Annotated in this window: 46 protein-coding genes, 1 tRNA gene and 1 pseudogene; 28 read left to right on the forward strand and 20 right to left on the reverse strand. The window is 71.9% G+C overall.

Features of this window, described 5'->3' with window-relative positions:
• Positions 1 to 122: 122 nt before the first annotated feature.
• Positions 123 to 998 (reverse strand): aldo/keto reductase, encoded by an 876-nt coding sequence (locus tag KBX00_RS15175; RefSeq protein WP_210827401.1) that lies wholly within the window; start codon positions 996 to 998, stop codon positions 123 to 125.
• Positions 999 to 1,122: 124 nt separating this feature from the next.
• Here KBX00_RS15175 and KBX00_RS15180 point away from each other — a divergent pair, with 124 nt between their 5' ends.
• Positions 1,123 to 5,337, forward strand: coding sequence for a CHAT domain-containing protein (locus KBX00_RS15180; RefSeq protein WP_210827403.1), 4,215 nt, complete (start codon positions 1,123 to 1,125; stop codon positions 5,335 to 5,337).
• Here KBX00_RS15180 and KBX00_RS15185 read toward each other — a convergent pair.
• On the reverse strand, positions 5,316 to 5,789 hold the full coding sequence (locus KBX00_RS15185) for a hypothetical protein (RefSeq protein ID WP_210827405.1): 474 nt from the start codon (positions 5,787 to 5,789) through the stop codon (positions 5,316 to 5,318). The genes KBX00_RS15180 and KBX00_RS15185 overlap by 22 nt on opposite strands.
• Entirely contained in the window at positions 5,786 to 6,106 is a 321-nt protein-coding gene (locus KBX00_RS15190; RefSeq protein WP_210827408.1) for a hypothetical protein, read from the reverse strand. Before KBX00_RS15190 ends, KBX00_RS15185 begins: the two co-directional genes overlap by 4 nt.
• 222 nt (positions 6,107 to 6,328) lie before the next feature.
• Between KBX00_RS15190 and KBX00_RS15195 the strand changes: the two genes are divergently transcribed.
• The 5 genes from KBX00_RS15195 to KBX00_RS15215 all read left to right on the forward strand — a co-directional run bounded on the left by KBX00_RS15195 (position 6,329) and on the right by KBX00_RS15215 (position 10,939).
• Positions 6,329 to 6,694, forward strand: coding sequence for a YciI family protein (locus tag KBX00_RS15195; protein ID WP_210827409.1), 366 nt, complete (start codon positions 6,329 to 6,331; stop codon positions 6,692 to 6,694).
• Positions 6,695 to 6,938: 244 nt separating this feature from the next.
• Entirely contained in the window at positions 6,939 to 8,387 is a 1,449-nt protein-coding gene (pyk, locus tag KBX00_RS15200; RefSeq protein WP_210827410.1) for a pyruvate kinase, read from the forward strand.
• Positions 8,384 to 9,265 (forward strand): acyl-CoA thioesterase II, encoded by an 882-nt coding sequence (locus tag KBX00_RS15205; protein WP_210827411.1) that lies wholly within the window; start codon positions 8,384 to 8,386, stop codon positions 9,263 to 9,265. The genes pyk and KBX00_RS15205 overlap by 4 nt, the downstream gene beginning before the upstream one ends.
• 114 nt (positions 9,266 to 9,379) lie before the next feature.
• Positions 9,380 to 9,841, forward strand: coding sequence for an Rrf2 family transcriptional regulator (locus tag KBX00_RS15210; protein WP_210827412.1), 462 nt, complete (start codon positions 9,380 to 9,382; stop codon positions 9,839 to 9,841).
• A 141-nt stretch (positions 9,842 to 9,982) separates the two neighbouring features.
• Positions 9,983 to 10,939: a sulfite exporter TauE/SafE family protein gene (locus KBX00_RS15215; protein ID WP_210827413.1), complete on the forward strand. Its 957-nt coding sequence runs from the start codon at positions 9,983 to 9,985 to the stop codon at positions 10,937 to 10,939.
• Between the two features lie 75 nt (positions 10,940 to 11,014).
• Here KBX00_RS15215 and KBX00_RS15220 read toward each other — a convergent pair whose 3' ends face one another.
• Positions 11,015 to 12,445, reverse strand: a complete 1,431-nt coding sequence (locus tag KBX00_RS15220; protein ID WP_307868679.1) for a pyridoxal-dependent decarboxylase — start codon at positions 12,443 to 12,445, stop codon at positions 11,015 to 11,017.
• 243 nt (positions 12,446 to 12,688) lie between these two features.
• Between KBX00_RS15220 and KBX00_RS15225 the strand changes: the two genes are divergently transcribed.
• Positions 12,689 to 14,968, forward strand: coding sequence for a cellulose binding domain-containing protein (locus KBX00_RS15225; protein ID WP_210827415.1), 2,280 nt, complete (start codon positions 12,689 to 12,691; stop codon positions 14,966 to 14,968).
• A gap of 273 nt (positions 14,969 to 15,241) precedes the next feature.
• Here KBX00_RS15225 and KBX00_RS15230 read toward each other — a convergent pair whose 3' ends face one another.
• Both KBX00_RS15230 and KBX00_RS15235 read right to left on the reverse strand, forming a co-directional pair.
• A complete protein-coding gene (locus KBX00_RS15230) occupies positions 15,242 to 16,246 on the reverse strand; it encodes an LLM class flavin-dependent oxidoreductase (RefSeq protein ID WP_374225304.1) in 1,005 nt (334 codons plus the stop codon).
• 56 nt (positions 16,247 to 16,302) lie between these two features.
• Positions 16,303 to 16,782: an Lrp/AsnC family transcriptional regulator gene (locus tag KBX00_RS15235; protein ID WP_204013943.1), complete on the reverse strand. Its 480-nt coding sequence runs from the start codon at positions 16,780 to 16,782 to the stop codon at positions 16,303 to 16,305.
• 83 nt (positions 16,783 to 16,865) lie between these two features.
• Between KBX00_RS15235 and KBX00_RS15240 the strand changes: the two genes are divergently transcribed.
• Positions 16,866 to 18,041, forward strand: coding sequence for a PLP-dependent aspartate aminotransferase family protein (locus KBX00_RS15240; protein WP_210827419.1), 1,176 nt, complete (start codon positions 16,866 to 16,868; stop codon positions 18,039 to 18,041).
• Between the two features lie 63 nt (positions 18,042 to 18,104).
• Here KBX00_RS15240 and KBX00_RS29325 read toward each other — a convergent pair whose 3' ends face one another.
• From KBX00_RS29325 to KBX00_RS15250, 3 genes and pseudogenes are all read right to left on the reverse strand, one after another.
• Positions 18,105 to 18,260, reverse strand: coding sequence for a hypothetical protein (locus KBX00_RS29325; RefSeq protein ID WP_301547996.1), 156 nt, complete (start codon positions 18,258 to 18,260; stop codon positions 18,105 to 18,107).
• Positions 18,261 to 18,790: 530 nt separating this feature from the next.
• Positions 18,791 to 18,859: pseudogene (locus KBX00_RS29840) on the reverse strand (hypothetical protein); the annotation flags it as partial.
• Positions 18,860 to 18,894: 35 nt separating this feature from the next.
• A tRNA-Leu gene (locus KBX00_RS15250) sits at positions 18,895 to 18,968 on the reverse strand.
• A 107-nt stretch (positions 18,969 to 19,075) separates the two neighbouring features.
• On the opposite strand from KBX00_RS15250, the gene KBX00_RS15255 reads away from it, so the two are divergent.
• The 7 genes from KBX00_RS15255 (at position 19,076) to KBX00_RS15285 (ending at position 26,170) form a co-directional block, all read left to right on the forward strand.
• Positions 19,076 to 19,696, forward strand: coding sequence for an ANTAR domain-containing response regulator (locus KBX00_RS15255; protein WP_210827421.1), 621 nt, complete (start codon positions 19,076 to 19,078; stop codon positions 19,694 to 19,696).
• 49 nt (positions 19,697 to 19,745) lie between these two features.
• Positions 19,746 to 20,963, forward strand: coding sequence for a hypothetical protein (locus KBX00_RS15260; protein WP_210827424.1), 1,218 nt, complete (start codon positions 19,746 to 19,748; stop codon positions 20,961 to 20,963).
• Between the two features lie 228 nt (positions 20,964 to 21,191).
• Complete coding sequence (locus KBX00_RS15265) at positions 21,192 to 22,346, forward strand: branched-chain amino acid ABC transporter substrate-binding protein (protein ID WP_210827426.1); 1,155 nt, start codon at positions 21,192 to 21,194, stop codon at positions 22,344 to 22,346.
• A 67-nt stretch (positions 22,347 to 22,413) separates the two neighbouring features.
• A complete protein-coding gene (locus KBX00_RS15270; RefSeq protein ID WP_164448326.1) occupies positions 22,414 to 23,388 on the forward strand; it encodes a branched-chain amino acid ABC transporter permease in 975 nt (324 codons plus the stop codon).
• On the forward strand, positions 23,385 to 24,557 hold the full coding sequence (locus tag KBX00_RS15275; RefSeq protein ID WP_210827427.1) for a branched-chain amino acid ABC transporter permease: 1,173 nt from the start codon (positions 23,385 to 23,387) through the stop codon (positions 24,555 to 24,557). The genes KBX00_RS15270 and KBX00_RS15275 overlap by 4 nt, the downstream gene beginning before the upstream one ends.
• Positions 24,547 to 25,470, forward strand: a complete 924-nt coding sequence (locus tag KBX00_RS15280) for an ABC transporter ATP-binding protein (protein WP_210827428.1) — start codon at positions 24,547 to 24,549, stop codon at positions 25,468 to 25,470. The genes KBX00_RS15275 and KBX00_RS15280 overlap by 11 nt, the downstream gene beginning before the upstream one ends.
• Complete coding sequence (locus tag KBX00_RS15285; protein ID WP_164448323.1) at positions 25,460 to 26,170, forward strand: ABC transporter ATP-binding protein; 711 nt, start codon at positions 25,460 to 25,462, stop codon at positions 26,168 to 26,170. The genes KBX00_RS15280 and KBX00_RS15285 overlap by 11 nt, the downstream gene beginning before the upstream one ends.
• Before the next feature lie 65 nt (positions 26,171 to 26,235).
• Here KBX00_RS15285 and KBX00_RS15290 read toward each other — a convergent pair whose 3' ends face one another.
• Complete coding sequence (locus KBX00_RS15290) at positions 26,236 to 28,992, reverse strand: BTAD domain-containing putative transcriptional regulator (protein ID WP_210827429.1); 2,757 nt, start codon at positions 28,990 to 28,992, stop codon at positions 26,236 to 26,238.
• A 477-nt stretch (positions 28,993 to 29,469) separates the two neighbouring features.
• On the opposite strand from KBX00_RS15290, the gene polA reads away from it, so the two are divergent.
• Positions 29,470 to 32,169, forward strand: coding sequence for a DNA polymerase I (gene polA / locus KBX00_RS15295; protein WP_210827430.1), 2,700 nt, complete (start codon positions 29,470 to 29,472; stop codon positions 32,167 to 32,169).
• 306 nt (positions 32,170 to 32,475) lie between these two features.
• Here the strand turns inward: polA and KBX00_RS15300 are convergent, their stop codons facing one another.
• The 4 genes from KBX00_RS15300 to KBX00_RS15315 all read right to left on the reverse strand — a co-directional run bounded on the left by KBX00_RS15300 (position 32,476) and on the right by KBX00_RS15315 (position 34,824).
• The gene (locus KBX00_RS15300; RefSeq protein WP_210827431.1) at positions 32,476 to 32,904 is read right to left on the reverse strand and encodes a DUF3140 domain-containing protein; all 429 of its coding nucleotides are present in this window, start codon (positions 32,902 to 32,904) and stop codon (positions 32,476 to 32,478) included.
• On the reverse strand, positions 32,891 to 33,109 hold the full coding sequence (locus KBX00_RS15305) for a DUF2945 domain-containing protein (RefSeq protein WP_210827432.1): 219 nt from the start codon (positions 33,107 to 33,109) through the stop codon (positions 32,891 to 32,893). The genes KBX00_RS15300 and KBX00_RS15305 overlap by 14 nt, the downstream gene beginning before the upstream one ends.
• A gap of 229 nt (positions 33,110 to 33,338) precedes the next feature.
• On the reverse strand, positions 33,339 to 33,941 hold the full coding sequence (locus KBX00_RS15310) for a Uma2 family endonuclease (RefSeq protein WP_301547997.1): 603 nt from the start codon (positions 33,939 to 33,941) through the stop codon (positions 33,339 to 33,341).
• A 76-nt stretch (positions 33,942 to 34,017) separates the two neighbouring features.
• Positions 34,018 to 34,824 (reverse strand): class I SAM-dependent methyltransferase, encoded by an 807-nt coding sequence (locus tag KBX00_RS15315; RefSeq protein WP_210827434.1) that lies wholly within the window; start codon positions 34,822 to 34,824, stop codon positions 34,018 to 34,020.
• A 317-nt stretch (positions 34,825 to 35,141) separates the two neighbouring features.
• Here KBX00_RS15315 and rpsA point away from each other — a divergent pair, with 317 nt between their 5' ends.
• Both rpsA and coaE read left to right on the forward strand, forming a co-directional pair.
• Positions 35,142 to 36,638 carry a 30S ribosomal protein S1 gene (gene rpsA, locus KBX00_RS15320; RefSeq protein ID WP_210827436.1) on the forward strand — a complete coding sequence of 499 codons (1,497 nt, stop codon included), beginning with the start codon at positions 35,142 to 35,144 and terminating at the stop codon, positions 36,636 to 36,638.
• A gap of 256 nt (positions 36,639 to 36,894) precedes the next feature.
• Positions 36,895 to 38,076, forward strand: coding sequence for a dephospho-CoA kinase (gene coaE, locus KBX00_RS15325; RefSeq protein WP_210827438.1), 1,182 nt, complete (start codon positions 36,895 to 36,897; stop codon positions 38,074 to 38,076).
• A 50-nt stretch (positions 38,077 to 38,126) separates the two neighbouring features.
• Here the strand turns inward: coaE and KBX00_RS15330 are convergent, their stop codons facing one another.
• Entirely contained in the window at positions 38,127 to 39,827 is a 1,701-nt protein-coding gene (locus tag KBX00_RS15330; protein WP_210827440.1) for a hypothetical protein, read from the reverse strand.
• Between the two features lie 405 nt (positions 39,828 to 40,232).
• On the opposite strand from KBX00_RS15330, the gene uvrB reads away from it, so the two are divergent.
• A complete protein-coding gene (gene uvrB, locus KBX00_RS15335; protein WP_210827442.1) occupies positions 40,233 to 42,341 on the forward strand; it encodes an excinuclease ABC subunit UvrB in 2,109 nt (702 codons plus the stop codon).
• Between the two features lie 107 nt (positions 42,342 to 42,448).
• On the forward strand, positions 42,449 to 43,303 hold the full coding sequence (locus KBX00_RS15340) for a helix-turn-helix transcriptional regulator (protein WP_210827444.1): 855 nt from the start codon (positions 42,449 to 42,451) through the stop codon (positions 43,301 to 43,303).
• Positions 43,304 to 43,473: 170 nt separating this feature from the next.
• Here KBX00_RS15340 and KBX00_RS15345 read toward each other — a convergent pair whose 3' ends face one another.
• The gene (locus KBX00_RS15345; RefSeq protein WP_210827446.1) at positions 43,474 to 43,767 is read right to left on the reverse strand and encodes an antibiotic biosynthesis monooxygenase; all 294 of its coding nucleotides are present in this window, start codon (positions 43,765 to 43,767) and stop codon (positions 43,474 to 43,476) included.
• A 194-nt stretch (positions 43,768 to 43,961) separates the two neighbouring features.
• Here KBX00_RS15345 and KBX00_RS15350 point away from each other — a divergent pair, with 194 nt between their 5' ends.
• Together KBX00_RS15350 and KBX00_RS15355 are read left to right on the forward strand one after the other, a co-directional pair.
• The gene (locus KBX00_RS15350; RefSeq protein WP_210827448.1) at positions 43,962 to 44,960 is read left to right on the forward strand and encodes a TerC family protein; all 999 of its coding nucleotides are present in this window, start codon (positions 43,962 to 43,964) and stop codon (positions 44,958 to 44,960) included.
• Positions 44,961 to 45,020: 60 nt separating this feature from the next.
• Positions 45,021 to 45,833, forward strand: coding sequence for a tyrosine-protein phosphatase (locus KBX00_RS15355; protein WP_210827450.1), 813 nt, complete (start codon positions 45,021 to 45,023; stop codon positions 45,831 to 45,833).
• Here the strand turns inward: KBX00_RS15355 and KBX00_RS15360 are convergent.
• Both KBX00_RS15360 and typA read right to left on the reverse strand, forming a co-directional pair.
• A complete protein-coding gene (locus tag KBX00_RS15360; RefSeq protein ID WP_210827452.1) occupies positions 45,787 to 46,689 on the reverse strand; it encodes a serine hydrolase in 903 nt (300 codons plus the stop codon). The genes KBX00_RS15355 and KBX00_RS15360 overlap by 47 nt on opposite strands.
• 8 nt (positions 46,690 to 46,697) lie before the next feature.
• Entirely contained in the window at positions 46,698 to 48,566 is a 1,869-nt protein-coding gene (gene typA, locus KBX00_RS15365) for a translational GTPase TypA (protein WP_210827458.1), read from the reverse strand.
• A 124-nt stretch (positions 48,567 to 48,690) separates the two neighbouring features.
• Here typA and KBX00_RS15370 point away from each other — a divergent pair, with 124 nt between their 5' ends.
• On the forward strand, positions 48,691 to 50,043 hold the full coding sequence (locus KBX00_RS15370) for a DedA family protein (RefSeq protein ID WP_210827460.1): 1,353 nt from the start codon (positions 48,691 to 48,693) through the stop codon (positions 50,041 to 50,043).
• Between the two features lie 98 nt (positions 50,044 to 50,141).
• The gene (locus tag KBX00_RS15375; RefSeq protein WP_210827466.1) at positions 50,142 to 51,035 is read left to right on the forward strand and encodes a lytic transglycosylase domain-containing protein; all 894 of its coding nucleotides are present in this window, start codon (positions 50,142 to 50,144) and stop codon (positions 51,033 to 51,035) included.
• Here KBX00_RS15375 and KBX00_RS15380 read toward each other — a convergent pair.
• Entirely contained in the window at positions 50,981 to 53,110 is a 2,130-nt protein-coding gene (locus KBX00_RS15380; RefSeq protein WP_210827467.1) for an MMPL family transporter, read from the reverse strand. The genes KBX00_RS15375 and KBX00_RS15380 overlap by 55 nt on opposite strands.
• Before the next feature lie 172 nt (positions 53,111 to 53,282).
• Here KBX00_RS15380 and KBX00_RS15385 point away from each other — a divergent pair, with 172 nt between their 5' ends.
• The 3 genes from KBX00_RS15385 (at position 53,283) to KBX00_RS15395 (ending at position 56,538) form a co-directional block, all read left to right on the forward strand.
• Entirely contained in the window at positions 53,283 to 53,798 is a 516-nt protein-coding gene (locus KBX00_RS15385; RefSeq protein ID WP_210827649.1) for a MarR family winged helix-turn-helix transcriptional regulator, read from the forward strand.
• A 3-nt stretch (positions 53,799 to 53,801) separates the two neighbouring features.
• Complete coding sequence (locus tag KBX00_RS15390) at positions 53,802 to 55,478, forward strand: CocE/NonD family hydrolase (RefSeq protein WP_210827468.1); 1,677 nt, start codon at positions 53,802 to 53,804, stop codon at positions 55,476 to 55,478.
• A 163-nt stretch (positions 55,479 to 55,641) separates the two neighbouring features.
• Complete coding sequence (locus tag KBX00_RS15395) at positions 55,642 to 56,538, forward strand: hypothetical protein (RefSeq protein WP_210827469.1); 897 nt, start codon at positions 55,642 to 55,644, stop codon at positions 56,536 to 56,538.
• 80 nt (positions 56,539 to 56,618) lie between these two features.
• Here the strand turns inward: KBX00_RS15395 and KBX00_RS15400 are convergent, their stop codons facing one another.
• Entirely contained in the window at positions 56,619 to 56,822 is a 204-nt protein-coding gene (locus tag KBX00_RS15400) for a cold-shock protein (protein WP_164448301.1), read from the reverse strand.
• 234 nt (positions 56,823 to 57,056) lie between these two features.
• Between KBX00_RS15400 and KBX00_RS15405 the strand changes: the two genes are divergently transcribed.
• Complete coding sequence (locus tag KBX00_RS15405) at positions 57,057 to 57,665, forward strand: DedA family protein (RefSeq protein ID WP_210827471.1); 609 nt, start codon at positions 57,057 to 57,059, stop codon at positions 57,663 to 57,665.
• The last annotated feature ends 6 nt before the right edge of the window (positions 57,666 to 57,671 follow it).

The raw sequence follows: 57,671 nt of genomic DNA on the forward strand, positions 1-57,671 counted from the left end.
CCCGACCACGAGCGGGGGCACGTTCTGACACCAGGACTCGCATTGGTCCAGGCGGCGGGAGTGCTCACCCGCTCGCGGCTACCAGGCACCGAGTCTGCCAGCGGCTCACCCGGTAGCTCCCATTAGGTGGTGGTGGCGGACAGTGCCTCGTACTCGGCGTCGGTCAGCTGCACCTGGGCGGCGGCGACGTTCTCCTCCAGGTGCGCCACGGACGACGTACCGGGAATCGGCAGCATGACCGGCGACCGGCGCAACAGCCAGGCGAGGGCCAGTTGCGCGGGCGTCGCGCCGTGCTCGGCGGCGACGGTGTCCAGCGGACCACCCGGTCGGGCCAGTTCCCCGGTCGCGATCGGGTACCACGGGATGAACGCGAGGTCGTGCCGTTCGCAGTGGTCGAGCACGTCCTCCGCGTCGCGGTTGGCCAGGTTGTACAGGTTCTGCACGGACACGATCGGCGCGATGCGGCGGGCCGCCTCGATCTGGTCGACGGTCACCTCGGAGAGCCCGATGTGCCGGATCTTGCCTTCCTCCCGCAGCAGCGCCAGCTCACCGAGCTGGTCGGCCAGCGGCACCGCCGGATCGATGCGGTGCAGCTGATAGAGCCCGATGGTTTCCAGCCCGAGGTGGCGCAGGCTCAGCTCGCACTGCTGACGCAGGTACTCCGGCCGGCCCACCGGCCGCCAGTCACCCGGGCCGCCGCGGGTGAAGCCGGCCTTCGTCGCGATGAGCAGATCGTCGGCGTACGGGTGCAGGGCCTCGCGGATCAGCAGCTCGGAGACGAACGGACCGTACGAGTCGGCGGTGTCGATGAACGTCACGCCCAGCTCGTAGGCGCGGCGCAGCACCCGGACCGCCTCGGCCGGGTCCTTCGGCTCACCCCAGACCCCGGGACCGGTTATCTGCATCGCGCCGTAACCGAGCCGGTCGACCTGAAGATCGCCGCCGATCCGGTAGGTGCCGGACTCCTTCGCCGGTCTGGTGCCGGTGTCGAGCGCCATTGGGGCCACCTTTCGGTTCGCTGCCTGTCGGAGCCTCAAGTTACCCCGGTCGGCTTCGGGACAGCGGCCGGTCGCTGCGGCTGCTACTGCTGTGCGGGACGGTGCCTGCGACGGGAGGGCTGGCATGTGGCGACGGTTCAGGTCCGACCCGGTGCAGCGGCTGCGGGAGCGGCTGGACGGCTTCGGCACCACCATGGAGCCGCGGTGGGTGCTCGACCACGAGGCGCTGATGGATGCCAGGCCGGTCTACGACCTGATCAACGGCGTGAGCCGCCGGGGTGCGTCGGAACGCGAGGCCGAGGCGCTGTTCCTCCTGGCCTGTCTGCACTGGTACCGGTACCAGGTGCTGCCGGCGGGCTCGGACGGGCCGGACCTCGTCCAGGCGGTCGGGCTGACCGAACTGCTGCTCAGCCTGGCGCCGGAACGGGTACCGCCGTCGCTGCTGGCGATGCTGCGAACCCACGTACCCACCGCCGGCCGATCTGCCGGTGCGTCGACCGGGACCGGGACCGGGGCGCGGGGCGGCGGTCCCGCGGGCGTGACCACCTCCGGGGCCCGCGATGCACCGGTGCCGCCCGGTGTCGGTGTCCCGGCTGCCCGCTCCGCGCCCGGCACCGACGCGCCGGCTGCGCTGTTCGGCCAGGCGGTGATGCTGATGGGCGGCGCCGAGCGGTCCGGGGACTACCGGGTGGCCGACCAGGCGCAGGCGCTGCTGGAACGGGCCCTGGCCGGCACACCGTCCGGCGCACCGGAACGCCGGCAGTACCTCTCCGCGCTCGGACGGGTGCACCGGGATCAGTACCTGCGGCTGGGCCGGCAGCGGTCGCTTCCGGCGGCGATCGACGCGCACCGGGAGAGCCTGGAGTCGACCCCCGCGGGTGACCCGGAGCGTCCGACCCGGCTGTTCAACCTCGGCAACGTCCTCGGTGACCGGTTCGAGCAGGCGGGCGACGTCGCGGCGCTGGACGAGTCGATCCGACTGCTCGGCGACGCGGCCCGGGCCGCCCCCGCCGACTCGCCGGTCTGGCTGATGGCCCGGGTCAACCTCGGGGGACGGCTGCGCGACCGCTGGCAGCGCCGGGGCGAGCCGGCCGACCTCGACCGGGCCGTCGACGTGCTGGCGCAGGCGGTGTCCGTCCGGGCCGACCCGCTGGTGCTCTTCACCTACGCGACGCTGGCCAGCAGACGGTTCGTGGTCAGCGGCACCGACGGCGACCTGGACACGGCGATCGACGCCAACCGTGCCGCGCTGGCGGCGGGGATCAGCGAGGAACAGGGCGCCCTGGTCCGGGTCACCCTGGCGGGACTGGCCGGTGAGCGCCACGAGCGGCGGAAGACCCCGGCCGACCTGGACGCGGCGATCGAGGCGTACCGGGCGGCGGCGGGCGGGCCCCGGTCGGCGGGGCAGGACGCGGGCGGGCTGTGGCAGGCCGAGGGCAAGCTGTTGGACGCGCGCTACGCGCTGCACCGCCGGTCCGACGATCTGCGTGAGGCGGAGCGGCTGTTGCGGGCGGCGGTCGACGAGACGACCGACCCGGTGCAGCGCGCCGGACGCCTCGGCGACCTCGGGTACACGCTGGGCCGATGGCACGCCGACCTGACCGGGTTGGCGACCTTGCGGGAGGCCCGCGAGCTGCTGACCGAGGCGGAGCGGCTGCTGCCGGCAGATCACCCGTCGCGGCCGGACCTGCTGAACAACCTGGGCGACACGCTGCGTGAGCTGGCCGACCAGGCGGGCGAGCCGGAGCTGCTGGAACCCGCCGTGGCGAAGCTGCGCGAGGCGGCGGCGAACCCGGCGAATCCCGCGAAGCTGCCGCTCTACCTGTCGAATCTCGGCCTGGCGTTGCAGGAACTCTTCGGCCGGACCCAGGACCTGGGAATTCTCACCGAGGCGACGGCGGTGCTGCGGCGGGCGGTGGCCGCTGCCCCACCCGGGAATCCGGACCGGATGCTCGGCCTGTTCAACCTGGGATCGGCGTTGAACCGGCGCACGGAGCTGGTCGTCAACGCCGCGCTGCCGGCCGACGGCGACGCCACGCCGGAGCGGGCCCGCGCCGTCGCGCGGGCCGACGCCGAGCAGGCGGTCACGCTGCTACGGGAGGCGGCGGAGCTGGCACAGCAGGAGGCCGAGCCCGACGAACGCGCGCGGATCGTCGGCACGCTCGCGCTCAGCCACCTGCTGCGGCACCAACTCACCGAGGATCCCGCCGCGCTCGACGAGGCGGTCACCCTGCTGCGGGAGCTCGCCGACGCGGCCGTCGCCCCGGCCGGCGACCGATACCGGTCGCTGACCAACCTCGGTAACGCGCTGCTGATCAGGTTCCGGACCGCGCGGAACGCCCCCGACGCCCAGGAGATGCTTACGGTGTACCGGGCGGCGGTGGCGGCCCTGCCCGTGGATCATCCGGAGCGGACCATGTGCCTGAGCAACCTGGCCGTCGCCGTCGAGGAGATCGCCCACGCCACCGGTGCCGCGACCGCTGCGACCGACGCCGCTCCGGAACCGGTTCCCGACGGCCCGGCCTCCGGCGGCCTAGCCTCCGACGGCCTGGTTCCCGGCGGCCCGGCCGCCACGGGGCATCGCGCGACCGCCGTCGCTTCGGCGGCCTCCGGCGAGCTGCCGGCGGTCGAGTTGGCCGAGGCGGTCGCCGCGCTGCGCGAGGCCGCCGCGATCGAGGCGGCGCCGTCGCTGTTGCGGGCCGCCGCCGCGCGGCGGTACGCCGCTCTCGCCGCCGAGGCCGGCGACCTGCCGGCCGCCCTGGCGGGCTACACCACGGCGATCGAACTGCTCGACCTGGTTGCCTGGCACGGCATGGACCTCGACGACCAGGGCCGGCTGCTCGGGCAGTTCCCGGGCCTGGCCGGCGACGCCGCCGCGGTGGCGATCGCGCTCGACCGGCCGCAACGCGCGGTGGAACTGCTGGAGTACGGGCGTGGGGTGCTGCTCGCCCGGGCCCACGACGCCGGCGCCGACCTGGCGGCGCTGCGCGCGGAGGCACCCCGACTGGCCGAGCGCCTGGCCGCCGTCCAGGCCGCCCTCGACCGCCTCGACCCGCGCCCCGACCTGACCGGACCCGCGCCGGTCGCCGGGCTGGCGGCCCCGGCCCGCGCCGTGCCGGCCGGTGGCGAGGTGGGCGCGGGCTCGGAACGCCGGCACGAGCTGGCCGTCCAGCGGCGCGAGGTGTTGGCGGAGATCCGGCGACGGCCCGGCTTCGAGGGCTTCCTGCGTCCGCCTCCGTTCGTCGATCTCGCCCAGGCGGCCGGCGGCGGGCCGGTGGTGCTGGTGAACGTCGCCGCCCGGCGCTGCGACGCGCTGGTGGTCGGTCAGGAGCGGGTGATGGTGGTACCGCTGCCCGAGCTGACCCTCGGTGAACTGCAGCTACGGGCCGTGTACTTCCTGACCGGGCTCGCCGAGGTCACCGCGTCCGGTGGTGAGCCGGGCGTGGCGGCGCAGCGCCGCCGGGCCGCGTTCCGACGCCGCATCCCGGAAACCCTTGACTGGCTGTGGCGGGTGGTCGCCGCCCCGGTGCTGGACGCGCTGGGCCCGCCGGCCGCGCCACCGGATGCCGGAGCCGCCCCGGCCCGCCTGTGGTGGTGTCCCACCGGCGTGCTCGCCCTGCTGCCACTGCACGCCGCCGCCCCACTGGGTGGGGGGACCGGGGTGCTCGACCGGGTCGTCTCCTCGTACACGGCCTCGCTGCGGGCGCTCGTCCGGGCCCGGCGGGGGCCGGCGGGCAGGTCCGCGCCGGTCACCTCGGCCCTGGTGGTCGGGATGCCGCGGACGCCGGGGCTGGCGGACCTGCCCGGCGTCGCGGGGGAGGCGGCCGTGGTACGCCGGTACGTGACCGACGTGACGACGTTGACCGGGGCGGCGGCCACGCCCTCGGCGGTGCTCGGCGCACTGCCGGGAACGTCCGTGGTCCACCTGAGCTGTCACGGCACCCAGGATCTCGCCGCACCCGCCCGGGGCCGGCTCGCGTTGGCCGGCGGCCCGCTGCACGTGCGGGATCTGTGGCGGCCGGCCGGCACCACGGCCGCGCTCGCGGTCCTGTCCGCCTGCGACACGGTACGCGGTGGCGCCGCCCTGCCGGACGAGGCGCTGACCCTGGGCACCGCGTTCCAGTTGGCGGGCTTCCGGCACGTCATCGGCGCGCTCTGGGCCATCTCGGACACGCTTACCGTCCAGCTGTGCGAGGACCTGTACGCGGCGCTGGCGGTGCCCGGTGGTCTCGACCCGCAGCGGGCCGCGTCCGCCCTGCACCACGCCGTCCGGCAGGTGCGTGCCGCCCTGCCCGACCTGCCGGAACTCTGGGCCGGCTACGCCCATGTCGGCCCCTGACCGGGCGCGTACCAGGTGACGCCCACGGCGGCGACCAGCAGAGCGGTGCAGGCAAGCACCAGCAGCACCCCGAGGCGCAGGGCCCGGGCCGCGGCGAGGGCCTCCCGGTGCTCGCCGAGCGGAGCCGGGAACAGTTCGGCGACCGGAGTCACCGACAGCGGCCCGTGCGCGGCCCGCAGCAGCGCCAGCGCCCCGCTGACCCCGGCCACCACGGCGGCCAGCAGCAGTACACCGACCAGGGCGCCCCAGCCCGGTGCGAGGGTGCTGACGTCGGAGCGACCCCGGATCAGGCTGAACCCGACCAGCGCGACGAGCAGGCCACCCAGCCCGTTACGCCAGGCCAGCGCGGCGGCCCGGACCCGGTCCAGTTCGCCGCGCAGCAACGCGGCCAGCTCCTGCGCCCGGCGCAGGTCGGTACGGGTCGCCGGGGGACCGGGCCGCAGTCGGATCACGACTCGACCTCCAGCGTCACCGTCCAGTACGCGCCGCAGCCGGTCAGCCCGTCGGGGCGGGCCGGATGATCGGCGGTGCAACTGCACAGCAGCGTCCGGTAGCCGGGGTCGACCACTGCCTGCGGTGCCTCCCGCCGGTACACCTCGTCGACGATCGGGCAGCTGATCGGGTGCCGGCAGCGGGGGCAGTCGCCGCTGAGCAGCACCGCCGGACCGTACCGGCGCACCGAGAACGTCTCCGCGACCCGGCTGCCGTACGCGGTGTCGGTGACCTCCGCGTACGGCAGCGGCTCCGCCGCCGGCTCACCATCCCGCACCGATGCACCCTCCCACCGTCGTCGCCACGACAACGAGCACACGGTAGCGCCCGCCCGCCCGCCGGTCTCCCGGCGCGCGGGTGGACCCGGTGCCCGGTCCGGCGAGCGGGTGCCGGGCAGCGGGATCGGCGGAGCGCCCGTGCGGCCGGACCGTCCGTGGGAGGCTGGACGGTACCGCCGCGTGCACCGCCTGGCGTCGGCGGGCCGTGCGGAAGGGAAGCCATGTCAGGGGAGCCGCAGGTCGACTTCGCGCTCGACACCTACGAATGCATCGTGCTGTATCCCGGTGCCGCCGGGCGGGCGTTGCTGCCCGAGACCGTCCAGCGGTTGCAGGCCGAGCATGCCCGGCACATGCAGGCGATGCAGCAGCGGGGCATCATCCTCGTCGCCGGAGCGGTGGACGGCCAGGCCCGGGAGCCGGACCCACCGCTGGGGTTCGGTCTGGCCCGGACCGGGTCGGTCGACGATGTCCGCAGCGTGATGGAAGCGGATCCGGCGGTGCAGGCCGGCCTCTACCGGGTGGACGTGATGACCTTCCTCTGCCCGGCCGGCTCGTTGGAGTTTCCGCTGGTCAAGACGGAGAGCTGAGCCACGCCGGCCGCCGTCACGACGGGTGGCCGGAGGTGCGCGTACAGTTGTCGGCCCGGAGCGCCCCGACGCGGCCTGGCGCCGGGGGCGTACCATTCCGGCGCGCGGTCGCCGTTGCCCGCCGTCGACGTCCGGAGCGGCCCACGCTCGCCGGCCGCGCCAGTGGGCCGCGCGCCGTTGGACAACTGTTCCACATTGCGCAAGGGGTCGGCCGGTGGTCCGACCCGGAGGAGAGACTAGCCTGATGGGCGTGACACGCCGCGCGAAGATCGTCTGCACTCTTGGCCCCGCCACCTCGTCGCCCGAGCGCATCCGCGGGCTCGTCGAAGCCGGCATGAACGTGGCGAGGCTCAACTTCAGTCACGGCAGCCACGCCGACCACGAGTCGGTCTACCGACTCGTGCGGGAGGCGGCCGAGGCCGCGGGGCAGCCGGTGGCGATCCTGGCCGACCTCCAGGGGCCCAAGATCCGCCTGGGTCGGTTCGCCGACGGGCCGCACGAGTGGCGCACCGGTGACTCCGTGGTGATCACCGGCGACGAGGTGACCGGCTCCAAGGACCGGGTCTCCTGCACCTACCGGAAGCTCCCGCAGGAGGTCAAGCCGGGTGACCGGCTGCTGATCGACGACGGCCGGGTGGCCGTCGAGGTCACCGACGTCACCGGCAACGACATCCGGGTGCTGGTCACCGAGGGCGGTCCGGTCAGCAACAACAAGGGTGTCTCGCTGCCGAACGTGGCGGTCAGCGTGCCCGCCCTGTCGGAGAAGGACGCCGCCGACCTGCGCTTCGCGCTCGGCCTCGGTGTCGACCTGGTCGCCCTGTCGTTCGTCCGCTCCGCCGACGACATCAAGCTGTGCCACGCGATCATGAGCGAGGTCGGTGTGCACCGCCCGGTGCTGGCCAAGGTCGAGAAGCCGGAGGCGGTCGACCACCTCGAAGCGATCGTGCTGGCCTTCGACGGGGTCATGGTGGCCCGTGGTGACCTCGGCGTGGAACTGCCGCTCGACGAGGTGCCGCTGGTGCAGAAGCGCGCGGTGCAGTTGTGCCGGGAGAACGCCAAGCCGGTCATCGTGGCCACCCAGATGCTCGACTCCATGATCGAGAATTCCCGGCCGACCCGCGCCGAGGCCTCCGACGTGGCGAACGCGGTGCTCGACGGTGCCGACGCGGTGATGCTCTCCGGTGAGACGAGCGTCGGCAAGTATCCGGTGCTCACGGTCAGCACCATGTCCAAGATCGTCACCACCACCGAGGCCGGGTCGATCCTGGTGCCCCGCCTCCAGCACGATCCGCGTACGCACGGCGGCGCGCTCACCGTGGCCGCCTCCTCGATCGCCCGGGCCATCGGCGCCAAGGCGCTCGTCGCGTTCTCGCAGACCGGTGACACCGTGCGCCGGCTCAGCCGGCTGCACTGCGACCTGCCGCTGCTGGCCTTCACCCCGGTGCCCGAGGTGCGGGCGCAGCTCGCCCTCTCCTGGGGGGTGGAGACCTTCCTGATGCCGTTCGTGCAGCACACCGACGACATGTTCCGTCAGGTGGACCAGGCGCTGCTCGGGCTGAACCGGGGCAACCCCGGCGACTACGTGGTGATCGTGGCCGGCAGCCCGCCCGGCAGCCCCGGCTCGACCAACACCCTCCGGGTGCACCAGCTCGGTTCGCTCGTCGACGCCGCCACCGCGCGGGCGTTGCAGTGACCGACGGCTCGCTCGTCGGCCAGGCCGCCGTCGACCAGCTGCTGGAGGTTCTGGACCTCGCACCCACCGGCGCGATGTCGTTCCGGGGGATGAGCCCGCCGGTCGGCCCGCAGCGGGTGTACGGCGGCCAGGTCGCCGGCCAGGCCCTGGTCGCCGCCGGCCGCACCGTCGACGCGGAGCGGGTGGTCCACTCCCTGCACGGCTACTTCGTGCGCGCCGGTGACCCGGTCGAGCCGATCGAGTACGAGGTGGAGAACATCCGCGACGGCCGCTCCTTCTCGGTGCGCCGCTCGGTCGCGCTCCAGCACGGCAAGCCGATCTTCTTCATGTCCGCCTCGTTCCAGCGGCCCGAGGAGGGGCTGGACCACCACGCGCCCCTGCCGCCGGACGTGCCCGGGCCCGAGTCGGTGCCGACCATGACCGACCGGCTGTCCCGGTACCCGGAACGGCTGGGCATCTGGGGGCAGATTCCCCGCCCGATCGACGTGCGCTATGTCGGTGAACCCGGTTGGGTACGTCCCGGCGACCGGCCGGCCGATCCGCACCAGCGGGTGTGGATGCGCATCGACGGCAAGCTGCCGGACGATCCGTTGCTGCACGCCTGCGCCCTGGCCTACGCCTCCGACCTGACCCTGCTCGACTCGGTGCTCTCGGTGCACGGCGAGGTGTGGGGACCGGGCGGGGTGGTGGGGGCGAGCCTGGACCACGCCCTGTGGTTCCACCGCCCGTTCCGGGCCGACGAGTGGTTCCTCTACGACTGCTGGAGCCCGTCCGCGTCGGGCGCGCGTGGCCTGGCCACCGGCCGGATGTTCACCGTGGACGGCCGGCAGATCGCCAGCGCCGTCCAGGAGGGACTGCTGCGCCGGGTCGGCGGATAGCCGACCCGCTGCGTGGACCGGTGGCCGTCCGGCCGGGCGTGGCCGGGCGACCCGTCAGATCCGGTGTCGGGCCGCCGGGCGGTGCCCGGTACACCGCCCGTTAACCTGTCCGACATGCGTCTCTCAGCCCGGGTGGACTACGCCCTTCGAGCGGTCGCCGAACTGGCCTCGGTGACCGGGGCTGGACGGGGCCGACCGGTCACCGCCGACCAGATCGCGCGGGCCCAGCAGATCCCGCCGAAGTTTCTGGAGAGCATCCTGCTGCAACTGCGCCGCGCCGGCGTGGTGCAGGCCCAGCGCGGCCCCGAGGGCGGCTACTGGTTGGCCCGGCCGGCTGAGGAGATCTGCCTCGCCGAGGTGATCCGGGTGATCGACGGACCGCTGGCCCATGTTCGGGGCCAACGCCCCGAGCACCTCGGCTACCAGGGCGCGGCGCGGGCGTTGCAGGAGGTCTGGATCGCGTTGCGGGCCAGCGAACGGCAGATCCTCGAACTGGTCACCGTCGCCGACGTGGCGCGGGGCACCCTGCCCGAGCCGGTCACCAAGCTGGTCGCCGACCCGGGCGCCTGGACCTGACCGGACCCTCGACAGCACCCCGGACACCATGCGTCGGGTCGACGTGTCGTCTCACTGACTGATCGTGGGGTTGACCGGCGGCCCGACCATGCCGCATTGTCGACCAAGCCGATAGGAGATATCAATTAGCCAGGGGGCGTCGTGCGCAAGCTGCTCGTCATCGCGTTGGTGGGGCTCGCCGCGCAGCTCGTCGATGGTTCGCTCGGCATGGCGTACGGGCTGACCTCCTCGACGCTGTTGCTGCTTGTCGGCGTCGCACCGGCGGCAGCGTCCGCCTCGGTGCACCTGGCCGAGATCGGCACCACGCTCGCCGCGGGCACGGCGCACTGGCGGTTCGGCAACGTCGACTGGCGGGTGGTGCGCCGCATCGCGGTGCCGGGCGCGGTCGGTGCCTTCGCCGGTGCCACCTTCCTCAGCGCCCTGTCCACCGAGTCGGCCGCACCGTGGATGGCCGCGATCCTGTTCACGCTCGGGGCGTACCTGCTCGTCCGGTTCTCCCGGCCGCTGCGCCGAAACCCGGCCGCCGGCCGGCTACGCGGGCGGTTCCTCGGCCCGCTCGGCCTCGTCGCCGGCTTCGTCGACGCCACCGGCGGCGGCGGATGGGGCCCGGTGGCCACCCCGGCGCTGCTGGTCAGCGGTCGGCTGGAGCCCCGCAAGGTGATCGGCTCGGTGGACACCTCCGAGTTCGTCGTGGCCTCCGCCGCCAGCCTCGGCTTCCTGATCGGGCTGGGCACCGAGGGCTTCCTGCTGCCGATCGTCCTCGCGCTGCTCGCCGGTGGCCTGATCGCCGCGCCGGTCGCGGCCTGGCTGGTCCGCATCGTGCCGGCCCAACTGCTCGGCGCGGCCGTCGGTGGCGTGATCGTGCTGACCAACGCCCGGGTCCTGATGCGCGCCGGCGATGTGGACGGTTCCCTGCCGGTGATCGTCTACCTGCTGTTGGCCGCCGGATGGATCACCGCCCTGACGCTTGCCGTCCGGGTACTGCGGCGGACCCGCCGCGAGCGGTCCCTCGCCACGACCCTCACCACCGACACCCCGCCGCCGCCCACCCCCGAGCCGGTCGGCGCAGGCGCCCCCGCTCACCCCGATCCCCGTTGATCATGAGGTTGTTGTCGCGCCACGCCGGACGGGACGACAACAACCTCATGATCAACCGGGATGCTCGCGCGGGGGTCAGTTCGGGAGGGCCTTCGCCGTGTGGGAGATGAGCTGCCAGGTTTCGTCTACGTGGGACTGGGTGGTCTGGGGGGCGCCTACGGCCAGGCGTAGGGTGTGTCGGCCGGCGACGCGGGTGTGGGTGAGGTAGACCCGGGCGGTGGCGTTCACCGCCGTCAGCAGCCGCTCGTTCGGCCCGTCCGGGCCGCGCAGCCGGAAACAGACAAGCGCGTACGGGTGGTCGGTGACCAGTTCGAAGCGTTCGTCGGCGCGGACCCGGTCGGCGAACCCGGCGGCCAGCGCCACCCCTCGACGGATGTGCTCGCGCAGACCCTCGACGCCGTACCAGCGCAGCACGAACCACAGCTTCAGGGCCCGGAACCGCCGACCCAGCGGCACCTGCCAGTCCCGATAGTCGAGCACCGCGCCGGACTCGGTGGCCGCGTTGCGCAGGTACTCCGGCAACACGGTCAACGCCTCGACCAACTCGCCCGCGTCGGCCACCCAGAACGCGTCGCAGTCGAAGCCGGTGAGCAGCCACTTGTGCGGGTCGAAACAGTACGAGTCGGCGTACTCCAGGCCCGCGTGGCCGAACCGCAACTCCGGGCAGACCGCCGCCGCACCCGCGTACGCGGCGTCGACGTGCAGGAAGACACCCTGCTCGGCGCAGATCGGGCCGATCTCGGGCAGCGGGTCCACCGCCGTGGTGGAGGTGGTGCCGACGGTCGCCACCACCAGGGCGGGCACCACCCCGGCGGCCCGGTCCGCCTCGATCGCGGCGCGCAGCGCCGCCGGCGACATCGCCCGGGTCACCGGGTCCACCTCGATCAGGCGTACGCCGTCGGCGCCGAGACCCGCGATCCGGGCGGCCTTCTCCACCGACGAGTGCGCCTCCGTCGAGGTGTACACCCGGTAGCGACGGTCGACGCCGGCCTGACGCCACCGCCCACCGGCGGCCCGGTGCAGCGCCACCAGGGTGGCCACCAGGGTGGCCGAGGAGGCGGAGTCCTGGATGACCCCGCCGCCGCGGCCGGTGGAGCGGAACCGGGCCGGCAGGTCCAGCAGGTCGGCCAGCCAGTCGAGCAGCACCGTCTCCAACTCGGTGCAGGCCGGGCCGGTGGCCCAGAGCATGCCCTGCACGCCGAGCCCGGCACTGACCAGGTCACCGAGCACGCTGGGGCCCGAGGTGTTGGCCGGGAAGTACCCGAAGAAGCCCGGATGCTGCCAGTGGGTGAGCCCGGGTGCGACAAGCTTGTCCAGGTCGGCGAGGACCGCCTCGACCGGTTCACCGTGGGCCGGTGGCCCGGCCGGCAGCCCGGCGGCCACCGTGCCGGGCGGGTCCTGGGAGGTCACCGGGCGTTGGGGCAGCGTCGACCAGTAGTCGGCGATCCAGTCCACCACCGCGTACCCGGCCCGGCGGAACTCCTCGGGCGTCATGTGTCCAGCCACCCCGTGAGTGGATCAAAGGGAGCGGTTCCAGAGCAAGGCGGCGCATCGATTGTGCGCAGAAAACGCCTGCCCTAGCATCACAGATGCGCGGGGTCGCACTCATGTCCATCGATTAGATGGGTCCTTTCCGCTAGCGCGGCACGGCCGCCGGCCCGGCACGGCCGGTGGACCGACACCCGTCGGCTGCGGGCACGGCCGGCGGACCCTCGGACGCCGCGCGTCCCGACCTCCATCGGAGGAACCATGCCTCGCACCGCCCCCCGGGCGGCTCTGCTCGCCGCGGCCACCGCCACCGCGGTCGCCGCCGCCGGCGTGCTGACCACCCTGACCGCCTCGGCCGCCGCCGCGGGATGCCGCGTCGACTACCGTGTCACCAACCAGTGGACCGGCGGCTTCGGCGCCGACGTCACCGTCACCAACCTCGGCGACCCGGTCGACGGCTGGACCCTGACCTGGACCTGGGCCGCCGGACAACAGGTCACCCAGGCCTGGAACACCGCCGTCACCCAGTCCGGTGCCCAGGTCAGCGCCCGCAACGTCGACTACAACGCCGCCATCGGCACCGACGGCAGCGTCAACTTCGGCTTCAACGGCTCGTGGAACGGCAGCAACCCGGCCCCCACCAGCTTCGCCCTGAACGGCACCACCTGCACCGGCGCCACCGCACCGACCGCCACGCCGACCACCCCACCACCCAGTCCGCCGCGTCCGTCACCCACCGTCGCGCCGCCGACCACTCCGCCGCCGACCCCCTCACCACCAACCCCACCACCCGGGACGATGCAGGCGGAGAATCTGGAGCGTGGGCTGATCAGCGTCCGCTCCGGGTCGGCCAACCTGGTTTCCTGGCGGCTGCTGGGCACCGAGACCAGCGGCGTCGCGTTCAACCTCTACCGGGGCACCAACAGGGTGAACGCCAGCCCGATCACCGGCGCGACCAACTACCTGGACAGTGGCGCGCCGGCCGGAGCGAACTACACCGTGCGGCCCGTGGTGGGCGGCGTCGAACAGACCCAATCCGTGCCGGCCCTGCAGTTCCCCACCGGCTACCTCGACGTGCCGTTGCAGGTCCCGCCGGGCGGCACCACCCCCAGCGGCGAGGCGTACACCTACTCGGCCAACGACGCCAGCGTCGGCGACCTCGACGGCGACGGCGACTACGACTTCGTGCTCAAGTGGGAGCCGTCCAACGCCAAGGACAACTCGCAGTCCGGCCACACCGGCAACGTCTACCTCGACGCGTACACCCTGGCCGGATACCGGCTGTGGCGCATCGACCTGGGCCGCAACATCCGGGCCGGCGCCCACTACACCCAGTTCCAGGTGTACGACTACGACGGCGACGGCCGAGCCGAGGTGGCCATGAAGACCGCCGACGGCACCCGCTCCGGCACCGGCCAGGTGATCGGCAACGCCAACGCCGACCACCGCAACTCCGCCGGCTACGTCCTCGCCGGCCCCGAGTACCTGACCATGTTCGACGGCAGCACCGGTGCCGCCCTCTCCACCGTCAACTACGACCCGCCGCGCGGCACCGTCTCCTCCTGGGGCGACAACTACGGCAACCGGGTCGACCGGTTCCTCGCCGGCACCGCCTACCTCGACGGACAACGACCGTCGCTGATCATGGCCCGGGGCTACTACACCCGCGCGGTCATCGCCGCCTGGGACTTCCGCAACGGCGCCCTCACCAGGCGGTGGACCTTCGACTCCAACGCCTCGGGCAACGGCGCCGCCGCCGGGCAGGGCAACCACAGCCTCTCCGTCGCCGACGTGGACGGCGACGGCCGGCAGGAGATCGTCTACGGTGCGGCCACCATCGACGACAACGGCCGGCTGCTGTGGTCCACCGGCCACGGCCACGGCGACGCCGGGCACGTCGGCGACCTCGACCCGTCCCGCCCGGGTCTGGAGTACTTCAAGGTGAGCGAGGACGGCAGCAAGCCCAGCTCCTGGTTCGCCGACGCCCGTACCGGCCAGATCCTCTGGTCCACCCCGACCGGCGGCGACAACGGCCGCGGCGTCTCCGGCGACATCTGGGCCGGCAGTCCCGGCGCCGAGTCCTGGTCGTCCGCGGTGAGCGGCCTGGCCGACACCCGGGGCCGGAACATCGGCCGCAAGCCGTCCTCGACGAACTTCCTCGTCTGGTGGGACGGCGACCCGGTCCGCGAACTGCTCGACGCCACCCGGATCGACAAGTACGGCACCGGCGGTGACACCCACCTGCTCACCGGCAGCGGCGTCACGGCCAACAACGGCACCAAGGCCACCCCCGCGCTCTCGGCCGACCTGTTCGGTGACTGGCGCGAGGAGGTGGTCTGGCGTACCAGCGACAGCCGGGCGCTGCGGATCTACAGCACCCCGACGCCGACAAGCATCCGGATCCACACCCTGATGCACGACCTGCAGTACCGGGTCGCCATCGCCTGGCAGAACACCGCCTACAACCAGCCCCCGCACCCGAGCTTCTTTCTCGGCGACGGCATGACCACGCCGCCCGCGCCCGACATCTACCTGCGTTGACCGGCGGGGTGCAGAAGCGGTAGAAGAAAGGAAAAGGCACCGGGCCGCAATCGCGGAATCCGCACAACTGCGGCCCGGTGCCCCACACCGCGGCACCCCCGACCCGTCCCGACCGGGGAGTGCCGTACCACCACCGGATACAAAGTTAGGCGGGCTCCGCGTCGCGAGGGTGACGCTGCCGTGAAGATCGTGTTTCGTGGCTCCGGAAACGCTGTGACCTGGGCCACCATGCCATCCGGCCCCGTGGAGACCCGGCCGTCGGCGGCCACCGCGTCAGCGCCGCAGGCCGCCAGCCACCTCGGTCGCGATCAGCTCGAACGACCGCACCCGGTCGGCGACGTCGTACACCATCGTGGTCAACATCAGCTCGTCCGCCCGGGTGCTGGCCAGCAGCTCACCCAACTGCCGGCGGACCGTCTCCGGGGAACCGCTCGCCTGACCCTGCCGGCGCTGCGCCAGGAACTCCCGGTCGAACTCGGTGTACGGGTACGCCGCCGCCTCGTCCGGCGTCGCGAGCGGCTCCGGCCGCCCGGACCGCAACCGCAGGAACGACAACCCGGCTGGCCCGGCCAGCCACTCGGCCCGCTCGTCGGACTCCGCGCAGACCGCGTTCACCGCCACCATCGCGTACGGCCGCTCCAGCCACCGCGACGGTCGGAAACTCTGCCGGTACAGCGCCAACGCGGGCAACGTGTTCTGGGCGCTGAAGTGATGCGCGAAGGAGAACGGCAGGCCCAGCGCGCCGGCCAGCTGCGCGCTGAACCCACTGGAACCCAACAACCACACCGCCGGCCGCTGCCCCCGCCCCGGAGTCGCGGTGATCCGTCCCGACGCCGCCTCGTCGAAATAGCCCATCAGGTCGTTGAGCTCGCGGGGGAAACCCTCGGCCGACAGGCCCTCCATGGTCCGGCGCAGCGCCAACGCGGTGACCTGGTCGGTGCCGGGCGCGCGGCCGATGCCCAGGTCGATCCGGCCCGGATGCAGCGCCTCCAGGGTGCCGAACTGCTCGGCGATCACAAGCGGCGCGTGGTTGGGCAGCATCACCCCACCCGAGCCGAGCCGGATGTCGCTGGTGTGCGCGGCCAGATGCGCGATCAGCACCGCCGGGGCCGAGGAGGCGATGGCCGGCATGTTGTGGTGCTCGGCCACCCAGAACCGGTGGTAGCCCAGCTCGTCGGTGCGTCGCGCCAACTCGGTGGTGTGCCGCAACGCCTCACCGGCGGTGGCGCCGGCGGCAACGGGGGCGAGGTCGAGGACAGACAACGGAACGTCGATCACATGGCTGGCCAACCCGGCGTACGCCGAATCTGTTCCCGAACCGGGCGGCGACGTGATCAACCCGACCCGCGGGCCTGCTCGAAGATCAGGCTGGTCTGGGTGTGCTGCACCGCCGGATCCACGGCCAGATGATCCAGCACGAAGTCGCGCAGCGCCTCGGCCGAGGCCGCCCGCACGTGCAGCACGTAATCCTCCGCGCCGGCCACGTGGAACACCGACACCACGCCCGGCAGCCGCACCGAGCGGGCCCGGAACGCGTCCACCGCCGCCCGCGCGTGCTCGGTCAACCGCACCGACACCAGCGCCTGCAACGGCAACCCCAACGCCGCCGGATGCACCTCGGCGTGGAAACCCCGGATCGCCCCGCACTCCCGCAACGCCCGGGTGCGCGCCAGACAGGTCGACGGCGCCACCCCCACCCGCTCGGCCAGCGCATTGTTCGGCAACCGGCCGTCGCCGGCCAGCTCGGTCAGGATCGCGCGGTCGGTGTCGTCGAGGGCCGCGAACGGCCGAACATCGTTCGATACGGGGGGCATGCCGCCATCCTCCATCGAACGCCACCGGCAGCGAAAGCGATTATGACGAATAATATTCGGAACTATTGCCCCTGATGGGCGGGATGTTCGATCCTCTCGACATGACGACCGTGGACACCCGAGCCGTGCACGCCGGCCGTGACGACCTCGCCGCCCTCGGCGTCCACGTGCCGCCGATCGACCTGTCCACCACCAACCCCCTGCCCTCGGTGGACGCCGGTGGCGACGCCTACGAGACCCTCGCCACCGGCGGCACCCTCCCCGCCGACGCCAGCGCCGTCTATCAGCGACTGTGGAACCCGACCGTCGCCCGCTTCGAAACCGCCCTCGCCGAACTCGAAGGCACCACCGACGCCGTCGCGTACGCCAGCGGCATGGCCGCGCTCACCGCCGCCCTGCTCGCCGCCACCCGCGACGGCCGCCGGCACCTGGTCGCCGTGCGCCCCCTCTACGGCGGCACCGACCACGTCCTCGCCACCGGCCTGCTCGGCACCGACGTCACCTGGGCCCGCCTCGACGGCGTCGCCGCCGCCATCCGCCCCGACACCGCCCTGGTGATCGCCGAAACCCCCGCCAACCCGACCCTCGACCTGATCGACATCACCGCCCTCGCCGACGCCGCCGGCCAGGTGCCCCTGCTGATCGACAACACCGTCGCCACCCCGGTGCTCCAGCAACCCAGCCGGCACGGCGCCCGGCTGGTGCTGCACAGCGCCACCAAGAGCATCGGCGGCCACGGCGACGTCCTCGCCGGAGTGATCGCCTGCGACGCCGAGTGGGCTACCCGGCTGCGCCAGGTCCGCGCCCTCACCGGCGCGATCCTGCACCCCCTCGGGGCGTACCTGCTGCACCGGGGGCTGCAGACGCTGCCGCTGCGGGTCCGCGCCCAGCAGGCCGGCGCGGAGAAACTCGCCCTCTGGCTCGCCGCGCACCCGGCGGTCGCGCGGGTCCACCACCCCGGCACCAACGACCCGGCCGGGCTCGTCGGCCGGCAGATGTCCGGCCCGGGCGGCCTCCTCGCCTTCGAGGTACGCGGCGGCGCACCCGCCGCCGCAGCGGTCGCCGGCGCCTGCCGGCTCATCACCCACGCCGTCTCCCTCGGCGGCGTCGACACGCTCATCCAGCACCCGGCGTCACTGACCCACCGCCCCGTCGAGACCGAGGCCAAGCCCGACGGCGGGCTGCTGCGCCTCTCCGTCGGCCTGGAAGACCCGGAGGACCTGCGCGCCGACCTGGAGCACGCGCTCGCCGCCGCTTGACCTAAGGCGCGACGAGTCGAGCCTTCGGTACGCGGCCGCCGTCGGCCGATGGTTCCGGATAGGTCACGACTTCGGGCCAACGTGGCGGTCGAGCGCGGCGACCGCCACGCGGCGGGCGACTGAGAGGCAGTTCGGCCGGTTCATCCGCCAGCCGATGCCGAGCAGGTCAAGCGCCCACTGGCAGAGTCCCATGATGTCGGTGGACTCATTGACGAACATGTAGCGCGGGTAGACGTAGACGTAACCTTGCCGCGGACGGTGACCCGGTTCGCGACCCGGCAGCCGTCGGAGTGGAAAAGGCCGCGCAGGAAGTCACCGGGAACCGCCCGGACGATGCGCTCCTGCCAGTCGGTGAGAACTATCCGCCGTTCGTGCTTCTTGCCGGGCCCATGTTGTGGCAGCAGGCAGGGCCAGTGCGTGCCATAGCTCTGCACGCTGACGCAACCTTGCTGCTGAACCCGCTGGACCTTGTTCGCGAGCACCGCTCGCATGGCCGCCTCGCAGGCGTCGATCAGACCGGGCCAGGCGTTGCTGCATGAGATCCGAAGGACCGGCACCCGCGCGGAGGTTACCAGGTGCCCGTCGCCGAGGTAGCAACCGAGCAGATAGGCGTAGTCGGCATCGATTGTCGGGTTTTCGACTTGGGTGCGACAGCGGAAGCAGCGAAAGGCGGTGGTGCTCATCTTTGACGTTGGCCGATCCCTGCACCAGTGACGCACGGTGGCATAGGGCAGGCCGACGCTCCTGGCAACCTCTGCGACGGTCGCACCAGCCAGGTATAAGCCGCGTGCGCGTGCACGCACATCGGGCGGATGCATGGCGTCATTGTCGAACGTCCGTACGACACTTTCGGTGTCCCCGGTGGGATTCGAACCCACACTGTCGGAGGTTTGAGCTCCGTTTCTCTACCGGTTGGAATACGGGGACTTACTCGCTCAGCGCCTGTCGCGTCGCCCCATAGGTTACCCACTACGCTAGGAGCGGCGACACCCGGTACCGCGGGTGTCGAGGCTAAGACTGGGTGGGAGTGGCTCGTGGCCGAGACGCAGACGGATGCCGCGCGCAGGCGGGTACTGATCGCCGAGGACGAGGCGCTGATCCGGCTGGATCTGGCTGAGATGCTGGCCGAGGAGGGCTACGAGGTGGTCGGCGAGGCCGGTGACGGCGAGGCCGCCATCCGGCTGGCCGAGGATCTCAAGCCCGACCTGGTGATCCTCGACATCAAGATGCCGATCATGGACGGGTTGGCGGCCGCCGAGCGGATCGCCGGGGCCCGGATCGCTCCGGTGATCATTCTGACCGCGTTCAGCCAGCGTGACCTGGTGGAGCGGGCTCGGGCGGCCGGTGCGATGGCGTACCTGGTGAAGCCCTTCCAGAAGAGCGACCTGGTGCCGGCGGTGGAGATCGCCCTGTCCCGCTACTCGGAGATCGCCGCGCTGGAGGCGGAGGTGGCCGGGCTGACCGACCGGCTGGAGGTCCGCAAGACCGTCGAGCGGGCCAAGGGCGCGCTGATGACCGCCTACAACATGAGCGAGCCGCAGGCGTTCAAGTGGATCCAGCGCACCGCGATGGACCATCGGATGACCATGAAGGAGGTCTCCGAGCGGATCCTCGCCGAGACCGCTGGCGGTGAGGTGGCCGAGCCGGCCCAGTAGGCCCGATCGGGCCCGGTGCCAGAGGGCTGCGGCGCCGATACCATCGGGCATGCGCCGAGGACGGGTCGACGTGACAGCCCGGCCGCGCCGTGCCTTCGCACCAGCTCTGCGGCGTACCGCTGCCCTCGTCATCCTCTCCCTGCTGCTGGTGACGGGCTGTCGGGCCGGTACGCCGGGACCTGACGAAGCGCCACCGCTGCAGCCCGACTGGCGGGAGCTGACGTTGCCCGCCCCACCGGGCGCACCCGGCCGGTTGATGCTCCGCGACGTGACCGCCTGCGGCGGGCGTTGGTACATCGTCGGTGCGGTCGGTGGTCCCGGTGACGCGACCCGGCCGGCGGCCTGGACGAGCGCCGACGGGGTGTCCTGGGAGTCGGTTCGGATCGTGGCGGACTCCTACTACGGCCGGCAGAACATCCTGTACTCGGTCGCCTGCCGAGGCGGCCGCTTCGCCGCGGTCGGCGCGAAGAGCGGCGGTGCGCACGCGAATCCGCGGGTGAGCAGTTGGGTGCGGCGTGCGGACGGTGCGCTGGTCGAGGTTCGGGCCGGGTTCGAGCTCTACGGCGGTCCGCAGGCGGTGAACGTGGCGCGGATGGTCGCCGGTGAGTCGAACTTCATGATCGTGGGCAACCGGGTGAGCGGTGCGGCGGTCTGGCTCTCCGGTGCGGCGGACGGCTTCGAGATCCTTGCGGGCGTGCCGGGGCTGGCGACCGATGAGCGGGGGGTCACCTGGCTGTTCGACGCGACGCCGGTGGATGGCGGCTGGTTGGCGGTGGGCGGGATCATCGGCCCTGGCCGGATCGATCGGGATCCGCTGGCATGGCGTTCGTCGGACGGCCGGAGCTGGCAGCGGGAGCCCGTGCCGGGCACCGACGAGTACGACGAGTTGCAGCGGGTGGTGCGGGTCGGTGGCGGGCCGGTGGCGGTCGGCCTGCGCGGTCGTGCTTTCGGCGGGTGGCGGGTCGGGCCCGGTGGCTGGGAGCGGGCGGGTGGGTTCGGTGTGGCCGCGTCGTCCGGCGTGCCCGCCGTGCGGGGGTTGTCGACCTTCGACGGGCAGCTGGTGACGGTGGTCACGGACGGTGTACGCCATGCCCTGTGGAGCTCGGCGGACCGCGGTGTCTCGTGGCGGCGGGCGGTGCTGCCGAGGGAGGTGCCGGCCGGGCCGGTCAGCTCGGTGGCGGTGTTCGGGACGCCGGGCCGGTTGCTGCTGGTGCTTGACGACGGTGCGGCCGGTGCGGCCTTCGGGCTGTCGGGTTTGCCGGGCTGAGCGTGGGTCGGCGCTGTTACGGGGGCGGTCGCATCGGCGCTTGTGTTCGTAACGGTTTGGCAAGCGTGGCTCGCGGGGCTTCCGGGACGGTTTAGGGACGCAGTACGCTCCGCCATCACGAGCCGTAACGCAGGTGTGCGGATTCACGCCTGGGTGGTGACCGCCGAGCTGGCCGGTGACGCTGCCCCGGGTGCGCCCGAGCCCTGTATCTGGAGGAGGTCAATAGCCGTGAGGCGTAAGTACGTACGGGCGCTGGGCGCCGTCGGGCTGGCGGCAGCCCTGTTTGCCGCGGCGGGCTGCCAGGCGTCGGATGAGGGCAGCGATGCTGGCGGCGACGGTAACTGCGGTGGCAAGCTCGCCATCTTCGGTGCCTTCAGCGGCCCGAACTCCGGTCTGGTGATCCCGTCGCTCAACGGCGCGAAGCTCGCCGTGAAGCAGCACAACGAGGCGAACGCGGACTGCCAGGTCACCCTGCAGGAGTTCGACACCCAGGGTGACCCCACGCAGGCCACGCCGGTCGCGAACCAGGTCGTCGGTGACGAGTCCTTCCTGGGCGTCATCGGTGGCGCGTTCTCCGGTGAGACCAAGGCGACGATGGACGTCTACGAGGCCGCCGGAATGGTGATGGTGAGCCCGTCGGCGACCGCGATCGAGTTGACCGCCGGCGACAACAAGGCGTTCCACCGGGTGGTCGGTAACGACGCCACCCAGGGTGCCGCCGCGGCCGTCTACTTCCGGGACATCGCGCAGGCCAAGAAGGTCTTCGTGATCAACGACGGCACCACCTACGGTGCCGGTATCGCCAACGAGCTGACCAAGGCTCTCGGTGACCTGGCCGGCGGGACCGACCAGGTGCAGGAGAAGCAGGTCAACTTCGCCGCCACCATCTCGAAGATCAAGGCTGCCGCGCCGGACGCGGTCGCCTACGGTGGTTACACCAACGAGGCCGCCCCGCTGCTGAAGCAGATGCGGGAGGCCGGCATCGAGGCGACCTTCCTCGGCTTCGACGGTCTGTACGACCCGGCCTTCCCGTCGGGTGCCGGTGCCGGCGCCAACGGTGCGATCGTGACCTGCCCGTGCCTGCCGCCGGACAAGGCCGGTGGCACCTTCTCCGCCGACTACGAGAAGGAGTACGGCGCGCCTCCGGGTTCCTACGGTGCCGAGGGCTTCGACGCCGCGCAGGTGCTGATCGAGGGGCTGGCCGAGGGCAAGACCACGCGTAAGGACCTCCTGGAGTGGGTGGACGCCTACGACAAGGAGGGCGTCTCGAAGTACCTCAAGTTCGACCCGACCGGTGACGTGGACAAGTCCCGGGTGGTGATCTGGGCCTACGAGATCAAGGATGGCGCGATCACGGCCCAGCAGGAGATCAAGCTCAGCTGAGCCAGGATGACCGTTGCGCGGCCGGGGTCTTTTCCCCGGCCGCGCGACGGTGCCAAGGGAGAAACCCGTGAATTTCGATGCCTTGTTCGGCAACCTGGCCCAGCACACGGTGGACGGGTTGTCCAAAGGGGCCATCTACGCCCTCGTCGCACTGGGGTACACACTCGTCTACGGTGTGCTTCGTCTGATCAACTTCGCGCACTCCGAGATCTTCATGGTCGGCACGTTCGCGATTCTCGGTACCTGGTCGCTGCTCGGGATCACCGACACACCCTCGATCGGCATGGCGATCGTCTACCTGCTCATCGGTCTGCTTGTCGGCGCGGCGGCCTCCGGTGCCACGGCGTTGACCGTCGAGCGGGTCGCGTACCGGCGACTACGTCGGATGAACGCGCCGCCGCTGATCTTCCTGATCACCGCCATCGGTGTCTCGCTCGTCCTGGTGGAGATCTACGCGCTGTGGATGGCGGGGTTCTTCTCGGGGCGCGGCTTCAGCGAGAACCGGCTCGTGATCGGCATCCCGGCGATGCTGAAGCAGGAGACGGTGATCTCGGTGGCCGGCGCCAACATCACCAATGTGCAGATCATCATGGTGGTGTCGGCCCTGGTGATGCTCTACGGGCTGGACCAGTTCATCAACCGGACCCGGTACGGCCGGGGGGTGCGCGCGGTGGCGCAGAATCCGGACACCGCGGCGCTGATGGGGGTGCACCAGGACCGGGTGATCATGCTGGTCTTCGTGTTGGGTGGACTGATGGCGGGTGCGGCCGCGCTGCTGTGGAACATGCGGTACGGGATCACCAAGTTCGACATCGGTTTCGTGATCGGGCTCAAGGCGTTCACCGCCGCGGTGCTCGGTGGCATCGGCAATCTGCGGGGCGCGCTGCTCGGTGGCCTGCTGCTCGGTGTGATCGAGGTGTACGCCGCGACGCTGACTCGGTCGACCTGGGAGGATGTGGCCGCCTTCGTGGTGCTCGTGGTGGTGCTGATCTTCCGCCCGACCGGTCTGCTCGGTGAGTCTCTCGGAAAGGCGAGGGCATGACAGAGGCACTGCGACAGTTCAACGAGCGGCGCCGACACGCTTTGGGCGGCATGGCCGACCGTTGGCGGGCGCTGCCCCGCTGGCAGCGTTGGCTGGGGGTTTTGGCGGGGCTCGCGTTCCTCTACTACCTGCCGTTCCTGGGTGACATCCCCGGGACGAACCTGATCATCCCCGGCCTCGACTGGTTCCGGACCGACTCCATCGCCGGCGGCTCGAACTGGGCCGGGGTGCTCTTCGTGTGCGCCCTGTACGTGCTGGTCGCGATCGGGCTCAACGTGGTGATCGGCTTGGCCGGTCTGCTCGACCTCGGTTATGTCGGCTTCTACGCGGTGGGTGCCTACAGCGTCGCGCTGTTCGGCTCGACCCAGTCGCCGGTCGTGCAGTCGATGCAGCGGCAGTTCGGCCTGTCGGAGGAGTGGGCGGTCGCCTGGGCGGTCTGTATCCCGATCGCGCTGGCCTTCTCCCTGGTCGCCGGCGTGCTGCTGGGCTGGCCGACGCTACGGCTGCGGGGTGACTACCTGGCCATCGTCACGCTGGGCTTCGGCGAGATCATCCGGATCGTGGCCAAGAACTCGGGGTGGGCCGGCCAGGCGCAGGGCGTCGCGGGCATCCCGGGTCCGGAGGGGCCGCCGTCGGCCGACAACACGGTCTTCGGGCTACTCAAGATCGAGCCCTGGTACTGGCTGGCGCTCACCGTGGTGCTGCTGATGGTCCTGCTGGTCCGCCGGCTGGAGCACAGCCGGGTCGGGCGGTCGTGGCTGGCCATCCGGGAGGACGAGGACGCCGCCGCGGTCATGGGCGTCTACCCGTTCAAGTTCAAGCTGTGGGCGTTCGCCATCGGCGCCGCCCTGGGTGGGTTGTCGGGTCTGCTCTTCGCCAGCCGGTCGACGTTCATCCAGCCGGAGACCTTCAACGTCCAGCTTTCCATCCTGTTCGTCGCGATGGTGGTGGTCGGCGGGTCCGGCAACATGGCGGGCGTGGCGCTCGGTGCCTTCCTGCTCGCCTATCTGCCGGAGCGGTTCCGGGACTTCTCGGAGTACCGGGTGCTGGCCTTCGGGCTGGCGCTGGTGCTCATCATGTTGCTACGGCCGCAGGGTCTGCTGCCGAGCCGGCGGCGAACGCGGGAGTTGCAGGACCGGGCGAAGGAGGCTGCCGTCAATGTTGCCTAAGCAGATGACGTCGCCCGAGGACGCCGCCCCGCGCGAGGTGTTGCTCGAGGTGGACCAGGTCACGCTCCGGTTCGGTGGGGTGGTGGCGCTCGACAACCTGAGTTTCCAGATCTACAAGGGTGAGATCATCGGGTTGATCGGTCCGAACGGGGCCGGCAAGACCACCTGCTTCAACGCCATGACCGGCGTCTACCGGCCGACCTCGGGCGAGGTCCGGTTCGACGGGGAGCAGGTGAGCGGTCGGAAGCCGCACCGGATCAACCGGATGGGGATCGCCCGGACGTTCCAGAACATCCGCCTCTTCCCGGAGATGACCGCGCTGGAGAACGTCCTGGTGGGTGCCGACTCTCGGCACCACACGAGCGTGATCGGGGCGTTGTTCCGGCTCTACCGCGTCAAGCCCGGGCCGGAGGAGTTGCCGGTGGTCGACTCGACCAACGGGCTGGTCCGCTTCTGGCAGCAGGTCCGTCGGTCGTCGGCGCAGGTGTTCGGCATCTCCCGGCACACCCTCGAGGAGCGTGCCGGCGAGCGCAAGGCACTTGAGCTGTTGCGGTTCGTGGGCATCGCCGACCGGGCCAACGACCTGGCGCGCAACCTCCCGTACGGCTACCAGCGGCGGTTGGAGATCGCCCGAGCCCTGGCCACCGAGCCGAAGTTGCTCTGCCTGGACGAGCCGGCCGCCGGGTTCAACCCGGCGGAGAAGGAGGAACTGCTGGACCTGATCCGCAAGATCCGGGACCGCGGGTTCACGGTCCTGCTCATCGAGCACGACATGCGGCTCGTCATGGGGGTCACCGACCGGATCGTGGTCCTGGAGTTCGGCAAGAAGATCGCCGAGGGTTCCCCCGCCGAGGTGCGGGACAACCCGAAGGTGATCGCGGCCTACCTGGGGGAGCCCGCAGATGCTGCTTGAGATCGACGACTTGACACTGCGCTACGGCCGGATCGAGGCGCTGCACGGCATCAGCCTGCACGTCGAGGAAGGCGAGGTGGTCGCGCTCATCGGCGCGAACGGTGCCGGTAAGTCCAGCACGATGCGGGCCATCTCCGGACTCCGGCCGGTGGCCCTGGGTTCGATCCGGTTCAACGGTGAGGACATCACCAACCTGCGGGCCGACCTGCGGGTGCGGCGGGGTATCTGCCAGGCGCCCGAGGGACGCGGCATCTTCCCGGGGATGACAGTGCTGGACAACCTGGACATGGGGGCGTACACCCGGCGGGACCACGCCGGGATCGCCGCTGACCTGGACCGGGTCTTCACGCTGTTCCCCCGGCTGGCCGAGCGGCGCCGCCAGCATGGCGGCACGCTCTCCGGCGGCGAGCAGCAGATGCTCGCGGTGGGTCGGGCGTTGATGAGCCGGCCCAAGCTGCTGCTGCTGGACGAGCCGTCGATGGGCCTCGCTCCGATGATCATCCAGCAGATCTTCGACATCATCACGGAGATCAACCAGCAGGGCACCACGATCCTGCTGGTGGAGCAGAACGCCCAGCAGGCGCTCTCCCGGGCCCACCGGGGGTACGTGCTGGAGACCGGCCGGATCGTCAAGGAGGGCACCGGGCAGGATCTGCTGCACGACCCGTCGGTCAAGGAGGCGTACCTGGGCGTGGCCTGAGCTGAGTCGCGTCGCGGGCCGGCCGGTGGGGGACCACCGGCCGGCCTCGTGCTGTTCCGGCCCGGTCAGTCGGGCTTCGAGCGGGTCAGCTCCGCCAGGTGGCTGGTCAGCTCGGCGGTACCTCGGTGCCCCTTCTCCCGGTACGTCCGCAGTGCGAAGCTCAGCTCCGTCAGTGCCTGAGCGCGTTCGCGTCGGGCCAGGTGGGCGTGACCCAGTTCCTCGCGTGCCTCGGCCTCGATCAGCACGTCCCCGGCCAGCCGGGCCTGCTCGACAGCGCGTTGTCCCAGCCGTAGGGTCTCCTCCGGCTGCCCGGCGCGGCGGTGGGTCCGCGCCAGCCCGACCAGGATCTCCGCCATGTCCCGGGCCCCGCAGTGGGCCTCGGCGAGCGCCAACGCCGTCCGGTAGTGCTCCACCGCGCGGCCGAGCCGTCCGGCGAGCTGGTGGGCCTCGCCCAGGTTGCTGGCGACCAGGGCCCGTAGGTGACCGGCGTCGGGCAGGCCCCGGCTGCGCTCCTCGGCCTGGGTGAGCCGCCGGAGCGCCTCGGCGGGGCGCCCGGCGTTGTTCTCGATCGCCGCGAGGTTCAGCAGCGCCGTGGCCGCGCCGAGCCGGTCGCCCTCGGCGACCCGCAGCTCGTACGCCCGGGTGCAGTGACCGGCTGCCTCGTCGTGCCGGCCGAGCAGGCTGAGCGGGATCGCCAACCGGCCGCTGAGCATCGCCTCGCCCCGGGCGTCGCCGACCTGCCGCGCGGCCCGGACCCCGCGTGAGTACAGGTCGATCCAGCGGTCGCGTTGGTGGCGGCGGAACAGCCAGCCGTACATGGCCGCGGCGATCTGCCAGGCGAGTTGCGGATGGTCCGCCTCGGCCCGCTCGACGGCCGTCACCAGGTTGTCGGCCTCCGCGTCCAGCCAGGCCAGCGCGGCCGGCAGGTCGGTGAAGCGTACGGGGGACCCGGCGGTGTCGAAGTTGGGCCGTTCCGCCGGGCGCAGCGCGCGGTCGGCCGCGGCGGCGGTGTCCCGGTAGAAGGTGAGCGCCCGCTCCAGTGCCGCCGACGCCGCGGCCGGGTCGGCCGCGGCCTGTTCGGCGGCGAACAGCCGGACCAGGTCGTGCATCTGGTGCCGGCCGTCGACGGAGCGCACCAGGTGGACGGCGGCCAACCGGCGGAGCAGGTCCCGGGTCTCGGCCGGTGGCAGCCCGGCCAGCGCCGCGCAGGCGTCGGTGCTGGGACGCTGCCCCGGGTGTACGCCGAGCAGGTGGAACATGGTGCGGCTCGGGCCGTCCAGCGCGGTGAGTGAGACCTGCAGGGCCGCGCGGACCGAGACGTCCTCCGCGGTCAGCAGGCCGATTCGGTCGCCCTCGGCGGCGAGCCGCCCGGCCAGGGCCACCCCGCCGCCGAACTCGCCGAGCCGCGCGGCGGCGATCCGCAGCGCCAGCGGCAGCCGGTCGCACAGTTCGGCGATCCGGCGCAGGTCAGCCGGCTCGTCCCGCGCGGCGGGAGTGAGTCCCTGCCGGAGGAGATCCTGTGCGTCGGATTCGGTGAGCGGGGCGAGTACGACCTGGGTGGCGCCGTGGGTGGCGACCAGACCGTCGAGGCGACGCCGACTCGTGATCAGCACGAGGTTGTCGCCGGCGCCGGGCAGCAACGGGCGGACCTGGTGTGAGGAGGCGGCGTTGTCCAGCAGGATCAGCACCGGCTGGCCGGCCAGTTCGGAGCGGTAGCGGGCGGCCCGCTCGTCGAGGTCGGCGGGAATGGCGTCGCCGGGCACGCCGAGGGCACGCAGGAACCGCTCCAGCACCGTGGCGGGGGCGACCGGCTCGCCGGTGCCGCGCAGGTCGGCGTACAGGTGGGCGGCGGGCCGGTGGTGCAGCCGGGCGTGCGCGAGCCGCAGGGCGAGCGCGGTCTTGCCGACCCCGGCGGGACCGACGAGCGCGACGGTACGGGTGCCGGTGCGCACGGCGGCGTCGAGGTGGGTCAGCTCGGCCCGCCGCCCGACGAAGCCGCCCGGCTCCGCGGGCAGTTCGGCCGGTCCCGGCGGGAGCGTCGGGGTGGCGGCGGGCGGCGATCCGTCCGGTTCGACGGCGCGTAGCAGGGTGAGGTGCAGTTGCCGCAATTCGTCACTCGGGTCGGCGCCCAGTTCGGCGGCGAGCCAGCGCCGGTGCTGCTCGTATGCCCGCAGTGCGTCGCCGGGGCGGTGGCTGGCGGCGAGGGCCCGCATGAGCGACAGGGTGAAGCGTTCCCGGCTGGGATGCTGCGTGGCGAGCGGGCCCAGCCGTTCGACGAGCACGCCGGTGTCGGCGTCCGTGTTCAGTTCGGCCTCGAAGAGCTGCTCCAGGGCGGTCAACCGGGCATCCTCGAGCGACTCGACCTCGGGTGGTGGCGGTTGGCGGGGCAGCCACCCGCCGAAGGCCGGCCCGCGCCACAGGGCGACGGCTTCGCGCAGCAGGTCTCGCCGCTGCGGCCAGTCGAGCGCCCCGTCGGTCGTGCAGCCGCGGGCCACCAGCAGCCGGAACCGGTGCACGTCGACGGTGGTGGGATCGAGCAGCATCCGGTAGCCGCTGCCGTCGGTCAGGATGGTCAGCTGCTCGTCGCCGATGCCGGCGGCGGTCAGGGCGGTGCGCAGCTCGGACACCCGCGAGTGCACCATGGCGCGGGCGGTGCGCGGTGCTCGGGCGGACCACAGCAGGTCGACGAGTTCACTTGTCGACACGAGGGTGTTGGCGCGCAGCGCGAGTATCCCGAGCAGGAGGCGGTGCAGCCGGCGACCGACGGCGACGGGCCGCTCGTGGTGCCGGATCTCGACGGGACCGAGCAGGTGTAGCTCCAAGGACGTCCTCTGTGGCGCGGCGAACGGGACTCGCCGCGAGTGTAGGACCAGTCGGAAACGCGGCTGCCGGGACACCGCGAACATGGGCGAACGCCACCGGTGCCGGGCGAGACGTCCGGCACCGGCGGGGCCGGCCTGCGCCGGGCCGGCCCCGCGCCGAGTTGTCGGCGAAGGACGCTGCGGGCGGACCTGTGGGGCCCGCCTGCCCCCGAATGGCCCTTCGCCGTGTGTGCGGTCGTGACGGTGCCTCGCGCGGGAGGACACCGGCCGGTGGGCGGGTCGCGACGCCGTCGGCCGTCGCCGTCGGCCTGCGTCCCGTCACCGAAGTCGCCGCACGTCCACCAGCCAGCATCACCGCTGGACCTTCCCGTTCCCTTCCCGCTCGGCTCCGAGCTGCGGTTTCGCCGGGCGGCCACCGGCTGCGGGCCGGCCACGTCGGGGCGGTTGTTGTCGGCGGTACGGACTAGAGTCGCAGCCGTGACAGCTACGACCCCGCGCCTGCTTCTCGTCGACGGACACTCCCTGGCCTACCGGGCGTTCTTCGCCCTGCCGGTGGAGAACTTCTCCACCACGACGGGGCAGCCGACAAACGCGGTCTACGGCTTCACCTCAATGTTGATCAACGTGTTGCGCGACGAGCAGCCGACCCACATCGTCGTCGCCTTCGACGTGTCCCGCCGGTCCTTCCGCACCGAGAAGTACGCGGAGTACAAGGCGGGCCGCAGTGAGACCCCGACCGACTTCAAGGGCCAGGTCAGCCTGGTGAAGGAGGTCCTGGCGGCGCTGCGGGTGCCGGTGGTGGAGAAGGAGGGCTACGAGGCCGACGACGTCATCGCCACCCTGGCCTGCCAGGCCCGTGACCAGGGCATGCCGGTGCTGATCTGCACCGGCGACCGGGACGCCTTCCAGCTCGTCGACGAGCAGATCACCGTGCTCTACCCGCGCAAGGGCGTCTCCGACCTGGCGCGGATGGACCCGGCGGCGGTCGAGACGAAGTACGGCGTGTCCCCCGGCCGCTACCGCGACCTGGCCGCCCTGGTCGGCGAGACCAGCGACAACCTGCCCGGCATCCCCGGCGTCGGGCCGAAGACCGCGGCGAAGTGGATCAACACCTACGGCGGGGTGGAGGGCGTCATCGCCCGGGCCGACGAGATCAAGGGCAAGGCGGGGGACAGTCTCCGCGAACGGCTCGCCGACGTGATCCGCAACTACGAGATCAACCAGCTGGTCGCCGACCTGGAGCTGCCGGTGCGCCCCGAGGACGCCCGCTGGCAGGGATGGGACCGGGAGGCGGTGCACCAGGTCTTCGACACCCTGCAGTTCCGCATCCTGCGCGACCGTCTCTACCAGTACCTGGAGGCGGTCGAGCCGGAGGCGGAGTCGGGCTTCGACCTGACCGGTGAGGTGCTGGCCGCGCCCGCGGCGCTGGTGGGTTGGCTGGCGACGCACGCACCGGCCGGCACCGGGGTCGGCGTCGCGGTCAAGCTCGACACCGGGCCGAACCGCCGACACACCGCCACCGTCACCGGGATGGCGCTGGCCACCGCCGACGGTGCGGCGGCCTGGTTCGACCCGGCTCAGCTGGAAGCCGCCGACGAGGCGGCGCTGGCGGCGTGGCTGGCCGACGAGACCCGGCCCAAGGTGCTGCACGACAGCAAGCCGGCCGTGCTCGCCTTCGCCGCGCACGGCTGGGCACTGGCCGGCATCGCCCGTGACACGCAGATCGCCGCGTACCTGGCCCGCCCCGACCAGCGATCCTACGACCTGACCGACCTGGCACTGCGCTACCTGCACCGGGAGCTGCGGGTCGACGCACCGGAGTCCGGCCAGCTGACCCTCGACGGGCTTGGCGACAACAGTGAGGCCGAGCAGAACCTCATGCTGCACGCCCGCGCCACCCTCGACCTGGCCGACGCGATCGACGCGGAGCTGTCCCGCGACGGGGAGCAGTCGGCCCGGCTGATGGCCGGGGTGGAGCTGCCGCTGATGCGGGTGCTGGCGCAGTTGGAGCGCACCGGCATCGCCGCGGACACCGACTACCTGACGGAACTGGAGGCGCACTTCGCCGCCGAGGTGAAGGCCGCCGCGCAGGGCGCGTACGAGGCGGTCGGGCGGGAGTTCAACCTCGGCTCGCCCAAGCAGCTGCAGGAGATCCTCTTCGGCGAGCTGAACCTGCCCAAGACCAAGCGGATCAAGACGGGTTACACCACCGACGCCGACGCGTTGCAGTGGCTCTACGCGCAGAACCCGCATCCGGTGCTGGCCCACCTGCTGCGGCACCGCGACGTGGCCAAGCTCAAGTCGACGGTGGACGGGCTGCTCAAGTCCGTCTCCGACGACGGGCGCATCCACACCACCTTCAACCAGACGGTGGCCGCCACCGGCCGGCTCTCCTCCACCGAGCCCAACCTGCAGAACATCCCCATCCGCACGGAGGAGGGGCGACGGATCCGCCGCGCCTTCGTGGTGGGCGAGGGCTTCGAGTGCCTGCTGACCGCCGACTACAGCCAGATCGAAATGCGGATCATGGCGCACCTCTCGGCCGACGACGCGTTGATCCAGGCGTTCAACTCCGGCGCCGACTTCCACGCCGCGACGGCCTCGTCGGTCTTCACCGTGCCGCTGGCCGAGGTCACCCCGGACCAGCGACGCAAGATCAAGGCGATGAACTACGGCCTGGCGTACGGGCTCAGCGCCTTCGGCCTGTCCCAGCAGCTCGGCATCAGCGCCGAGGAGGCGCGCGGGTTGATGGAGAACTACTTCGCCGGCTTCGGCGGTGTGCGGGACTACCTCCAGGAGGTGGTCGCCCGGGCCCGCCAGGACGGCTACACCTCCACCATCCTCGGCCGCCGGCGTTACCTGCCCGACCTGGTCAGCGACAACCGGCAGCGGCGGGAGATGGCCGAGCGGATGGCGCTCAACGCCCCCATCCAGGGTTCCGCGGCGGACATCATCAAGGTCGCCATGCTGCACGTCGACACCGCCCTGCGCGACGCCGGGCTGCGCTCCCGGATGCTGCTGCAGGTGCACGACGAGTTGGTCTTCGAGGTGGCACCGGGCGAACGGGCGGCGCTTGAGGAACTGGTCCGTCGCGAGATGGGTGGGGCGTACCCGCTGTCGGTGCCGCTGGAGGTGTCGGTGGGCGACGGCCGCGACTGGAACAGCGCCGACCACTGAGCCGGCCTTGGAAGGCCTTCCGGGGCAGCCCGACCCGCTCCGGGCGGTCAGGCTTGATCCCTGCGCGGGTCGGGCTGCCCCGAAACCCTGACGTGGTCACCGAACGCGTGCCGGTCACGGTCCCGCGGGCGAACCGTGCGCTGATGTCAGCAGTTTCGGGGGAGCTCCTGCCTCGCGGGGCCGGCTGACCCAGCAACTTCGCCGAAGTTGCTGCCTCGCGGGTCGGTTGACCCAGCAACTTCGCCGAAGTTGTCGCCTGCTGGTGCGCGGGCGTGGTGGTGGGTGGGGTGCGCGGGGTCTTGGGTCTCAGCGGGCGGGGCCTCGGCGGGACTTGGGTGGGGTGCCGTGCCGGTCGAGGGCCTTGCGGGAGGGGCCGCCGGGCGGCGGCAGCGGTGCCTTGACCGGGTCGTGACCCCAGTTCATCAGCGAGTACCGCCACCGGGTGTCGCGCACGTCACCGCTGGGCCGCTGGGCCATGTGCCGCCGGACGTACCCGACGACCTTGCGCATGTGCTTGTAGTCGGCCTCGGTCAGCTGGCCACGCTTGCGGCGCAACAGGTCGATGATCCTTCGGCCGGACTCGTGGCCGACCGTCTCGCCGCCGCTGCCCTTCCGCCGCCAGCCGACATGCTTGGACTCGTCGGTGTCCAGCCACGTGGACAGCTCGCCGGGCTTCATGTTCACCGCCTCGGTGAACTCCCGGTAGGTCTGGTCCGGCTCGTCACGACGGCTCACGGCGCAACACCTCCGGGCGGTGGGCCACGTCCCGGCCCGAGTCGTCGTTGCGGATGCGGTACTGCGGCTGCTCCGGTGTCGCGTTCACGGCGTGCCCGCGTACGTGGGTGCGTTCGGTCAGCTTCTCCTTGACCACACCGTGGGCCCGGCCGCTGTGGCTGGCCCAGGAGACGTGGTCGCCTTCGTGGAAGTCCTGGTCGGCCATGCCGCCCGGTTACCCGGGCACCTCCGGTGAAAACGCCGCCGCCGTGCTCCGACGTGCCGAAGGCCGGCGGCCGGGCAGGGCGGCGGCGCCGGCACCGGCGACGATCCGCCCGAGGCGCCTGGTGGTGATTCCTCTCATGGGCCCGGACGGTAGGGAGCACGGGTGAACTGAAGGAGACCTGACGGTGGCGCCCGTCGGGCGTCCGGTGGCCGGTCTGCCCGGTGGTCAGCTACGTGGTGAGGTCGCGGACCGAAAGTTTGATCTCGAACGGTTCGGTCAGCTCGATCAGCTCGGCGCTGTCGGCGACGAGTTCGTACTGTCGCTCCCCGCCCGGCCCGATCCGGTCGCCGAGGCGGTACGCGTACACGTGCACCGGATCCTGTTCGATGCGCCAGTAGTAGGGGATGCCGGCGGCGGCGTACTCGCCCGGCTTGGCGAACCGGTCGACCCGGCGGGTACCCGGCGAGACGACCTCGACGGCCAGCACGACGTCCGCCGGCCGCAGCCGGGAGCGGTCCGACGGCAGCCCGGCGCGGCAGAGCAGCACGTCCGGTTGTCGGCTGGTGTTGTGGCTGAGCCCGACGCCGACCGCCTGGGCGGCGCGCAGGTGGTCGGGAGCGTGAGCGCGGAGCCACAGCCATACCAGGCTGGAGATGTCCTGATGGCCCAGGGTGGGGGAGGGTGTCACGTGGATGACTCCGTCGACGAGTTCGACGCGGGGGGCGTCGTCCGGCAGGGCGAGCAGGTCCTCCAGCGTGTAGTCCGCACGCTGCTGCCGCATCGGATCCGGACACCAGGGGCCAGGTGATGTCGGGATGGGCTCGGCGCTCATGTGCTGAGCGTAACGCCAGCCGGGGACGGCGGCGTCGCACTGGCTGTCCGGCACGGCGCCGTCGGGGACAGCCGGCTCAGCGGGCCGGTTTCTCGGCGACGAAGATGGCGGTGCCGGGGAAGAGTCGGCCGCGCAGCGGGCTCCACTGCCCCCAGATCCCCTCGTGTCCCTCCGGCCACTGCGGTTCCACCAGGTCCAGCAGTCGGAATCCGGCGCCCACCAGCTCGCGTACCCGGTCGCCGAGGGTGCGGTGCTGCTCGACGTAGCTGGCCCGGCCGTGTTCGTCCTGCTCCACGTACGGCCGGGTGTCGAAGTACGAGTGCACGGCGGTCAGCCCGCTCTCGCCGGGATCGTCGAGGAAGATCCAGCGCATCGGGTGGGTGACCGAGAAGACCCATCGGCCGCCGGGGCGCAGCACCCGGTGCACCTGACGCATCAGCGCCGCCGAGTCCTCGACGAACGGGACCGCGCCGAACGCCGTACAGGCGATGTCGAAGGTCTGGTCGGCGAAGGGCAACGCGAGCGCGTCGGCCTGGGCCAGCGGTACGCGTACCCCGCTGCGGGTGTTGGCCTGGGCCGCGTGCCGCAACATGCCGGCGGAGAGGTCCACCGCGACCGGGCGGGCGCCCTGGGCGGCCAGCCAGCGGGAGCAGGACGCGGCGCCGCAGCCCACCTCCAGCACCCGCCGCCCGGACACGTCGCCGAGCAGCCGGGCGTCGGCCTCGCGCAGTCCCTCCGGGCACCAGACGAAGTCCACGTCGCCCAGGAAGTCGCCGTGTTCGGCCTGGTACGCGTCGGCGTCGGCGTCCCACCACCGTCGGTTGGCGCTGCGGGCCTCGGCGTCACCCACCCGGCGCCGGGTCACCCGGTCGTCGTCGTTCACCAGGCCACGCTAGGCCCTCACGGTGGGGTGGCGGGCGGCGGGCCGGTGCGGTGTCTGGTCGAAATCTCCGCTTTGGCGGCTGGTGCGCCGACGAGTAGCCGGGAGGGCTTGCACGCTGTGGTAATGCAGCAGGTAGGGTAGACGATGCGCTCGCGGATCGTGTGCCTCGGCAGGGAGCAGGTGCGCGGTCGACGGAGTCACATCAAGATGTCGTTCAGCGATTTCCAGGTGGGCCCGCCGACAAATCCGTTGGCGCGCACAGGTCACCGCGACACCAGCCTGCTGTGACACACCATCCGACCGGAGCAACCGCCCACATGACGAGCAGCATCGAGGCCCCCTCGAGCGCCACCAAGGTCACCGTCGACGATCTCGGCTCTGAGGAGGCTTTCCTCGCCGCGATCGACGAGACCATCAAGTACTTCAACGACGGCGACATTGTCGAAGGCACCGTCGTCAAGGTCGATCGGGACGAGGTCCTGCTCGACATCGGCTACAAGACCGAGGGTGTCATCCCCTCTCGGGAGTTGTCGATCAAGCACGACGTGGACCCGGCAGAGGTCGTCTCGGTGGGTGATCACATCGAGGCCCTTGTCCTCCAGAAGGAGGACAAGGAGGGTCGGCTGATCCTCTCCAAGAAGCGGGCGCAGTACGAGCGGGCCTGGGGCACGATCGAGAAGATCAAGGACGAGGACGGCGTCGTCCGCGGTTCCGTCATCGAGGTGGTCAAGGGTGGCCTCATCCTCGACATCGGGCTGCGTGGCTTCCTGCCGGCCTCCCTGGTCGAGATGCGCCGTGTGCGCGACCTGCAGCCGTACGTCGGCCGCGAGCTCGAAGCCAAGATCATCGAGCTGGACAAGAACCGCAACAACGTGGTGCTGTCCCGCCGGGCCTGGCTGGAGCAGACGCAGTCCGAGGTGCGCACCGAGTTCCTCAACAAGCTCCAGAAGGGACAGGTCCGCAAGGGCGTCGTCTCCTCGATCGTCAACTTCGGCGCCTTCGTCGACCTGGGCGGGGTGGACGGCCTGGTGCACGTCTCCGAGCTGTCCTGGAAGCACATCGACCACCCGTCCGAGGTCGTCGAGGTGGGCCAGGAGGTCGAGGTCGAGGTTCTGGACGTCGACCTGGACCGCGAGCGGGTCTCGCTGTCGCTGAAGGCGACCCAGGAGGACCCGTGGCGTCAGTTCGCCCGCACCCACGCCATCCAGCAGATCGTGCCGGGTAAGGTCACCAAGCTGGTGCCGTTCGGCGCCTTCGTCCGGGTGGACGACGGCATCGAGGGTCTGGTCCACATCTCCGAGCTGGCCGAGCGTCACGTGGAGATCCCCGAGCAGGTCGTGCAGGTCGGCTCCGAGGTCATGGTCAAGGTCATCGACATCGACCTGGAGCGCCGCCGGATCTCGCTGTCGCTCAAGCAGGCCAACGAGGGCTTCGTCGAGGGCGAGGAGCACTTCGACCCGACCCTCTACGGCATGGCCGCGACCTACGACACCGAGGGCAACTACATCTACCCGGAGGGCTTCGACCCGGAGACGGGCGAGTGGCTCGAGGGGTACGACAAGCAGCGCGAGACCTGGGAGAACCAGTACGCCGAGGCGCGGCAGCGTTGGGAGGCCCACCAGAAGCAGGTGCAGACCTCCCGGGCCGCCGAGGCCGAGGCTGCCGCCAACCCGCAGCCGGCCCCCACCGCTGGCGGCACCACCACCTCCTCGACCAGCGCGGCCCCGAGCCGCCAGGCCGAGGAGCCGGCGGGCACGCTGGCCACCGACGAGGCGCTCGCCGCACTGCGGGAGAAGCTCGCCGGCGGCAAGTGATCCTGGGACCCCTCAGGTTCGGCGTCCAACGCCCGCACGCAACCTGAACGTGTCGCCTGAGAACGACGGGCCCCGCCCCGACTCCGAAACTCCGGGTCAGGGCGGGGCCCCCTCTCGTCCCACCCGTTGATCATGAGGGTGACAGCCCTTTGAAGATCAACAACTACTGCCAACCTCATGATCAACGCTGGGTGGGCGGGGTGGGGTCGGGTGGGTGGGGTTGGCGGGGGTGGGGTGATCGGGTTGACTGGGTGCCGTGCTGAGGGTGGGGTTGACCGGCGGGATCGGTTCGGGCAAGAGCGCGGTGGCCGGACGGCTGGTCGAGCGGGGTGCGGTGCTCATCGACGCCGATCAGCTCGCCCGGGAGGTGGTCGCGCCCGGCACCGAGGGTCTCGCCGAGGTCGTCGCCGCCTTCTCCGACCGGGTGCTGAACGCCGACGGGGCCCTGGACCGGGCTGCCCTGGGTGAGTTGGTGTTCGCCGACGAGCCGGCCCGGCGCCGGCTGGAGGCGATCATTCACGGTCGGGTCCGGGCCCGCACCGTGGAACTGACCGCCGCCGCCCCGCCGGACGCCGTGGTGGTGAACGATGTCCCGTTGCTGGTCGAGGTGGGACTGGCGCCCACGTACCACCTGGTGGTCGTGGTGCAGGCGGAGGTGCAGACGCGGTTGGCGCGGCTGGCCCGCGACCGGGGCATGAGCCGGGCGGAGGCGCAGCGCCGGATCGCCGCCCAGGCCGACGACGCCCGCCGCGCGGCGGCGGCAGACGTGCTGCTGACCAACGAGGGCACCCTCGACGACCTGCATGTGACGGTCGACGCGCTCTGGCGCCATCGGCTGGTGCCCTTCGAGGACAACGTGCGTCACCGGCGGGCGGTGCGGGCGGGCCGGGTGACGCTTGTCGAGCCGAACCCGACCTGGCCCCAGCAGTACGCCCGGCTGGCGGACCGGATCCGGCACGCGATCGCCCCCGCCGACCTGCGGATCGACCATATCGGCTCGACCGCGATGACCGGGCTGGCCGCCAAGGACGTCATCGACATCCAGCTCGGCGTGCCGTCCCTCGCCGACGCCGACGGTGTGTTGGCCGAGCGGCTGGCCGACGCCGGTTTCCCCCGGTTGCCGGGCGACTGGTGGGACAGCCCCCGACCAGCCGGTGGCGACCGGTGGGCGAAGCGGCTGCACGGCAACGCCGACCCGGCCCGACCGGTGCATCTGCACCTGCGGGTGACCGGGTCACCCGGCTGGCGGTACGCCCTGCTGATGCGCGACCACCTGCGCGCCGACCCCGACCGGCGGGGCGCGTACCTGGTGCTCAAGCGGGAACTGGCGGCGTCCGCGCCGGACAGCGGCGCGTACGCCACGGCCAAGGACCCGTGGTTCGACGAGGAGCACCTCCGGGCGGAGGAGTGGGCCGCCCGCACCGGTTGGCGCCCCTGAGCGGCGCGGCACGGTCCGCTGGGGCGCACCCGGCGCCGGTGGGGGCCCGGTCAGCGCTTTCGCGGGGGCGTCAGCCGTGGTACCCGGCCCGGGACCAGGTCCAGCTGCGCCCAGGCACCGGAGCGGGTCGGCAGTTCCAGCCGGCGCAGCAGGCCGGACCGGTCGACCCAGTAGCGCAGCGGCCCGGTACCACTGTCGACCTGCACCACGTCGACGGTGGTACCGGCGAGGCTGTCGCCGCGTACCCGTTCCGTCCTGCCCGCGTCGGAGCGCTGATCGGCCCGCAGCGCGGCGGCCACCAGCGGGTCGACGGCCTGCGTGCGATGCGCTCCCGCCCGCCAACCGGCGGCCGGTGGCGGCAGTGGCGCACGTGCCGACCCGCCGGCGTCGTCGATCCGGGTGACCTTGCGGCCGAGGTGGCGGACCAGGGTGCGTCGTCCGTCCGCGTCGAGGTCGGTGACAGCGAGGTACGCGCTGCCCGCCGTCCAACTCAGCCAGCCGCTGCCGCGCAGGTTGGTGCCGGCGGCGACGGGCACGGCCAGGGTGGCCGTGGCCCCGCCGACCGTGCTCAGGCGGGACGGCATGCGGCGCCAGCGGTCCCGTTCGGCGGCGGTCAGGGCGCGGGGTAGGCCGGGGCGACCGCCGAGCGCCTCGACGGGTCGCAGCGTCGGACGGTCGGCCCGGTTCAGGGTCACCGTGACCGGTCCGATCCCGGTGAGACCGGTGCGTACCCGGTGCAGCCGGCCGGCCCGGTCCAGCCAGTAGCGGGTCGGGATGGCGGTGTCCGACGCGCCGGCACCGGGGGTGTGGCTCGCCGGTGCGCCGGCGTCCGGCGCGGCAACCTCCAGCACGTCGACCGGCTCCCCGTGGAGGTGCTCCCGGCCCACCCAGCGGCCGGCCCAGCGGTCCGCCGGGTCGGGCCGGTCGGCGGCGAGCGCGAAGATCAGCCCGAGCAGCGGCTCGAGATCCGGGTCGGCGGGCAGCCGCCAACCGTCGGCCGGTGGCACCAGGGGCGGCATGGCGGGCGTCGGTACGGCCGTCGGGTCGGGTCTGATCACCAGCACGGTGGGGGTGGCCTGGGCCAGTCCGCGCGATGCGCCCGCGCCCGGGCCCCCCACGTCGAGGTAGGCCAGCCCCCGGGCCCAGTCGACCCAGCCGAGCAGGTCGGTGCGGCTGGCGCCGGTGCCGGCGGTGATGTGCAAGCCGGCCCGCAACTCCCGGTAGTTGGTCACCCGCATGGCGGCCAGGCGTTCCCGTTCGGTCGAGGTCAGGTCCCGTGGCGGCGGGCCGTCCGGCGTCCAGTTGATGAGCGTGGCCACCAGCATCACGGCGGAGAGCACCGCGGTGAGGGCCAGCCCGGCGAGGGTGAGGCGGCGTCGTCGGTTGGGCACCCGCCGTGGGTCGTCGGGCTCGGTGGTCGCGCCGGCCAGCTCCTCCTCCTCGGCCCGGTTCCCGGCGGCCAGGTCGAGCAGCCCGCCGGAGACCACGGCCCGGCGGACGCCCGGCCGTGGCTGCGCCGGTGCGGTGCCGGCCAGGTTGAGGACCGCGGGTGGCGCGAGACCGGCCCGGTGGCGGCGGTTGACCGCGTGGTGGCGGCGGGCGTGCGTACGGGCGTGGCCCGTCGGCCCGGCGTGACCGGTGCCGGCCGGGCTGCCGCCGCCGGTCGGGGTGGCGGCTCGGGTCGGGTCGGTGCGCGGCGCGTCGGGTGGGCGGCGACGGCTGTCGGACGGCGGTTGTGAGCTGCTCTCCACGAGAGGATGAACGGCGCGGACCGCGCGGGAGTGACGAGCAGGGGCGCTCGCGGCGGCCGGTCAGCGCGATCCGCGCGACCACGTCCGGTGCGCACGCCAGGCATGCCGGGTGCTGCGACCCTCGGTGCCGGGGGTGGCAGGACCTGTGCGGCCCGCCACCGGCCCGGTCGGCCGCCGCGAGCGGCCTACGGGAAAAGCGTAGCCGGGTGAGAAGGACCACACAATGCGAATATCGAAGCCGATCAGATGCCGCACGTAGTCGCCAGGGTGGGCGGGGAGGATCCGCGAGGCGACCCACCGTCCGCACCGAGCCGGCGTCCACCGCCGTCGGCCGTCCGGTCGGTCGGTCGGGTGGCCGGTGCGGACCGGGACCGACTGTCGGAGCCCCGGCGTACCGTTGAGGACATGGCGCTCGACATACCCCGGCTCGACGGCCGTTTCCAGGTCATAAGTGATTTCCAGCCGGCCGGTGACCAGCCGGCGGCGATCGACGACCTGGAGCGGCGGGTGCGTCGCGGCGACCGCCACACGGTGCTGCTCGGCGCGACCGGCACCGGCAAGAGCGCCACGACCGCCTGGCTGATCGAGCGGCTGCAGCGTCCCACGCTGGTGCTGGCCCCCAACAAGACGCTCTGCGCGCAGTTGGCGAAGGAGTTCAGCGAGCTGCTGCCGGACAACGCGGTGGAGTACTTCGTCTCGTACTACGACTACTACCAGCCCGAGGCGTACATCCCGCAGACCGACACGTACATCGAGAAGGACTCCTCGATCAACGAGGAGGTCGAGCGGCTGCGGCACTCGGCGACGATGTCGCTGCTCACCCGGCGTGACGTGGTGGTGGTCGCGACCGTCTCGGCCATCTACGGGCTGGGCACCCCGGAGGAATACCTCGACCGCGCGGTGCGGGTCGCCGTCGGTCAGGAGCTCGACCGGGACCAGCTGCTGCGTCGCCTGGTCGACATCCAGTACACCCGCAACGACATGGCCTTCCAGCGCGGCACCTTCCGGGTCCGCGGCGACACGCTGGAGATCATCCCGGCGTACGAGGAACTCGCCGTGCGCATCGAGCTCTTCGGTGACGAGGTGGAGAAGCTCTACTACCTCAACCCGTTGACCGGTGACGTGGTGCGTGAGGTCGACCATCTGCTGATCTTTCCGGCGACGCACTACGCGGCCGGGCCGGAGCGGATGGAACGGGCGGTCCGTGACATCGAGACCGAGCTGGGCGAGCGGTTGGCCGAGCTGGAAGGGCAGGGCAGGCTGCTGGAGGCGCAGCGGCTGCGGATGCGCACCACGTACGACATCGAGATGATGCGGCAGGTGGGTTTTTGTTCGGGCATCGAGAACTACTCGATGCACATCGACGGTCGGTTGCCCGGCAGCCCGCCGCACTGCCTGCTCGACTACTTCCCCGACGACTTCCTCACCGTCGTCGACGAGTCGCACGTGACCATCCCGCAGATCGGCGGCATGTACGAGGGCGACGCCTCGCGCAAGCGGATGCTTATCGACCACGGGTTCCGGTTGCCAAGTGCCGCCGACAACCGGCCGCTGCGGTTCGACGAGTTCCTGGAGCGGGTCGGTCAGATGGTCTTCCTGTCGGCGACCCCCGGTCCGTGGGAGCTGGAGCACGCCCAGGGCGAGTTCGTGGAGCAGGTGATCCGTCCGACCGGCCTGATCGACCCGGAGGTGGTGGTCAAGCCCACCAAGGGGCAGATCGACGACCTGATGCACGAGATCAAGCTGCGCACCGAGCGCGACGAGCGGGTGCTGGTCACCACGCTGACCAAGAAGATGGCCGAGGACCTGTCCGACTATCTCCTGGAGAACGGCATCCGGGTGCGTTACCTGCACTCCGAGGTCGACACGCTGCGCCGGGTGGAGCTGCTGCGCGAGTTGCGCCGTGGCGACTACGACGTGCTGGTCGGCATCAACCTGCTGCGGGAGGGCCTCGACCTGCCCGAGGTGTCGCTGGTGGCGATCCTGGACGCGGACAAGGAAGGCTTCCTGCGCAGCGGCCGGTCGTTGATCCAGACCATCGGCCGGGCGGCCCGTAACGTCTCCGGCCAGGTGCACATGTACGCCGACAAGGTCACCCCGTCGATGGCGGACGCGATCGAGGAGACGAACCGGCGGCGGGCCAAGCAGATCGCGCACAACGAGGCGCACGGCATCAGTCCGGAGCCGCTGCGCAAGAAGATTCACGACATCCTCGACGACATCTACCGTGAGGCGGAGGACACCGAGGCGACCCGGGTCGGCGGTGCGGTGCGGCAGCTGTCCCGGGGCAAGGCGCCGGTCAAGGAGACCCGCAGCCGGGCTCGGGGCGGCGCGGCCACCCCGGCGCGGGAGGGCCTGGCGCGGGCCGAGTTGGCGCAGCTCATCCAGGAGCTCAACGATCAGATGCTGGCCGCCGCCCGGGAGCTGCAGTTCGAGTTGGCCGCCCGGATCCGCGACGAGGTCGCCGACCTCAAGAAGGAGTTGCGGGGCATGGACGCCGCCGGCGTGCGGTAGGCCCGCCGGTGGACGATCCACTTCCTACGGTGGGGAAATAGCGGAATGCGAGCGTCCTATTGCACTAAGTGATCGCCGTGCGTACTCTCCCTCGGTGGGAGGCAGGGATGCCGTTGCCAACGAGTCCGGTCATTCGACGTGCGCGACTGGGCGCCGAGCTGCGTCAGCTACGCCGGCGGGAGGCGCTGACGCTGGAGCAGGTGTGTGAGCGGCTCGGTTGGGCGTCCACCTCCAAGCTGTCCCGCATCGAGCTGGGGCAGAGCCGCCCCGACCTGGCCGACGTGCTCGACCTGCTCGATGTCTACGAGGTGCCGTCAGGGCAGCGCGACGCCCTGATCGTCATCGCCCGGGACGCGGCGACCAGTCGGGGCTGGTGGAAGTCGCTCGGGGAGATGGGGGAGCGGCAGCGCACGTACGCCGAACTCGAGGCCGGCGCGGCGGGCATCGTGGAGTACCAACCGGCGATCGTGCCCGGCCTGCTGCAGACCCCGGCGTACGCCAGACTGCGCATCGTCGCCGGTCAGCTCATCGATCAGACGGTGGACGTGGAGGCCGACCTGCGGGCCCGGGCCGCCCGGCAGGCGGTGCTGCGCCGCGTCGAACCGCCCCGCTACACGGCGCTGATCACCGAGCTGGCCTGTGCGCCGGGGGACGACCCGGTGGAGGTGTGGCGCGAGCAGCTGGAGCAGCTGCTCGAACTGGCCGCGCTGCCACACGTGACGATCCGGCTGCTGCGGGTCGGTGCGGGCCGCCGCCCACTGCCGCTGACCCCCTTCTCCTGTTACTCCTTCCCGGACCCGGCGGACCCGCGCACGGTGATGCTGGAGGCGCTGACCACGGACGTGCGACTGACCACCGCGACGGACGTCGACAGGTACGAGCGGATGACCGACTGCCTGCTGGAGGCGGCACTGCCGGAGGAGGAGACGCTGCGGGCGCTGGCCCGCCGGCTCGACGGGTGACCCACCCGCCCGGCTGCCCGCAGCGTCGGCAGGCCAGGCACCGAGAGGCGCCGGCACCGGACCCGGCGCCCCCGAAGCCGTCGGGGTCGGTGCCGACGCGAGACGCACGATAGGTGGAGGGTGTGACACTTTCTCGTCTCGGTGGGCGGCGCGCGGTGCTCGGGTGCCGATCAGGCGGGTACGTCGACGAAGTGTTCGACCCGTGGCGGTGCGGCGAAGTGCGGGCCGATCAACTCCCGCCACCCGACGAAGCGCTCCGTGGCCCGGAAGTTCTGCTCGTGAGCGTCGACGGTGTCCCACTCGACAAGCAGCACGAAGCGACTGGGGGACTCCAAACCCCGGGTCATGCGTACCGAGCGGCAGCCGGGCGTGCCGGCGAGCAACGGATGTCCCTGGGCGTAGGCGGCGGCGAACGCCTCCTCGTGACCGGGGATGACATCGATGAGCGCAACCTCAAGGACCATGCCGGCAGCCTGCCACATCGCTGCCGGGCCCAGACCGGCCCGGGTCGATGTTTCCACCCGCTGGCCGCTCGTGCCGGACCAGCCCGACCTGGTAACCCATCCTCCTAGGATGCTTAGCGGGGGTGGGGCGTCCGACACATCGAGGACGGCGTACCGTGGGCCGGTTGCTGGGTGGCGGCCGGAGGAATCAGACTGTGAACGTGTCCGGACTTGTGTGGGCGGCGACGCTCGCGGCGCTGACCACGGTCCTCGTGGTGGACCTGCTCATCATCGGGCGCCGGCCGCACGAGCCGAGCGTGCGGGAGTCGAGTCTCTGGGTCGCCTTCTACGTCGGGCTGGCCCTGCTGTTCGGTGGCGGGCTCTGGCTCACCGCCGGCGCGAGCGTGGCGGGGCAGTTCTACACCGGCTGGCTGACCGAGTACAGCCTCTCGGTGGACAACCTCTTCGTCTTCGTGATCATCATGGCCCGCTTCGCGGTTCCCCGGCAGTACCAGCAGAAGGTGCTGCTGATCGGCATCGTCCTCGCGCTCGTCATGCGGGGCGGTTTCATCGCCGCCGGTGCGGCGTTGATCTCGCAGTTCACCTGGGTCTTCTACGTCTTCGGGGCGTTCCTGATCTACACCGCGATCAACCTCGCCCGGCAGGGTGAGTCGAGCGAGGAGGAGTTCACCGAGAACGTCCTCATCCGCTGGAGCCGGCGGGCGCTGCCCATCTCGCGGGGCTACGAGGGTGCCCGGGTGGCCGTGCGGGAGAACGGCCGGCGAATGTTCACCCCGATGCTCATCGTCATGATCGCTATCGGTACCACCGACCTGATCTTCGCTCTCGACTCGATTCCGGCGATCTTCGGGATCACCCAGGAGCCGTACCTCGTCTTCACCGCCAACGTCTTCGCGCTGATGGGGCTGCGGCAGCTCTACTTCCTGCTCGGCGGGCTGCTGGACCGGTTGATCTACCTGAGCCACGGCCTCGCGGTGGTGCTCGGTTTCATCGGGGTCAAGCTGATCCTGGAGGCGCTCGCGGAGAACAACCTGCCGTTCATCAACAACGGTGAGCACGTCGGGTGGGCACCGCACATCCCGATCTGGCTGTCGCTGCTGGTCATCCTGGGCACCCTGGCGGTGGCCACCGCGGCGAGCCTGATCCGATCCTCGCGGGACCGGCGACGCGAGTTGGCCTCAGCTCGTCGCTGAGCCGGCGGTGCCTACCGGAACGATCATCGGGTACGGCACCCTGTACGTGAGGGAGGCGACATGACTGGTCAGCGAGTGGGCGCAGCGGACTGGACGCTCGTCGGCGCACCCAACGCGCGGGACCTCGGTGGACTGATCGGCGTTGCCGGCCGGCGGGTACGACCCGGACGGCTGATCCGTACGCCGGCGTTGGGCCGGCTCACCGACGAGGACCTGCCGGTGCTGGCGAAGCTCGAACCGGCCTGTGTGGTGGACCTTCGGGCCCACTCCGAGGTGTCGGTGGCGCCGCCGGACCGGCTGGTCGGCGAGCCGACCGTGGTGCACCTGCCGGTGCACGATCCGGCGCATCCGGTCTTCACGTACGTCTCGGCCGTGCTGCTCGGCCACGACCTGAGCGAGTACGCGGAGCTGGCGCGGCAGGGCACACCGGCGGCGATGGCGGCGATCTACCGCTGGTTCGTCACCGGAGACTCGGCTCGACAGGGGTTCGCCGCCGCGGTCCGGTTGGTGGCCGACGAGCGTAACCTCCCGTTGGTCTACCACTGCTCGGCGGGCAAGGACCGCACCGGTTGGCTGACCGTGGTGCTGCTGCACGCCCTCGGCGTGGACGAGGCCGCGATCCGTGCCGACTACCTGGCGCACAACCCGCTGACGGAGAGCCTGCGAGAGGTGCTTGTCGACGCGATGCGGCAGCGCCACCCGGGGCTCGACGAGACGGCGGTCCGGCCGGTGCTGGAGGTCCGCCCGGAGTACCTCGACGCCGCGTACGCACAGCTGCGGCAGGTGCACGGGTCGTTCGGGGCGTACCTGCGCGACGGTCTGGGGATCACCGAGGAGACGGTGGCGGCGTTGCGGGCGAACCTGTTGGAGTGAGCGTGCCGAGGTCGTGGCGGGCCTGCCACACCTCGCGGGAGATGTCGGCCACCAACTGGTTGGCGTCGACGTCGGCCCGAGCGTCGGTCTGGTCGTCACCGACGGTGGTGCAGACGACGAGCAGGTACGCCTCGGCGTCGGCGGGGTAGACCACAGCGGCGCCGTGCCGTACGCCACGTACCCAGCCGTTCTTGTGGGCGAGTCGGACGTCGGCGGGCAGCCCTTCGGCGATGTCCTGACGGATCTGCTGGGCACAGAGCACGTCCACCATGGCGGTGCAGCCGGCGGGTGAGGCGATCGGCCCGGGGCGGGTGGCACCGGTGGCGACGGCGCCGAGCAGCGCGGCCAGGTCGGCGGCGGTGACCAGGTTGGTGATCTGCGCCTCGCGGGCGGCGAAGTCCTCGATGCCGCGTCCGGTGACGCTGTGCCGGGCGCCGGCCAGCCGCCAGACCTCGGCCACCGCGGCCAGTCCGACGTGTTCGATGACCAGATTGGTGGCGAGGTTGCTGGATCGGATGATCATCCGTTCGGCGAGCCAGCGCAGCGACGCCCGCCCATCGAGGCGGTCCCATACGGTCCCGTCGTTGTCGTAGGCGCGGCGGCAGGAGTACGGCGGGGCGTCCGGCCGGGCGGAGGTGAACCGGTTGACGACCTCGACCGGGGCGTCAGGGTCGAGGTGGCCGGCCTCCGCGGCGCGGTGCAGCGCGGCGAGCACGGCCAGTTTCATCGTGCTCGCCGCGTAGTGGGTGGCCTCGGCCTGCCGGGTCCAGGTGGGCGGGGCACCGAGCGGCCCCGCGTACACCGAGATCGTGCCGGGCTCCCGGTGCAGCCGCGCGTGGAGGTCGGCGGCGGCCATCGGTCGCGTCAGCCAGCGTGCTTGCGGCGGGCGGCGGTGCGGGCCCGCTGGGTCTGGTCGAGCACGACCTTGCGGATGCGCACGGCGGCCGGGGTGACCTCGACGCACTCGTCCTCGCGGCAGAACTCCAGTGCCTGCTCCAGCGACAGCTTGCGCGGCGGGATCAGCTTCTCGGTCTCGTCGGCGGTCGACGAGCGCATGTTGGTGAGCTTCTTCTCCTTGGTGATGTTGACGTCCATGTCGTCGGAGCGGGAGTTCTCACCGACGATCATGCCCTCGTACACCTCGGTGCCGGGCTCGACGAAGAGCTGGCCGCGCTCCTGGAGGTTTGTCATCGCGAACGCGGTGACGCTGCCGGAGCGGTCGGCGACAAGCGAGCCGTTGTTACGGGTGCGCAGCTCACCGAACCACGGCTCGTACGACTCGAAGACGTGGTGCAGGATGCCGGTGCCGCGGGTCTCGGTGAGGAACTCGGTGCGGAAGCCGATCAGACCGCGGGCCGGGACCAGCCACTCCATCCGGATCCAGCCGGTGCCGTGGTTGACCAGCTGCTCCATCCGGCCCTTCCGGGTGGCGAGCAGTTGGGTGATCGCGCCGAGGTACTCGTCGGGCGCGTCGATGGTGAGTCGCTCCACCGGTTCGCAGGTCCGTCCGTCGATCTCCCGCGTGACGACCTGGGGCTTGCCGACGGTCAGTTCGTAGGACTCGCGGCGCATCTGCTCGACCAGGATCGCCAGGGCCAGCTCACCGCGGCCCTGCACCTCCCAGGCGTCGGGACGCTCGGTGGGCAGTACCCGCAGCGACACGTTGCCGACGAGTTCCTTGTCGAGGCGGTCCTTCACCATCCGGGCGGTCACCTTGGCGCCCTTGACCCGGCCGACCAGGGGTGAGTTGTTGGTGCCGATGGTCATCGAGATCGCCGGCTCGTCGACGGTGATCAGCGGCAGCGGGACCGGGTTCTCGGCGTCGGCGAGGGTCTCGCCGATCATGATCTCGGGGATGCCGGCGACCGCGATGATGTCGCCCGGGCCGGCGCTGTCGGCGGGCTTGCGCTCCAGCCCCTCGGTCATCAGCAGCTCGGAGATGCGGACCCGCTGGGTGCTGCCGTCGGTGCGGCACCAGGCCACCGACTGGCCCTTGGCGATGGTGCCCTGCCGGACCCGGCACAGCGCGAGGCGGCCGAGGAACGGGGAGGCGTCGAGGTTCGTGACGTGTGCCTGTAGCGGGGCGTTCTCGTCGTACGCGGGCGGCGGGATGGTGTCCAGCAGGGTGCGGAACAGCGGCTCCAGGCTGTGGCTGTCGTCCGGCACCGAACCGTCGGCGGGCTGGGTCAGTGAGGCGATGCCGTCGCGGGCGCAGGCGTAGACGATCGGGAAGTCGATCTGCTCCTCGTCGGCGTCGAGGTCGAGGAAGAGTTCGTAGGTGTCGTCGACGACCTCCTTGATCCGGGCGTCCGGGCGGTCCACCTTGTTGATCACGAGGATGATCGGCATCCGGGCCTTGAGGGCCTTGCGCAGCACGAACCGGGTCTGCGGCAGCGGCCCTTCGCTGGCGTCGACAAGCAGCACCACCCCGTCGACCATGGTCAGGCCACGCTCGACCTCGCCGCCGAAGTCGGCGTGACCGGGGGTGTCGATGATGTTGATGGTGACCGGGTCGGAGCCGTCCGCGGGCAGGTAGCGCACCCCGGTGTTCTTGGCCAGGATGGTGATGCCCTTTTCGCGTTCCAGGTCCATCGAGTCCATCACCCGCTCGGTCGTCTCGCCCCGGGCGCCGTAGGCGCCGGCCTGCCGCAGCATGGCGTCGACCAGGGTGGTCTTGCCGTGGTCGACGTGGGCGATGATGGCGACGTTGCGGAGGTCCGTGCGAAGCTGCATGGGCTCCATCCTCCCGCCTGCGGGGTAGCGGCGTGGCGTCGGGGTCACCCCGGGTGGTCCCGCTCCTGCGGCACGGCGCTGTCACACTGGCAGGGCAGTCCTGCCGAGGTGATCCGGGGGCGCCGTGCACGATCTGCTCAGTTCGGTGCAGAGCCTGCCGCCGTGGCTGATCTACGTGGTGGCGGCGCTGATCGTGGCCACCGAGACGGCCCTGATCATCGGGCTGGTCGCACCCGGTGAGGCGACCCTGTTGCTGGTGGGCTTCCTCACGTACACCGGCACGCTGCGGTTCGGTCCGGCGTTGCTGGTGATGATCGCCGCCGCCGCGGTGGGCGACGCGCTGGCGTTTCGGGCTGGCCGGCGCTACGGGCCTCGGCTGCGGGCCAGCAGGTGGGGTTCCCGGGTGGGACCGCAACGGTGGGCCCGCGCCGACGCGATGCTCGACCGGATGGGCGGGCGGGGTGTGCTGACCGCGCGCTGGGTGGCGTTCGCCCGCACGCTGGTGCCACGGCTGGCCGGTGCGTCGGGCATGCCGTACCGCCGGTTCGCGCCGTGGAACCTGGCCGGGGTGAGCACCTGGGTGGGTGCCTCGGTGCTGGTCGGGCACCTGGCCGGCGAGTCGTACGAGACGGTCTCCCGGCTGCTCGGCCGGGCCACCGGAGCGGTGCTGGTGCTGGTGGCCGCGTTGGTCGCGGTGGTGCTGGCCGGGCGATGGCTGGGCCGAAACCCCGATCCGGCGCGGGCGCTGCTGACCCGGGCGGCCCGGCTGCCGCCACTGCGGTGGCTGTCGGCCCGCTACGGGCTGCTGTTCTTCCTGCTGAGCCTGCGTCTCGGGCCGGCGTGGGCGTTGCTGGCGAACCTGGCGGCCGGGGTGCTGCTGCTGTTCGTGGTGGCGCTGGTGATCGCGTGGGTGCTGCGGGTGGTGGTCCGGCACAGCGGCCTGTCCCTGGTCGACGGGGTGATCGCGGGCTGGTTCGCGGCCCGTCGTACGCCCGACGCGGTGGAGGCGACCCAGGCGGCGGTGTCGCTGCTGCGCGGCTGGTCGCTGATCGCGATGGTGGCGGTGGTGGCCCTGGTGCAGGCGTGGCGGCAGCGGCCGTGGCGGGCGGACCTGCTCAGTGTGGTCGGCACGGTCGGTGCGTTCGTGCCGCTTGTGGTGCTCGCGGCCGTGGCCGACCTGGCCGCCGGTGGACGGGTGGTGCTGTTCTCCACGCAGAACGTGGTGGTGACGGCGAGCCTGTGCACGCTGGCGTGGCTGGTGTCGCGGGGTGCCCGCTGGCCGGTGGCGGTGGCCGCGTGGACCGTCGCGGCGGCCGGGGTCGTCACCATCGGCGGTGCCCGGCTGTACCTGGGGTTGAGCACCGCCAGCGGCACGGTCGGCGCGGTGCTGCTCGGTGCCGCCTGGACGGCGGTGTTCATGGTGGCCTGGGCCACCCGGGACCGCGCGGTGTCCGGCGGTGGCTCCGCCTCCGGATGAGGGCCGTTGCCGTGATCCGGGCGGCGATCGCGGGGCCACGCGCGACGGGCGGTAGCTGTTAGTGTGCGGCGGGTTCGTCAGGGCCGGAGGAGGTCGACATGGGACGCAGCGTCGCACGGTGGGGTGTCGCGGTGGTCGCCGCGATGCTGCTGCTGACCGGCGGTGGATGTGCCGAGGTTGACCCTCCCGCGGCGGAGGTGCCGGCCCCGGTCGCACTGCCGGAGGAGTTGCCGGACGCCTCGGGCGAGCCCGGCGATTCGGCGGAGACGTCGGCGACACCGCCGGCGGTGGAGGCGATGGGTGCCGCGCCGAAGGTCACCCCCAGCGCCAGCGCGTCGCCGTCGGCGGCGAAGCGGAGCCCGAAGCCGAAGCGCACCACGGCCACCGCACCTCGGACGGTGCCGAAGCCGCCGACGGAGACGGAGGTCCCACCGGATCCGCCGAAGCCGCCGTCGAGCGGCTGCAAGCCCAGCTACAAGGGTGACCAGGCCAGCCGGGCGCAGGTCAAGGCGGCGCTTACCGACGCGGCCGGGCGGACGTACTGGCCGACGTCGGCGCCGGACATCCGCGTTCCGCTGAACCTGATCAAGGCGACGGCGTGGCAGGAGAGCGGCTGGCAGTCGAACATCGTCGCCTGCGACAAGGGCATCGGCCTGATGCAGGTGATGCCGGACACCGCGTCCTGGATGAACCAGCGCTTCGGGCAGAGCTACGACGTCTGGGACTACCGGGACAACGCCTACCTCGGCGGCACCTACCTGGCCTGGCTGACCAAGTACATCGGCGACATGTACTTCGACGCCGACTACCGGCTCGACGCCGACCTGTGCACCGCCGAGCTGGACTCGTGCCTGTTGAACGCGGTCATCGCCGCGTACAACTACGGGCACGGGGCGGTGGCGCAGCCCAAGCAGCCGCTGACCATTCCCAACCCGGGCTACGTGCGCAACGTCCGGGCGCTGATGTCGGAGTGCGTCTGCCTCGGGTTCTGATCGGCGCTGACCCGGCCGGGCCACCAGAAGCGTTCCCCGAGCAGGAAGGCCAGGGCCGGGACGACGACCGTACGGACCAGCAGGGTGTCCAGCAGCACGCCGAGGCAGACGATGATCCCGATCTGGGTCAGGGTGATCAGCGGCAGTACGCCGAGGACGGCGAAGACGGCGGCCAGCAGGATGCCGGCGCTGGTGATGACACCGCCGGTGACCCGCAGCGCGGAGAGCATGCCCTGGCGGGTGCCGACGGCGCGGGCGTCCTCGCGGGCGCGGGTGACCAGGAAGATGTTGTAGTCCACACCGAGCGCCACCAGGAAGACGAACGCGAGCAGCGGCACGGTGGTGTCCAGCGCGGGGAAGCCGAGCACGTGGTCGAAGAGCAGCCAGGCACCACCGAGGCTGGCGAAGTACGACGCGACGACGGTCACCACCAGCAGCACCGGGGCGAGCAGGCCGCGCAGCAGCAGCACCAGCACGGCGCCGACCAGCAGCAGGATCAGTGGCAGGATGACGCGTAGATCCTCGGCGTCGGCCGCCGCCGCGTCGTAGGTGCCGGCGACGGTGCCGCCGACGATGGCGCCGCGCGGGGTGTCGCCGCCTGCGGGGGCGGGGGGCGCGGAGTCGGGTACGGCGGCGACCGCGTCCCGCAGGGCGGCCAGCGTCCGGTCGGAGGCGGTGGTGCCCGGTTCGGCCTCAAGGACCACGTCGACCTGGGCGACGGTGGGGCCGGCGGTGCCGGGTCGGGCGGAGGCGACCCCGGGCACCTCGGCGGCGGCCGCGGTGACGGCCGGCACGGAGTCGGGTCGGGTCAGTACCGCGACCGGTTGGGTGGTGCCGGCGGGGAACGCGCGGGCAAGGGTCTGCGCCCCGGCGACCGCCTCCGGCTGCACCCGGAACTGCTCGGTCTCGGACAGCCCGGTGCGCAGGCCGAGGCCGCCCAGGGCGAGTGCCGCCAGCAGCAGCGTGGCCAGGGCCGCGACCGGCGCCGGGCGGCGGATCACGGCCGCACCGAGCCGTCCCCAGACCCGGCCCTCCCGGCCTTCGCCGCCGACCTGCGGCACGAACGGCCAGAACAGGCGTCGCCCGAGCAGCACCAGCGCGGCCGGCAGCACGAGCAGGGCCGATGCCATGGCCAGCAGGATGCCGGTGGCGCAGGCGACGGCGAGGGCCCGGTTGAGTTCCCGTTCGCTGAGCAGCAGGGTGAGCACCCCGAGCATGACCGTGCCGCCGCTGGCGAGGATCGGTTCGGCGGTGCGGCGCAGCGCGGCCCGCATGGCGGCGAAGCGGTCCGCCTCCCGGCGTAGTTCCTCCCGGTAACGGGCGATCAGCAGCAGGGCGTAGTTGGTGGCGGCGCCGAAGACGAGGACGCTGGCGATGCCGCTGACGGCACCGCCGGCGTAGTTGATGCCGACGGCGGGGACGATCGTGTCGAGGGCCCGCAACGCCACCTGTTCGGTGGCGGCCACGACGGCCAGCGGCACCATCCACAGCAGCGGACTGCGGTAGGTGACGAGCAGCAGCAGCGCGACGACCGCGGCGGTGACGGCGAGCAGGGTGGTGTCGGCACCCTCGAAGACCTTGGTGAGGTCGGCGGTGAAGGCCGGCGCGCCGGTCACCTCGACGGTCAGCTCCGCCGGTAGCGCGGCAAGCGCCGCGCGGACCTCGGCCACGGTGGTGGCCACCGCCTCCTGGCCTCCCTCGGTGCTCAACGGCACGGCGACCAGGGCCACCGTCCCGTCGGGCGACAGTTGCGGTGGGGAGACTTGACCGCCGACGGTGAATGCACCGAGGGAGTCGGTGCCGGTGGTGACGGCGGCGCGGTCGTCGTCGGTCAGCGGCGCGCCGTCGTCGCGGGTGACCACCACGATGGCCGGCTGGACGTCGCTGGCCGGCAGTTCGTCCTGCAACCGCTCGACCTGGGTGGACTGCCAGCGGTCGGACAGGCCGGTGGCGGAGACGGGTGCCGGGTTGTCGGGGGTGGGCAACCAGAAGACGGCCGCGCCCACGGCGAGGGCCGCGAGGACGGTGAACGAGGCGTTCAGGCGACCGCCCGCCACGCGGGTCAACACGGACATCGGGAGAACCCCCAGTCGGCAAGTATCTAGACAGTCGAGATTTTCGCCTATCAAGAGAGATGCTGCAACAGCTCGGCCGCAGAGAATCTCGACAGCCGAGACGAGGGTTCGGCTCGGTTATGCTGCGAACCCGGACCTCGGCAGGAAGCGGCGGGACGTGACAGCTCACGGTATGTACCGCAGGCGCGACACGCGCCGGGACGTGCTGATCGCCGAGATCACGGCCGAGCTGCGGCGCTACGGGGTGGACGCGCAGCACGTCGGGCACGCCTTCGCCGGCCAGCACGGTCTCAACGCCACCGACCTGCAGGCACTGATCGCCGTGATGGACGCCGAGCTGCTCGGCGATCCGATCACGCCGGGCCGGCTCGGCGAGCACCTCGGGCTCTCCTCCGGCTCGGTCACCGCCCTGATCGACCGGCTGGAACGCGCCGGGCATCTGCGCCGGGACCGGGACACCGCGGACCGGCGCAAGGTGCTGCTGCGCTACGCCGAACGCGGCGCCGAGCTGGCGATGGGCTTCTTCCGGCCGCTGGGCGAGCGCACCGACCGGGTGATGGCCGGGTTCGGCGACGACGAGCTCGAGGTGGTGTACCGGTTCATGACGGCGATGGGAACCTCGTTGCGGGAGCACCGGGACGAGGTCCGGGCCGCCCGCACCGAGCCGCACCGACGCCAGCCGGAGTGAGTCGTGCTCGATCGTCTGGCGGCTGGACTCGCCGCCGCCGCCCTGCGACTGCCACCGGCGCGGACCCGACGGGTCACCGTCACCCGGGACATCGGGTTGCGGGTACGCGACGGTGTGATCCTGCGCACCGACCACTACGCCCCCGACCTGCCCGCCGCGCCCACCGTGCTGATCCGTACCCCGTACGGCCGGGCCGGACCGATGCGGCTGCTCTGCCGTCTCGCCGCCGAGCAGGGATTCCACGTGGTCATCCAGTCCTGTCGGGGCACCGGCGGCTCGGGCGGTGAGTTCGAGCCGTTCGTGCACGAACGCGACGACGGTCTGGACACCCTCGACTGGCTGCGCCGGCAGCGGTGGTGGACCGGCGCGTTCGGCATGTTCGGCGCCAGCTACCAGGGCTTCGTGCAGTGGGCGCTCGCGGCGGAGGCGGGCCCGCAACTGCGCGCCATGGTCGCCGTCGCCACCGCCTCGACCACCCGCGACTCCACCTACGCGGGCGAGTCCTTCGCCCTGGACACTGTGCTGACCTGGGCCGAGCTGCTGCAGGCGCAGACCGTGCCGTGGCTGGCCCGCCAGTGGGAGCTCAAGCGCGGCCAGCCGAGACTGACCGCTGCCCTGGCCCACCTGCCGCTGATCGAGGCCGACCGGGTCGCCACCGGCGTGACCGTGCCGTTCTTCCAGGAGTGGCTGCGACACCACACCCCGGAGGCCGACTACTGGCGCAGCCGGGTCTTCGACGACCGACTGCACCTGGTCGGCTCGCCGGTGGCGATGGTCAGCGGCTGGCACGACATCTTCCTGCCGGCCCAACTACGCGACTACACGGCGCTGCGGGCCACCGGTGCCCGTCCGCGCCTGGTGGTCGGGCCGTGGACCCATGGCAGCCCCGGGTTGTTCGTCGCCGCCCTGCGTGAAGGGCTGAGCTGGCTCGGCGCCCACCTGTCCGACGATCGGGCCGGCGATGTCGCCCATCCGCCCGACGCTCCCGTGCGGGTGCACGTCGGTGGTGCCGGCGGGGGCTGGCGTGACCTGCCCGACTGGCCGCCACCCGCCGACGCCGTCCGGTGGTACCTGCACCCGGGTGCGGCCCTGAGCCCCGCGGACCCGGTCCCGTCGCCGCCGGACGGATTCTGGTACGACCCGGCCGACCCGACGCCGTCGCTCGGCGGCCCACTGCTCGTGGCCCAGCGGGCCGGGCCGTTCGACAACCGTCCGGTCGAGGCCCGACCCGACGTGCTGACCTGGACCAGCGAGCCGTTGACCGCCGGGATCGAGGTGATCGGGCCGGTACGCGCCGAGATCCACCTGCGCAGTGAGCTGTCCTACCTGGACGTCTTCGTGCGGCTGTGTGACGTGGACGCCCGGGGGCGTTCGTGGAACATCTGCGACGGGCTGGTCCGGCTCGATCCGCACCGGTTTCCCGCCGACGACGCCGGCGCCGTCGTGGTGCCGGTCGAGATGTGGCCGACCGCCCACCGCTTCGCCCCCGGGCACCGACTGCGGCTACAGGTCTCCGGCGGGGCCCACCCCCGCTACGCGCGTAACCCCGGCACCGGGGAACCCCTCGGCGCGGCTGTCACACTCCGTCGTGGATTCCGGGAGATCATGCACGACCCGGATCATCCGTCCGCAGTGGTCCTACCGGTCGTCCACTCTGCCTCCCAGGCAACCCCAAGCTGAATCAAAGCGCCTCTGAGCTGGGCATTCGCCAAAAGAGCGAGCTATCGTGGTGATACGCCCGCCGCCGTGCACCCGATTGGCCGGGCCCGCCGGTGAGCCTCTCCACCGCGTACGCGGTGTCACTGTCGTGCCTGGTCCCCGACGAGTAAGCGAAGGGGGACCCATGACGCGGGCACCGGCAAATCTTCTCGCCGTTCGTAGTCTGCTGCTTGAGCATCTCAACCGTGATCCCAACCGCAGTCGCGACGAGGATCTCGAACCCAACGAGGTCGGCATCGTTGGCGACGCCAACCACCGAGGGGGTTACGACTGCGGGTCGGACCGGGTCGTCACCAACGACTACTCGGTGGTCGAGTCGCCCCGCGACCGTAACGGACTGACCCTCGACGCCGCCGCGCTGGACGTGGGGACGTTCCGGCTCGACTCCGGTGGCCGCAACCACAACCTGTTCACGTTCTCGACCTGGTGCGTGGCGCAGTGCGTCGCCAACGCCCCGGACACCCGCGACATCCGCGAGATCATCTACTCACCCGACGGCAACGTGGTCCGGCGCTGGGACCGGCTCGGTCGCCGCAGCACCGGTGACCGGTCGCACCTGTGGCACACCCACTTCAGCTTCTTCCGGGACTCGATCAAGGCGAACCGCGACCAGCGGCCCCTTTTCCGCCGCTACCTGACCACCATCGGACTGCTGGACCCCGAGGATGGAGAGAACGACATGACACCCGAGGAGCACAACTGGCTCAGGACCGTCCACCGCAACCTCACCGTCCTGGACGGGCGCAACCCGATCGGGCAGACCTACACCCGGATGGCCATGGGCGAGGACCACACGGACCCCGCCTTCCGGGTCTCCCACCCGACCCTGCGCAGCATCGGCGCCCAGCTCACCGCGCTGCAGAGCACAGTGGAGGCGCTGACGAACCGGGACTTCACCGACGAGCAGGCGATCATCAGCGGGGTGCTGGCCGGTCTCACCCCAGAGGAGATCGCGGCGGCCATTCCGCCCACCGTGGCGGAACAGGTCGTGAGTGAGCTGAGCCGGCGCCTGGCGGCCTGACCTGAGACAACCTGACGAGTGGCGGCCGGTACCGGCCGCCACTCACCGCCGTGCGATCAGCCCCGGGGGACCGGCACGAGTCAGAGCGGACGGACGTTGTCCGCCTGCGGGCCCTTCTGCCCCTGGGTCACGTCGAACTCGACCTTCTGGCCCTCACCCAGCTCTCGGTAGCCGCTGGACTGGATGGCCGAGTAGTGGACGAAGACGTCGGGCCCTCCGCCGTCCTGCTCGATGAAGCCGAAGCCCTTTTCGGAGTTGAACCACTTCACGGTGCCGGTTGCCATGCGTACTCTCTCCCTGTTCCATGCGGGCGACCGCTGGCTTGTCCGCCGGTGATCGCCCAATACCTTCCCGACAGTAACCGGTGAATAGCGGATTTGCCGGGCGAAGCGCCTCAGGTGATGCGGCGGATGGCCCCGACGCGGCGCGGGATCGGGGTTCACCCTCAGGGGCGCCGCTACGAGATAGGGGAGGAAACCCGATGTTCACGGTGGCGGGCAGGCCCTAGCGTACGAGACATGGCGGACCAGTTGGCCCAGGTCGGAGAGCTTCCCGTGGTGGTGCTGATGGCGGTGCTCGGGGTGGTCATGCTCTTCGACGCGGTGCCGCTGTTCGGGGTCCTGGTGCCCGGTGACGTGGCGGTGCTCGCCGCGGTGGCGGTCGGCACCCCCGCCACCGGGTTGGCGACCTTCGTCGCCGTGGTCACCGGATGCCTCGCCGGCTGGTCGATGAGCTTCCTGGTCGGCCGGCTGTGGGGCGATCGGCTGCGGCGCAGCCGTTTCGGCGGTTGGGTCGGCGAGACGCGATGGGCGGCAGCCGAGAGCATCCTGCGCCGCGACGGCGGCCGGCTGGTACTGATCGCGCCCTTCCTGCCGGTCTTCAACGCGTTGCTGCCGCTGGCCGCCGGCGGGCTGCACATGTCGTACCGGCGGTTTCTCGGGTTCGCGGCGCTCGGCGCGGCCGGGTGGGCCGGGCTCTACCTGGTGGTGGGTACCGCGTCGCGGACGCTGGCCGGGCTGCTGCCCGCCGGAGCGAGCCCACTGCTGGTGACCATGCTCGGCGGACTGCTGCTGGCGGCCCTGGTGCTGCTCGGCACCCGGCGGCGGCTTCGCGCGGTCACCCGCTGAACCGGT

It is taken from the genome of Micromonospora sp. C95 (assembly GCF_018070465.1).
Taxonomy (GTDB): Bacteria; Actinomycetota; Actinomycetes; order Mycobacteriales; family Micromonosporaceae; genus Micromonospora.

Excerpts from the sequence above, each read along its gene's own strand:
- KBX00_RS15175 (WP_210827401.1), bottom strand. The coding sequence starts at position 998 with ATGGCGCTCGACACCGGCACCAGACCGGCGAAGGAGTCCGGCACCTAC.
- KBX00_RS15180 (WP_210827403.1), top strand. The coding sequence starts at position 1,123 with ATGTGGCGACGGTTCAGGTCCGACCCGGTGCAGCGGCTGCGGGAGCGG.
- KBX00_RS15195 (WP_210827409.1), top strand. The coding sequence starts at position 6,329 with ATGTCAGGGGAGCCGCAGGTCGACTTCGCGCTCGACACCTACGAATGC.
- pyk (WP_210827410.1), top strand. The coding sequence starts at position 6,939 with ATGGGCGTGACACGCCGCGCGAAGATCGTCTGCACTCTTGGCCCCGCC.
- KBX00_RS15210 (WP_210827412.1), top strand. The coding sequence starts at position 9,380 with ATGCGTCTCTCAGCCCGGGTGGACTACGCCCTTCGAGCGGTCGCCGAA.
- KBX00_RS15225 (WP_210827415.1), top strand. The coding sequence starts at position 12,689 with ATGCCTCGCACCGCCCCCCGGGCGGCTCTGCTCGCCGCGGCCACCGCC.
- KBX00_RS15235 (WP_204013943.1), bottom strand. The coding sequence starts at position 16,782 with ATGCCCCCCGTATCGAACGATGTTCGGCCGTTCGCGGCCCTCGACGAC.
- KBX00_RS15240 (WP_210827419.1), top strand. The coding sequence starts at position 16,866 with ATGTTCGATCCTCTCGACATGACGACCGTGGACACCCGAGCCGTGCAC.
- KBX00_RS29325 (WP_301547996.1), bottom strand. The coding sequence starts at position 18,260 with ATGTTCGTCAATGAGTCCACCGACATCATGGGACTCTGCCAGTGGGCG.
- KBX00_RS15260 (WP_210827424.1), top strand. The coding sequence starts at position 19,746 with ATGCGCCGAGGACGGGTCGACGTGACAGCCCGGCCGCGCCGTGCCTTC.
- KBX00_RS15275 (WP_210827427.1), top strand. The coding sequence starts at position 23,385 with ATGACAGAGGCACTGCGACAGTTCAACGAGCGGCGCCGACACGCTTTG.
- KBX00_RS15280 (WP_210827428.1), top strand. The coding sequence starts at position 24,547 with ATGTTGCCTAAGCAGATGACGTCGCCCGAGGACGCCGCCCCGCGCGAG.
- KBX00_RS15285 (WP_164448323.1), top strand. The coding sequence starts at position 25,460 with ATGCTGCTTGAGATCGACGACTTGACACTGCGCTACGGCCGGATCGAG.
- KBX00_RS15305 (WP_210827432.1), bottom strand. The coding sequence starts at position 33,109 with ATGGCCGACCAGGACTTCCACGAAGGCGACCACGTCTCCTGGGCCAGC.
- KBX00_RS15310 (WP_301547997.1), bottom strand. The coding sequence starts at position 33,941 with ATGAGCGCCGAGCCCATCCCGACATCACCTGGCCCCTGGTGTCCGGAT.
- rpsA (WP_210827436.1), top strand. The coding sequence starts at position 35,142 with ATGACGAGCAGCATCGAGGCCCCCTCGAGCGCCACCAAGGTCACCGTC.
- uvrB (WP_210827442.1), top strand. The coding sequence starts at position 40,233 with ATGGCGCTCGACATACCCCGGCTCGACGGCCGTTTCCAGGTCATAAGT.
- KBX00_RS15340 (WP_210827444.1), top strand. The coding sequence starts at position 42,449 with ATGCCGTTGCCAACGAGTCCGGTCATTCGACGTGCGCGACTGGGCGCC.
- KBX00_RS15345 (WP_210827446.1), bottom strand. The coding sequence starts at position 43,767 with ATGGTCCTTGAGGTTGCGCTCATCGATGTCATCCCCGGTCACGAGGAG.
- KBX00_RS15355 (WP_210827450.1), top strand. The coding sequence starts at position 45,021 with ATGACTGGTCAGCGAGTGGGCGCAGCGGACTGGACGCTCGTCGGCGCA.
- KBX00_RS15360 (WP_210827452.1), bottom strand. The coding sequence starts at position 46,689 with ATGGCCGCCGCCGACCTCCACGCGCGGCTGCACCGGGAGCCCGGCACG.
- typA (WP_210827458.1), bottom strand. The coding sequence starts at position 48,566 with ATGCAGCTTCGCACGGACCTCCGCAACGTCGCCATCATCGCCCACGTC.
- KBX00_RS15375 (WP_210827466.1), top strand. The coding sequence starts at position 50,142 with ATGGGACGCAGCGTCGCACGGTGGGGTGTCGCGGTGGTCGCCGCGATG.
- KBX00_RS15380 (WP_210827467.1), bottom strand. The coding sequence starts at position 53,110 with ATGTCCGTGTTGACCCGCGTGGCGGGCGGTCGCCTGAACGCCTCGTTC.
- KBX00_RS15385 (WP_210827649.1), top strand. The coding sequence starts at position 53,283 with ATGTACCGCAGGCGCGACACGCGCCGGGACGTGCTGATCGCCGAGATC.
- KBX00_RS15395 (WP_210827469.1), top strand. The coding sequence starts at position 55,642 with ATGACGCGGGCACCGGCAAATCTTCTCGCCGTTCGTAGTCTGCTGCTT.
- KBX00_RS15400 (WP_164448301.1), bottom strand. The coding sequence starts at position 56,822 with ATGGCAACCGGCACCGTGAAGTGGTTCAACTCCGAAAAGGGCTTCGGC.
- KBX00_RS15405 (WP_210827471.1), top strand. The coding sequence starts at position 57,057 with ATGGCGGACCAGTTGGCCCAGGTCGGAGAGCTTCCCGTGGTGGTGCTG.